Source organism: Brachybacterium sp. ACRRE (assembly GCF_022346485.1).
GTDB lineage: Bacteria > Actinomycetota > Actinomycetes > Actinomycetales > Dermabacteraceae > Brachybacterium > Brachybacterium halotolerans.
The window spans coordinates 1-56,703 of record NZ_JAKRMO010000013.1 but is presented as its reverse complement, the minus strand read 5'-3'; the positions used below and the strand labels follow the sequence as shown (position 1 = coordinate 56,703).

49 protein-coding genes (1 of these 49 only partly in view) are annotated in these 56,703 nt (G+C 72.6%); 18 read left to right on the top strand and 31 right to left on the bottom strand.

Translation table 11 applies throughout. The features are described 5' to 3' along the window. From MHY49_RS05830 to MHY49_RS05805, 6 genes are all read right to left on the bottom strand, one after another. Positions 1-92: the beginning of an NAD(P)-dependent oxidoreductase gene (locus MHY49_RS05830; RefSeq protein ID WP_239203128.1), read on the bottom strand. Its footprint begins 883 nt before the window's first position; 92 of the gene's 975 nt are visible here — the first part of the coding sequence; its start codon is at positions 90-92; its stop codon lies off the left edge, out of view. Beyond that, positions 89-964 (bottom strand): phosphotransferase, encoded by an 876-nt coding sequence (locus tag MHY49_RS05825; protein WP_239203127.1) that lies wholly within the window; start codon positions 962-964, stop codon positions 89-91. Before MHY49_RS05825 ends, MHY49_RS05830 begins: the two co-directional genes overlap by 4 nt. Before the next feature lie 399 nt (positions 965-1,363). Next, the gene (locus tag MHY49_RS05820; RefSeq protein WP_239203126.1) at positions 1,364-4,165 is read right to left on the bottom strand and encodes an aconitate hydratase; all 2,802 of its coding nucleotides are present in this window, start codon (positions 4,163-4,165) and stop codon (positions 1,364-1,366) included. Positions 4,166-4,329: 164 nt separating this feature from the next. Next, positions 4,330-5,676 (bottom strand): class I SAM-dependent RNA methyltransferase, encoded by a 1,347-nt coding sequence (locus MHY49_RS05815; RefSeq protein WP_239203125.1) that lies wholly within the window; start codon positions 5,674-5,676, stop codon positions 4,330-4,332. Between the two features lie 5 nt (positions 5,677-5,681). Then, on the bottom strand, positions 5,682-7,892 hold the full coding sequence (locus MHY49_RS05810) for an APC family permease (RefSeq protein WP_239203124.1): 2,211 nt from the start codon (positions 7,890-7,892) through the stop codon (positions 5,682-5,684). 66 nt (positions 7,893-7,958) lie between these two features. Next, the gene (locus MHY49_RS05805; RefSeq protein ID WP_239203123.1) at positions 7,959-8,717 is read right to left on the bottom strand and encodes an SDR family NAD(P)-dependent oxidoreductase; all 759 of its coding nucleotides are present in this window, start codon (positions 8,715-8,717) and stop codon (positions 7,959-7,961) included. 145 nt (positions 8,718-8,862) lie between these two features. Between MHY49_RS05805 and MHY49_RS05800 the strand changes: the two genes are divergently transcribed. The 3 genes from MHY49_RS05800 to MHY49_RS05790 all read left to right on the top strand — a co-directional run bounded on the left by MHY49_RS05800 (position 8,863) and on the right by MHY49_RS05790 (position 11,113). Continuing rightward, positions 8,863-9,486, top strand: a complete 624-nt coding sequence (locus tag MHY49_RS05800; RefSeq protein WP_239203121.1) for a TetR/AcrR family transcriptional regulator — start codon at positions 8,863-8,865, stop codon at positions 9,484-9,486. A gap of 173 nt (positions 9,487-9,659) precedes the next feature. Further along, positions 9,660-10,382 carry a TrkA family potassium uptake protein gene (locus tag MHY49_RS05795; protein WP_239203120.1) on the top strand — a complete coding sequence of 241 codons (723 nt, stop codon included), beginning with the start codon at positions 9,660-9,662 and terminating at the stop codon, positions 10,380-10,382. Beyond that, positions 10,379-11,113, top strand: coding sequence for a TrkA family potassium uptake protein (locus MHY49_RS05790; RefSeq protein WP_228358558.1), 735 nt, complete (start codon positions 10,379-10,381; stop codon positions 11,111-11,113). The genes MHY49_RS05795 and MHY49_RS05790 overlap by 4 nt, the downstream gene beginning before the upstream one ends. Before the next feature lie 8 nt (positions 11,114-11,121). Here MHY49_RS05790 and MHY49_RS05785 read toward each other — a convergent pair whose 3' ends face one another. From MHY49_RS05785 to dut, 4 genes are read right to left on the bottom strand one after another with little or no spacing between them, the layout of a single operon-like run. Continuing rightward, positions 11,122-11,862, bottom strand: coding sequence for a DUF3159 domain-containing protein (locus MHY49_RS05785; protein ID WP_239203119.1), 741 nt, complete (start codon positions 11,860-11,862; stop codon positions 11,122-11,124). Further along, a complete protein-coding gene (locus MHY49_RS05780) occupies positions 11,859-12,317 on the bottom strand; it encodes a hypothetical protein (RefSeq protein WP_214650966.1) in 459 nt (152 codons plus the stop codon). The genes MHY49_RS05785 and MHY49_RS05780 overlap by 4 nt, the downstream gene beginning before the upstream one ends. A 10-nt stretch (positions 12,318-12,327) precedes the next feature. Continuing rightward, positions 12,328-13,200, bottom strand: coding sequence for a DUF3710 domain-containing protein (locus MHY49_RS05775; RefSeq protein WP_239203118.1), 873 nt, complete (start codon positions 13,198-13,200; stop codon positions 12,328-12,330). A 2-nt stretch (positions 13,201-13,202) separates the two neighbouring features. After that, a complete protein-coding gene (gene dut / locus MHY49_RS05770; protein ID WP_200500575.1) occupies positions 13,203-13,757 on the bottom strand; it encodes a dUTP diphosphatase in 555 nt (184 codons plus the stop codon). A gap of 65 nt (positions 13,758-13,822) precedes the next feature. Between dut and MHY49_RS05765 the strand changes: the two genes are divergently transcribed. Continuing rightward, positions 13,823-14,323 (top strand): DUF3093 domain-containing protein, encoded by a 501-nt coding sequence (locus tag MHY49_RS05765; RefSeq protein WP_239203117.1) that lies wholly within the window; start codon positions 13,823-13,825, stop codon positions 14,321-14,323. A gap of 155 nt (positions 14,324-14,478) precedes the next feature. On the opposite strand, the gene MHY49_RS05760 is transcribed toward MHY49_RS05765, so the two are convergent. Continuing rightward, on the bottom strand, positions 14,479-14,775 hold the full coding sequence (locus tag MHY49_RS05760; RefSeq protein WP_152353089.1) for a DUF4193 domain-containing protein: 297 nt from the start codon (positions 14,773-14,775) through the stop codon (positions 14,479-14,481). A 261-nt stretch (positions 14,776-15,036) separates the two neighbouring features. Here MHY49_RS05760 and sepH point away from each other — a divergent pair, with 261 nt between their 5' ends. Continuing rightward, a complete protein-coding gene (sepH, locus tag MHY49_RS05755; RefSeq protein ID WP_239203116.1) occupies positions 15,037-16,470 on the top strand; it encodes a septation protein SepH in 1,434 nt (477 codons plus the stop codon). 75 nt (positions 16,471-16,545) lie between these two features. Here the strand turns inward: sepH and MHY49_RS05750 are convergent, their stop codons facing one another. The 3 genes from MHY49_RS05750 to MHY49_RS05740 form a co-directional block, all read right to left on the bottom strand. Continuing rightward, entirely contained in the window at positions 16,546-17,721 is a 1,176-nt protein-coding gene (locus MHY49_RS05750; RefSeq protein WP_239203115.1) for an alkaline phosphatase family protein, read from the bottom strand. Further along, positions 17,718-18,290 carry a DUF5998 family protein gene (locus MHY49_RS05745; protein ID WP_228358564.1) on the bottom strand — a complete coding sequence of 191 codons (573 nt, stop codon included), beginning with the start codon at positions 18,288-18,290 and terminating at the stop codon, positions 17,718-17,720. Before MHY49_RS05745 ends, MHY49_RS05750 begins: the two co-directional genes overlap by 4 nt. Positions 18,291-18,392: 102 nt before the next feature. Next, positions 18,393-21,176 carry a GNAT family N-acetyltransferase gene (locus MHY49_RS05740; RefSeq protein ID WP_239203114.1) on the bottom strand — a complete coding sequence of 928 codons (2,784 nt, stop codon included), beginning with the start codon at positions 21,174-21,176 and terminating at the stop codon, positions 18,393-18,395. Positions 21,177-21,345: 169 nt separating this feature from the next. Here MHY49_RS05740 and MHY49_RS05735 point away from each other — a divergent pair, with 169 nt between their 5' ends. From MHY49_RS05735 to MHY49_RS05720, 4 genes are all read left to right on the top strand, one after another. Next, entirely contained in the window at positions 21,346-23,811 is a 2,466-nt protein-coding gene (locus MHY49_RS05735) for a DNA topoisomerase (ATP-hydrolyzing) subunit A (RefSeq protein WP_239203113.1), read from the top strand. Between the two features lie 175 nt (positions 23,812-23,986). Continuing rightward, positions 23,987-24,919, top strand: a complete 933-nt coding sequence (locus MHY49_RS05730; RefSeq protein WP_239203112.1) for a hypothetical protein — start codon at positions 23,987-23,989, stop codon at positions 24,917-24,919. Between the two features lie 39 nt (positions 24,920-24,958). Beyond that, positions 24,959-25,891 (top strand): hypothetical protein, encoded by a 933-nt coding sequence (locus MHY49_RS05725; RefSeq protein WP_239203111.1) that lies wholly within the window; start codon positions 24,959-24,961, stop codon positions 25,889-25,891. Between the two features lie 81 nt (positions 25,892-25,972). Further along, entirely contained in the window at positions 25,973-26,884 is a 912-nt protein-coding gene (locus MHY49_RS05720; RefSeq protein WP_239203110.1) for a D-hexose-6-phosphate mutarotase, read from the top strand. A 36-nt stretch (positions 26,885-26,920) separates the two neighbouring features. On the opposite strand, the gene hisF is transcribed toward MHY49_RS05720, so the two are convergent. Both hisF and MHY49_RS05710 read right to left on the bottom strand, forming a co-directional pair. Next, a complete protein-coding gene (hisF, locus tag MHY49_RS05715) occupies positions 26,921-27,706 on the bottom strand; it encodes an imidazole glycerol phosphate synthase subunit HisF (protein ID WP_239203109.1) in 786 nt (261 codons plus the stop codon). Next, complete coding sequence (locus MHY49_RS05710) at positions 27,703-29,775, bottom strand: type IIA DNA topoisomerase subunit B (RefSeq protein ID WP_370646006.1); 2,073 nt, start codon at positions 29,773-29,775, stop codon at positions 27,703-27,705. Before MHY49_RS05710 ends, hisF begins: the two co-directional genes overlap by 4 nt. 295 nt (positions 29,776-30,070) lie before the next feature. On the opposite strand from MHY49_RS05710, the gene MHY49_RS05705 reads away from it, so the two are divergent. Further along, on the top strand, positions 30,071-30,289 hold the full coding sequence (locus MHY49_RS05705) for a hypothetical protein (protein WP_152353098.1): 219 nt from the start codon (positions 30,071-30,073) through the stop codon (positions 30,287-30,289). A 76-nt stretch (positions 30,290-30,365) separates the two neighbouring features. On the opposite strand, the gene MHY49_RS05700 is transcribed toward MHY49_RS05705, so the two are convergent. The 10 genes from MHY49_RS05700 to MHY49_RS05655 all read right to left on the bottom strand — a co-directional run bounded on the left by MHY49_RS05700 (position 30,366) and on the right by MHY49_RS05655 (position 41,745). Further along, a complete protein-coding gene (locus MHY49_RS05700; protein ID WP_239203108.1) occupies positions 30,366-31,742 on the bottom strand; it encodes an MBL fold metallo-hydrolase in 1,377 nt (458 codons plus the stop codon). Positions 31,743-31,816: 74 nt separating this feature from the next. Continuing rightward, the gene (locus tag MHY49_RS05695) at positions 31,817-32,725 is read right to left on the bottom strand and encodes a carbohydrate ABC transporter permease (protein WP_239203107.1); all 909 of its coding nucleotides are present in this window, start codon (positions 32,723-32,725) and stop codon (positions 31,817-31,819) included. 73 nt (positions 32,726-32,798) lie between these two features. Continuing rightward, entirely contained in the window at positions 32,799-34,169 is a 1,371-nt protein-coding gene (locus tag MHY49_RS05690; RefSeq protein ID WP_239203106.1) for an ABC transporter substrate-binding protein, read from the bottom strand. 112 nt (positions 34,170-34,281) lie between these two features. Further along, complete coding sequence (locus tag MHY49_RS05685; protein ID WP_239203105.1) at positions 34,282-35,268, bottom strand: carbohydrate ABC transporter permease; 987 nt, start codon at positions 35,266-35,268, stop codon at positions 34,282-34,284. Continuing rightward, the gene (locus MHY49_RS05680) at positions 35,255-36,115 is read right to left on the bottom strand and encodes a MurR/RpiR family transcriptional regulator (RefSeq protein WP_239203104.1); all 861 of its coding nucleotides are present in this window, start codon (positions 36,113-36,115) and stop codon (positions 35,255-35,257) included. The genes MHY49_RS05685 and MHY49_RS05680 overlap by 14 nt, the downstream gene beginning before the upstream one ends. After that, positions 36,112-36,867, bottom strand: a complete 756-nt coding sequence (locus MHY49_RS05675) for an HAD family hydrolase (protein WP_239203103.1) — start codon at positions 36,865-36,867, stop codon at positions 36,112-36,114. Before MHY49_RS05675 ends, MHY49_RS05680 begins: the two co-directional genes overlap by 4 nt. 199 nt (positions 36,868-37,066) lie before the next feature. Next, on the bottom strand, positions 37,067-38,452 hold the full coding sequence (locus MHY49_RS05670) for an RNA polymerase sigma factor (protein WP_370646005.1): 1,386 nt from the start codon (positions 38,450-38,452) through the stop codon (positions 37,067-37,069). Between the two features lie 172 nt (positions 38,453-38,624). Then, complete coding sequence (locus MHY49_RS05665; protein WP_228358577.1) at positions 38,625-39,032, bottom strand: universal stress protein; 408 nt, start codon at positions 39,030-39,032, stop codon at positions 38,625-38,627. 103 nt (positions 39,033-39,135) lie between these two features. Next, positions 39,136-40,320 (bottom strand): homoserine O-acetyltransferase, encoded by a 1,185-nt coding sequence (locus MHY49_RS05660; protein WP_200500553.1) that lies wholly within the window; start codon positions 40,318-40,320, stop codon positions 39,136-39,138. A gap of 84 nt (positions 40,321-40,404) precedes the next feature. Next, positions 40,405-41,745, bottom strand: coding sequence for a hypothetical protein (locus MHY49_RS05655; RefSeq protein WP_239203102.1), 1,341 nt, complete (start codon positions 41,743-41,745; stop codon positions 40,405-40,407). 210 nt (positions 41,746-41,955) lie between these two features. Here MHY49_RS05655 and MHY49_RS05650 point away from each other — a divergent pair, with 210 nt between their 5' ends. After that, complete coding sequence (locus MHY49_RS05650; protein WP_239203101.1) at positions 41,956-43,104, top strand: polyprenyl synthetase family protein; 1,149 nt, start codon at positions 41,956-41,958, stop codon at positions 43,102-43,104. A gap of 77 nt (positions 43,105-43,181) precedes the next feature. Here MHY49_RS05650 and MHY49_RS05645 read toward each other — a convergent pair whose 3' ends face one another. After that, a complete protein-coding gene (locus tag MHY49_RS05645) occupies positions 43,182-43,559 on the bottom strand; it encodes an Rv2175c family DNA-binding protein (RefSeq protein WP_239203100.1) in 378 nt (125 codons plus the stop codon). 107 nt (positions 43,560-43,666) lie between these two features. Here MHY49_RS05645 and MHY49_RS05640 point away from each other — a divergent pair, with 107 nt between their 5' ends. After that, positions 43,667-45,784: a Stk1 family PASTA domain-containing Ser/Thr kinase gene (locus tag MHY49_RS05640; RefSeq protein WP_239203099.1), complete on the top strand. Its 2,118-nt coding sequence runs from the start codon at positions 43,667-43,669 to the stop codon at positions 45,782-45,784. Between the two features lie 85 nt (positions 45,785-45,869). Here MHY49_RS05640 and MHY49_RS05635 read toward each other — a convergent pair whose 3' ends face one another. Both MHY49_RS05635 and MHY49_RS05630 read right to left on the bottom strand, forming a co-directional pair. Beyond that, a complete protein-coding gene (locus MHY49_RS05635; protein WP_255719505.1) occupies positions 45,870-47,222 on the bottom strand; it encodes a class II 3-deoxy-7-phosphoheptulonate synthase in 1,353 nt (450 codons plus the stop codon). Positions 47,223-47,404: 182 nt separating this feature from the next. After that, a complete protein-coding gene (locus MHY49_RS05630) occupies positions 47,405-48,133 on the bottom strand; it encodes a 1-acyl-sn-glycerol-3-phosphate acyltransferase (protein WP_200500549.1) in 729 nt (242 codons plus the stop codon). Between the two features lie 73 nt (positions 48,134-48,206). Between MHY49_RS05630 and MHY49_RS05625 the strand changes: the two genes are divergently transcribed. Next, entirely contained in the window at positions 48,207-48,983 is a 777-nt protein-coding gene (locus tag MHY49_RS05625; RefSeq protein ID WP_239203097.1) for a carboxylesterase, read from the top strand. Continuing rightward, positions 48,980-49,426, top strand: a complete 447-nt coding sequence (locus MHY49_RS05620) for a hypothetical protein (RefSeq protein WP_239203096.1) — start codon at positions 48,980-48,982, stop codon at positions 49,424-49,426. The genes MHY49_RS05625 and MHY49_RS05620 overlap by 4 nt, the downstream gene beginning before the upstream one ends. Positions 49,427-49,432: 6 nt before the next feature. On the opposite strand, the gene MHY49_RS05615 is transcribed toward MHY49_RS05620, so the two are convergent. Then, entirely contained in the window at positions 49,433-50,377 is a 945-nt protein-coding gene (locus MHY49_RS05615) for an ROK family glucokinase (RefSeq protein WP_239203095.1), read from the bottom strand. Between the two features lie 252 nt (positions 50,378-50,629). On the opposite strand from MHY49_RS05615, the gene MHY49_RS05610 reads away from it, so the two are divergent. Genes MHY49_RS05610 through MHY49_RS05600 form a run of 3 tightly spaced genes read left to right on the top strand, consistent with a single transcriptional unit; the run spans position 50,630 to position 54,509 of the window. Next, positions 50,630-52,435, top strand: coding sequence for an AMP-dependent synthetase/ligase (locus MHY49_RS05610; RefSeq protein ID WP_239203094.1), 1,806 nt, complete (start codon positions 50,630-50,632; stop codon positions 52,433-52,435). 55 nt (positions 52,436-52,490) lie between these two features. Further along, on the top strand, positions 52,491-54,179 hold the full coding sequence (locus tag MHY49_RS05605) for a DEDD exonuclease domain-containing protein (RefSeq protein WP_239203093.1): 1,689 nt from the start codon (positions 52,491-52,493) through the stop codon (positions 54,177-54,179). 48 nt (positions 54,180-54,227) lie between these two features. Continuing rightward, positions 54,228-54,509: an Lrp/AsnC family transcriptional regulator gene (locus MHY49_RS05600; protein WP_152353118.1), complete on the top strand. Its 282-nt coding sequence runs from the start codon at positions 54,228-54,230 to the stop codon at positions 54,507-54,509. An 85-nt stretch (positions 54,510-54,594) separates the two neighbouring features. Here MHY49_RS05600 and trpD read toward each other — a convergent pair whose 3' ends face one another. Then, complete coding sequence (gene trpD, locus MHY49_RS05595; RefSeq protein ID WP_239203092.1) at positions 54,595-55,695, bottom strand: anthranilate phosphoribosyltransferase; 1,101 nt, start codon at positions 55,693-55,695, stop codon at positions 54,595-54,597. 215 nt (positions 55,696-55,910) lie between these two features. Between trpD and MHY49_RS05590 the strand changes: the two genes are divergently transcribed. After that, positions 55,911-56,627 carry a heme-copper oxidase subunit III gene (locus MHY49_RS05590; protein ID WP_239203091.1) on the top strand — a complete coding sequence of 239 codons (717 nt, stop codon included), beginning with the start codon at positions 55,911-55,913 and terminating at the stop codon, positions 56,625-56,627. The last annotated feature ends 76 nt before the right edge of the window (positions 56,628-56,703 follow it).

Below are 56,703 nucleotides of genomic sequence, written 5' to 3'. Positions count from 1 at the left end.
GTCATGCTGACGACCTCGCGGCCGGCGCGCACGAGGCGCGGGACCAGGAACGTGCCGATGTGCCCGGATCCGCCGATGACGACGATCTTCATGTGCTCTCTCCTTGTTCGGTGGCCGGCAGCCGGTAGCGTTCCGCGTCCCACAGCGCGAGGGAGCGCAGGTACCCGCCCTGCACCGAGTCCGCCCAGGCGGCGTCGTCGTTGTCCGCGAGCACCCAGATGCCCTCCTCCCACCACAGGTGATCGATCGCAGCAGGCCAGAGCTCCCGCTCGGCGGGGGTGAGAGAGACGTGCTGAGAATACGCCGCGACGAAGGTCTGCCACTCGTGCGGCGCCATCATGCGCGCGGGACCGCCCGGGGACTCGTAGTGGAACAGGACGAGCGCCTCCGCGAGGTCGAAGAGGCGCGGCTCGACCCCGCCGTTGTCGGGATCGATGAGGACGGGTCCGCGCGATGCGAAGACGAGGTTGGAGGCTTTGAAGTCCGAGCTCACACCGCATCGCGGCAGCTCCTCGTCGCGTTCCTTCAGAAGCGGCCACGACCGTGACCACCATCGTTCGGCGAGGGTGGTGACGATGGCACGGGCCTGGCGCGCGGAGTCGGGGGCGAGCTTCGCGTCGAACACCTCGCGCAGCCCCATGAGGTCATTGTCGACCTCTGCCCGACGGGTCCCGGGGTGCCCGTACTCCCCCAGCCCAGCGGTGGGTGCGTCGCTCGCATGCAGCCTGCCCAGCAGATCGCCCGCACTGCGGATCTGTCCGGAACGACCCGCGTAGACCTCGCCCTCGATGAACGGGTAGACGACCCAGTGCTCCCGCGCGTGCTCGAGGGGCCCGCGGACCGGGCTGACGACGGGTATGCCCCGCGCCGCGAGGGCACGTGTCCACTGAGCCATCGCCTCGGCTCGGCGATCGGTGACCTTGACGACGACGGACTCGCCGCCGGTCGTTCGCCCCCTGTGCACGCGGGCGAATCTCGTCAGGCTCACCGGTTCCAGTTCTGCGAGGTCGAAGAGCTCTCGGAGCTCCTCGGGTGAGCCTGCGGCGTGCGACCGGTCACCTGCGATGTCCGTCTCGTCGGCCATCGGACCAGCATGACCGGACCTCCCCGGCCTCGCAACGGAAATCCCGGGCGAGGACGGAGCCCCGTCGGCCTCGCAATGCACGATGGCCAGGATCTATGCCGTTCTGGGCATCAGAGCGGCATAGATCCTGGCCATCGTGGCACGGACGGACCGGCGGGCCGACGGGCGGACGGGCCAGCGAACGGGCCCACCGGCGATCCGGCGGGCCGACGCACGCGACGGGCGCGGCGCGCAGGCTCGGGGCCCGGCGCCGCGCCCGTCGGGTGCGACTGCGGCGGCTCAGGCCTCGACGAGCGAGCGGAGCACGTACTGCAGGATGCCGCCGTTGCGGAAGTAGTCCGCCTCGCCGGGGGTGTCGATGCGCACGACCGCGTCGAACTCGATCGGATCGGCGCCCTCGCGGGTCGCGGTGACCTTCACGGTCTTCGGGGTCGCGCCGTCGTTGATGGCTGTGATCCCTGCGATGTCGAAGGTCTCCTCGCCGGTGAGGCCGAGGGACTCGGCGGTCTCGCCCGCGGGGAACTGCAGGGGCAGCACGCCCATGCCGATGAGGTTCGAGCGGTGGATGCGCTCGTAGCTCTCGGCGATGACGGCCTGGACGCCCAGGAGCTTCGTGCCCTTGGCGGCCCAGTCGCGCGAGGAGCCGGTGCCGTACTCCTTGCCAGCAAGGACGACCAGCGGGATGTCCTTCTCGGCGTACGCCTGCGCCGCGTCGTAGATGAACTCCTGCTCGCCGGTCAGGAAGTTCTTCGTGTACCCGCCCTCGACGCCGTCGAGCAGCTGGTTCTTGATGCGGATGTTCGCGAAGGTGCCGCGGATCATCACCTCGTGGTTGCCGCGGCGGGAGCCGTAGGAGTTGAAGTCCTTGCGCTCCACGCCGTGCTCGCGCAGGTAGCGGCCGGCCGGGGAATCGGCCTTGATCGCACCCGCGGGAGAGATGTGGTCCGTGGTCGTCGAGTCGCCGAGCTTGGCGAGCACGCGGGCGCCCGAGATGTCCTCGACCGGTTCCGGGTCCTTGCCCATGCCCTCGAAGTACGGGGGCTTGCGCACGTAGGTGGAGTCGCCCTCCCAGTCGAAGGTCGCGCCCTCGGGGGTGTCCAGGGAGCGCCAGCGGTCGTCGCCCGTGAAGACGTCGGCGTAGTCGTCCTTGAACATCTCCTGGGTGATGTTCTCGGCGATGGTCTGCTCGACCTCGGTGGGCGAGGGCCAGATGTCGCGCAGGAACACGTCGTTCCCGTCCTTGTCCCGGCCCAGCGCGTCGTTCTCGAAGTCGAAGTCCATCGTGCCTGCGAGCGCGTAGGCGATGACCAGCGGCGGGGACGCCAGGTAGTTCATCTTCACGTCGGGGTTGATGCGGCCCTCGAAGTTGCGGTTGCCCGAGAGCACCGAGGTGACCGCGAGGTCGGCCTCGTTGATCGCGTCGGAGATCTCCGGCGCGAGCGGGCCCGAGTTGCCGATGCAGGTGGTGCAGCCGTAGCCGACGAGCTGGAAGCCCAGCGCGTCGAGGTACTCGGTGAGACCGGACTTCTCGTAGTAGCCGGTGACGACCTGCGACCCGGGGGCCAGCGACGTCTTCACCCACGGCTTCGAGACCAGGCCCTTCTCGACCGCGTTCTTGGCGAGGATGCCGGCGGCCATCATCACCGAGGGGTTCGAGGTGTTGGTGCAGGAGGTGATCGAGGCGATCGAGACGATGCCGTGATCGATCGAGAAGTCCTTGCCCTCGACGGCGGTGGGCTTCGAGGCGCGGCCGTGGACCTTGAGGTCGAGCACGGGCGCGGCGCCGCCGGAGTCGTTGTCCGAGCCGAGCGAGGCCGGGTCGGAGGCGGGGAAAGTCCCCTCGTCCTCGGGGACCGGGGTGCTCTCGGCCTCGGCCGGCTCCTCGTCGGCCGCATAGCTCGGGAGCACCTCGCGGAAGCTCTCCTTGGCCTGCGTGAGGATGATGCGGTCCTGCGGGCGCTTCGGGCCGGCGATCGAGGGGACGACGGTCGAGAGGTCCAGCTCGAGGTACTCGGAGTACTGGGCCTCGGTCGACGGGTCGTGCCAGAGGCCCTGCCGCTTGGCGTAGGCCTCGACGAGTGCGAGCTGCTCCTCGGAGCGGCCGGTGAGGCGCAGGTAGTCGACCGTGACGTCGTCGATCGGGAAGATCGCGCAGGTGGAGCCGAACTCGGGGCTCATGTTGCCGATGGTCGCGCGGTTGGCGAGCGGCACCTGGCCGACGCCCTCGCCGTAGAACTCGACGAACTTCCCGACCACGCCGTGCTGGCGCAGCATCTCGGTGATCGTGAGGACGACGTCCGTCGCGGTGGCCGCGGCGGGGATCTCGCCGGTGAGCTTGAAGCCGACCACGCGCGGGATGAGCATCGAGACGGGCTGGCCGAGCATCGCGGCCTCGGCCTCGATGCCGCCGACGCCCCAGCCCAGCACACCCAGGCCGTTGACCATGGTGGTGTGCGAGTCGGTGCCGACGCACGAGTCGGGGTAGGCGCGCAGCACGCCGTCCACCTCGCGGGTCATGACGGTGCGGGCCAGGTACTCGATGTTGACCTGGTGGACGATGCCGGTGCCCGGGGGGACGACCTTGAAGTCGTCGAAGGCGGTCTGGCCCCAGCGCAGGAACTGGTAGCGCTCGCGGTTGCGCTCGTACTCGAGCTCCATGTTCTTCTCGAGCGCGTCGAGACGGCCCGCGACGTCGATCATCACGGAGTGGTCGATGACCATCTCGGCGGGGGCGAGCGGGTTGATGCGCTCGGGGTCGCCGCCGAGGTCGGAGACGGCCTCGCGCATCGTGGCGAGGTCGACGATGCAGGGGACGCCGGTGAAGTCCTGCATGATCACGCGGGCGGGCGTGAACTGGATCTCGGTGTCCGGCTCGGCGCTGGGGTCCCAGGACCCGAGGGCGCGCACGTGGTCCGCGGTGATGTTCGCACCGTCCTCGGTGCGCAGCAGGTTCTCCAGCAGGATCTTCAGGCTGTAGGGGAGCTTCTCGTGGCCGTCGACGGTGTCGATGCCATAGATCTCGTACTCGGTGTCGCCGACGGCGAGGTTCTCTCTCGCGCCGAACGAGTTCACGGTGCTCACGGAGCGCAACTCCTTCGATTGTGGGGCGTGGTGCCATCGTAATCCGCAGGGGCGTGCGTGATCCGACGGCTCGCAGTGCTGGTCCGGCCCCCGATCAGGGAGCGCGCGGCGGCCGACGCCGGCCGTCCGCCCGGACGTTATCTCTTGACGTCAAGATAAATATATCATGCGGCGCGGGTCAGGACCGCCACCGACTCGATGTGATGCGTGTGGGGGAACAGGTCGAAGGCGCGCAGGTCCTCGACCCTCCAGCCGGCCTCCTCGGCGGCCTTGAGGTCGCGCGCGAGGGTCGACGGCTCGCAGGAGACGTAGACGATCCGCTCCCGGGTGCGGGCGCACAGCAGCGCCATCAGCTCGGGGCCGAGACCCGCGCGCGGCGGGTCGACGACCACGCGATCGGGGTCCTTCTCCTGGGCGCGCACCCATGCGGCGACGTCGGCCGTCTCGGCGCTCGCCTGCGGGAGGGCCGCGAGGTTCTCCTCCGCCAGCGCCCCGGCGCGACGATCGCCCTCCACGCTGACCACGCGGCCCGCGGACCCGACCTCGTCGGCCAGTGCCGCCGCGAACAGCCCGACCCCTCCGAACAGGTCCCAGATCGTGTCGCCCTCGCGGGCCTCCGTGTCGCGCAGCACCACGGAGGTGAGCACCTCGGGGGCCTGGCGGTGGACCTGCCAGAAGCCGGTCGCGCCCACGCGGAAGCGTCGTCCCAGCACCTCCTCGGCGACCATGCCGTCGCCAGAGAGCGCGGTGAGGCCCGTCGGCCCCTGGACGGCGAGATCGACGTCCTCGAGCCCCTGCGGCACCTCGAGACCGCCGGAGGCGCCGGCCCCTCCGGCCGGGAGGCCGCGGCCGATGAGGACGACGGCGGGGCGGCCGAGGGACGGGGCGACCGCGTCGACGGCCTCCACCGCCTCGGGCAGCGCGAGATCGGGCAGGTTCAGGGCGCGGATCTCCTCCGCGGCCAGGGGGTTCTCCCCCACAGGGTGGACCTCGTGGGAGCGCCAGCCGCGCATGCCGAGCAGGCCGTCGGCCCCGCGGGTGAGGCGGACCCGGGTGCGCCAGCCCAGACCGTCGGTGTCGTGGGGCGCGGGCTCGACCTGCGCCTCCTCGGTCGCGAGGGTCGAGACGCCCGCGCGGCGCAGGAGGTCCTGGAGGACCTCGGTGGCCAGGCGGCGCTGCGCGTGCAGGCCGATGTGCGCCCATTCGGCCCCGCCGACGCCGTCGGTCCCCGCCTCGGGCCAGACGCTGGGCACGCGGTCGGGGCTGGGGTCGAGGATCTCGAGGGTCTCGGCGCGCCAGAAGCGCGCCTTCGCGGAGTTCTTCGCGTCCTCGAGCAGACGCGCGACGACGGTCTCACCGGGAACGGCCCCGCGCACGAACACGACGCGGCCCTCGTGGCGGGCCACGAACGTGCCGCCGGCGGCCGGGGCGCCGATCGTGAGCGTGAGCAGCCGTCCCAGCGCGGTCCGCTCGGGCTCGGCGCTCGCAGCGCGCCGCATGTCCCGTGCCATCGTCCTCACCTTCCCAGGAGCCGTGCGCTCCTCGCCTCCTCGCGCGCCCGGCGGGCGCGGCGATGGTCCTGTGCGGTGGCCGTGCCCGCGCTCGCCATGATGTCGGCCTGCTGCGGGCGGTCGGGTCCGCCGTCCCGCCCGAGCTGCCACGGCACGCTCGCGACGACCACGCGCGGCAGGTGCGCGAGACGGTCGCCGAGACGGCGCACGGAGTGGTTGTGCAGGGGCGAGAGCCACCAGTGTCCCACCAGGAACAGGGGGAGGTAGACGATCACGACGTCGCGCGGGTTGCGCTTGAGCAGACTGCGCACGTAGGCGAGGACCGGACCGTTCACGTCCCGATAGGGAGAGTAGAGCACGCGCAGGGGCACCTGGATCCCGAGCGAGCGCCAGCGCTCGACGGCGCGGCGCGCATCGGCGTCCTCGTCGTGCACGGCGACGGCCTCGAGGGTCGAGTGCCGCGCGGCGGAGGCGACGGACAGCGCGCGCATCGTGGGCCGGTCCAGCCCCGAGACCAGCACGATCGCATGCGAGCGGGAGGGCAGGGCGGTCGGATCGTCCACGCCCTGGCCGGGCAGCCGGGGACCGATGAGCGCCCCCTCCCCCGCGGCCGACGCATCGGCATCTGGAGCGTCCTCGGCGGCCGCGTCCGCGGCGGAGTCCTGGGCGGGGGCCTCCGCGCCGGTCCCGGACCCGTCGTCGGCCAGCGCGGGGATCGCGAGCTGCGCGCGCACGGAGGCGTAGTGACGCTCGATGAGGCTCATGAGCACCCACAGCGCGCCCATGATCACGACCGCCGCCCAGGCGCCGTGGGTGAACTTCGTGGTGACCACGATGAGCAGCACGGCGGTCACCACGACGAACCCGATGACGTTGACGACGCGGCGCAGGCGCAGGGTGCGGCGCATGCCGCCGCGGATCTCGAGACGGATGGCGCGCGTGAAGTGGCGGACCATGCCCAGCTGACCCAGGCTGAAGGAGACGAACACGCCCACGATGTACATCTGGATGAGCACGCTCACCCGCGCACCGGTCCACCACACCAGGAGCCCGGAGGCGACCGCGAGCAGGATGATGCCGTTGGAGTAGGCCAGGCGGTCCCCGCGCACGCGCATCTGCTTGGGGAAGCTGCCGGCGGCGGCGAGCACGCTCGCGAGGTTCGGGAAGCCGTTGAACGCGGTGTTCGCGGCGATGAACAGGACGATGCCCGTCACGGCGGTCACCGCGTAGAAGAGCAGCGATCCCGGACCGGAGAGCGCCTCGGCGATCTGTCCGATGACCGGCAGCTGCTGGTAGTCGGGGATCGGGGCGCCGTCGCGCACGAGCTCGCTCGAGGGGTCCTCGACGTAGCGCACGCCCGTGCGGGCGGCGAGCGCGATGATCCCCAGGATCATCGCCGAGGAGATCGCGCCGAGCGCGAGCAGCACGATGCCGGCGTTGCGCGCCTTGGGCGGCCTGAAGGAGGGCACGCCGTTGCCGATCGCCTCGACGCCGGTGAGCGCGGCGCTGCCGCTCGAGAAGGCGCGCAGCACCAGGAGCGCGCCTCCGAGCGCCGTGAGCCCCTGCCCGTACCCGGGCTCGGCGATCAGGTCGAGATCCGCGCTCGGCGCGCGCCCGATCCCCCCGGTGAACGTCTCGATCGCGCCGATCACGACCATCAGGCCGATCGCGGCGACGAACAGGTAGACCGGGATCGCGAGCAGCGAGCTGGACTGGCGCACGCCGCGCAGGTTCACGAGCGCGATGAGGGCGATCAGCACGAGCGCGACCCACATCTCGTGGCTGTGCAGGAACGGCAGGATGCCCGAGGTGTAGTTCGCGGCCTGGGCGACCGAGACCGCGACGGTGAGCGCGTAGTCGACCAGCAGCGCCGATCCCACCAGCCGTCCCGCTCCCCTGTTGAGGTTCGTGCGCACGACCTCGTAGTCGCCGCCGCCTCCCGGGTACTCGCGCACCGTGTTCAGCCCGGTGAGGACCACGACCGCCATCAGCAGCACGACGGCGACGGCGACCCACCAGCTGATGACGTAGCCCGTCACGCCGGCGAGGGCGAGGGTCAGCAGGATCTGGTCGGGGGCATAGGCGACCGAGCTCAGCGCATCCGAGGAGAAGGTCGGAAGCGCGAGCCGCTTGGGCAGGCGCTCCCGGGACAGTCGATCCGTCGCGAAGGCGCGCCCGAGGACGAGACGCTTGAACGCGCCGGAGGGGCCAGGCACGACGGCCATTCTACGTGCCCCTTCCACGTGCCCCTTCACGGCGCCCCCAGGCCGCCGACTCCCCTGTCAGGGGTACACCTGGACCTCGCCGCCGTCGACGAAGAGCTCACTGCCCGTGATGAAGGTGGACTGATCCGATGCGAGGAACAGCACGGCGTCGGCGATCTCCGCCGGGTCGGCGGCACGTCGCAGGGCCGTGCCGTTCGCCAGCTCTCCGACGAACGCGTCCGCTCGGTCCGAGTCCTCGGCGAGGCCGCGGAGTCCCGGGGTGTCGGTGGTACCGGGCACCACCGTGTTCACGCGCACTCCGCGGGGCGCGAGCTCGGCGGCCCATACACGGCCGAACTGGCGGATCGCCGCCTTCGTGGCGGAGTAGACGCCGAAACCTGCACTGCCGCGGCGCGCCGAGCTGGAGCCGGTGAGCACGATGCTCGCCCCGTCGTTCAGCAGCGGGAGAGCTCGCTGCACCGTGAAGACGGTGCCCCGCACGTTGACCCCGAAGGTGCGATCGAAGGCGTCCGGCTGCAGCGAGTGCAGAGGCTGGTTCGCCTCCCCACCGCCGGCATTCGCGAAGAGGACGTCGAGCCGATTCCCGTCGGATGCGATGCGCGCGAACAGCGCGTCGAGGTCGTCCAGATCGGAGACGTCGTTCCGGACCGTGATCGCCCGGTCGCCCAGTTCGCCGGCGGCGGCCGCGAGGGCCTCCTTCCGACGTCCGGTGAGGTAGACGCGTGCTCCCTCGGCGATGAAGCGCTGCGCAGTTGCGAGCCCGATGCCCGTGCTCCCTCCGGTGATCAGGGCTGTCCTGCCTGCGAGCTGGCCCATAGCGGTCGTCCTCTCCAATGGTGCGGGTGAGATGCCGGAGCGGCCGAGCACTTCAGTGCCACGAGGGTGGACCGATCATTCTGGACCGCCCGGTCCACCATAAGCGTGCTGGACCGATCGGTCAAGAACGGGTAGCCTGCGGGACATGGCGAGGCCACGACAGTTCGACGAGGACGCGGTGCTGGACGCCGTCCGCGATCAGTTCTGGAACACGGGTTACGCGGCGACCTCGGTCCAGGACCTCATGCGGGTCAGCGGCCTGGGGAAGGGCAGCCTCTACGCCGCCTTCGGGGACAAGCACGAGCTCTTCCTGCGGGTCCTGCGCCGATACGCGGACTCGCTCGTCCTCGGTGTGCGAGAGTCGATCGATGCGGCGCCCCGAGCGTTCGACGCACTGCGCTCGTTCGTGATGACACCAGTGGCCGGCGACCCCGCGGGCCACAGCGCCCGCCGTGGATGCCTGCTCGCCAACAGCACCACCGAGCTGGCGTCCGCCGATCGCGCAGTCTCCGCGGAGGCGCGGCGCACCTACGGAGGGATCACCGACGTGCTCGCCGAGGGCGTGGCACGAGCCCAGGCCGAAGGCGACCTCAGCAGCTCCGGCGCCCCTGTCGATCTCGCCCGGGCGCTCCTGGCCGCGCAGCAGGGCCTGACCTTCATGGGGCGCACAGGGATGCGGTTCGAGGAGCTGACGACGACGGCCCGATCGCTGGCGGACCAGCTCCTGCCCACGACGACTCCCACTGATTCCCACGACGACTCCCACTGACGGGATCGTGGACGCACTCCGCGATCCGGGCTCCGGCAGCGGATGGGCGTGACGCACGGGAACCGCGGCGGCGCCGGGAGCCCTCTCGTCGGCCCGTCGAAGCACTTCGCCCCGCCGCCTGCGACGCGTCCTTCGTCTGCGTGCCGAGGGTGTCCGCGGTCTATCGTGGCCCTGTGCACTTCGTGATCATGGGCTGCGGCCGCGTCGGGGCGATGCTCGCCCACAAGACCCTCCGCATCGGGCACGAGGTCACGGTGATCGATCGCGATCCCGTGGCCTTCCAGCGCCTGGGACGGGACTTCCCCGGCCGCTGCGTGACGGGCATCGGCTTCGACCGCGAGACCCTCGAGGAGGCCGAGATCCGCTCCGCCGCGGGCTTCGCGGCAGTCTCCAGCGGCGACAACTCCAACATCATCGCCGCCCGGGTGGTGCGCGAGGAGTACGGGCTGCGCAACGTCGTCGCCCGCATCTACGACCCCCGCCGCGCCGAGGTCTACGAGCGCCTGGGCGTCGCGACGGTGGCGACCGTGCGCTGGACGAGCGCCCAGATGCTCGGGCGCCTGATCCCGGGCGCCGCGAGCCGCGAGTACCAGGACATCTCCGGGAAGGTCACGATGATCGCCGTGGTGCCCGACGAGTCCTGGATGGCCGCACCGCTGGCCAGGATCGAGCAGGAGACCGGGGCGCGCGTGGCGCTGCTCACCCGTCTCGGCGAGGGCGTGCTGCCGGGTCCCGCGACCCGCCTGCAGGAGGGGGACGTGCTGCACCTGATGGTGCCGACCCCGCGGCTGCCCGAGATCGAGAGCACCCTCGCCCATGCGCGCGGCGGCGACGAGGGCGGCCCGGGCCCCGCAGGACGGTCCGGGACGAGCGGCGTCGAGGAGGAGACACGATGAGGGTCGTCATCATCGGCGCCGGCAGCGTGGGCCGCTCGATCGCCCGCGAGCTGCTGACCAAGGGCCGCTCGGTCACGCTCGTGGACCGCTCCGTCTCCCCGGAGAAGCGCACCTCGGTCAGCGGGGTGCAGTGGGTCGAGGGCGACGCCGCCGAGCTCGCCGTGCTCTCAGAGGCCGACGTGGCCTCGGCCGACGTGGTCGTCGCCGCGACCGGCGACGACAAGGTCAACCTCGTCGCCTCCATGCTCTCGAAGACAGAGTTCCTGGTGCCGCGCACCGTCGCGCGCGTCTCCCACCCCTCGAACGAGTGGATGTTCGGGGACATGTGGGGCGTGGACGTGGCGGTCTCCACGCCGCGCACGATGACGGCTCTCGTCGAGGAGGCCGTGAGCGTGGGCCGGATCGTGAAGATCTTCAGCTTCTCCGGGTCGCGCACCGACATGGTCGAGATCACCATCCCTCGCCGCAGCCCGATCGTCGGGCGCCTGGTGGGCTCGATGCGATGGCCCGCCTCGTGCGTGCTCGTGGGCATCATCCGCGACGGGCAGCCGATCGCGCCGTCGGCCCATGACGCGCTCGAGGCGCACGATGAGCTCATGTTCCTCGCCGAGTCGGAGCACCTGCGCGCCCTCGAGGAGCTGCTCGCCCCGCCGAGCGCCCCGCAGGATCCCGAGGAGCTGCCGAGCATCCGCACCGAGGAGATGCCCAGCGTGCGCCCCGAGGAGCGCTGAGCGCGGGCTCAGACCGTCGTGTCCGGCGTGCTCTCCGCCTCCGCCTCGAGGCGGGCGCGCACCGAGCGGTGCAGCATCCACACCAGCCACACCACGAGCGCGAACAGCGGCAGCCCCATGACGAGCTTCGCGACGCCGAGAGCGGCGACCTGCCCGCTCAGGTACAGCGGGAGCTGCACGGCGAGCTTGAGCACGTAGAGGCCGACGAACAGCCACGTCGCCTGCGTGTAGGCGCGGCGGGCGAGGGGCTTCCCGCGCCAGGCGGAGACGCGCGGGTCCAGGAGGCCGACGACGACGCCGACCAGCGGGTACCGCGCGAGGATCGAGACCACGAGCACGGCGGCGGCCACCGCGTTCGTGATCAGCCCGGGCACGTAGAAGTCGGTGCCCTGTCCCGAGCGCAGCGCCCAGATCGCGCCGACGGCCACCCCGATCAGTCCGCCGAGCACCTGCGAGGGGTTCTGACGCTGCACGAGCCGCACCACGAGCGCCACGAGGACGACGGCCACGGCCGCCCCGCCCGCGATCGGGATCGACCGGGTGACCACGAACAGCACCACGAACAGCGCCGTGGGCAGGACGGATTCGAGGATCCCGCGAGGACCTCCCAGGGCATCGCCCACGGAGAACTCCTCGCCCGTGAGCACGGCGCCCATGCCCGAGCGCGGCGCGGCGTGGCCCGGGCGCGCGGCAGCAGGCTCTTCGGCCCGCGGAGCGGCGCTCTCCTCCGGTCGCTGGGCAGAGTTCACGCGTCCTCCTCCTCGCCCGGCAGGCCGGTGATCTCGTAGCGCGGGTTGTACATGACCTTGTGGTGGCCGCGACGGGCGGCCACGCCCTCGAGGACGAGCCGGGTGCCGGGGCCGACGCCGGGGATCCGCGACTGGCCCAGCCAGATCGCGGTCACGGTGCCGGTGCCGTCGAACACGTCGATCTCGAAGGACTGCGGGGCGCTCGTCGGCGGGATCACCATCGAGCTGACGAAACCGGTCACGCGGACCTCCCGTCGGCGCTCGATGTCCTGCGCGCAGTCGAAGCCGTCCTCACGGGCGCGCCTGCCGGCCTCGCGGGCGTCGAGCACCTCGCTGTCCACGAAGTGGCCGCGCAGGCGCTCGGCGAGCTGCTCGGCGCGGCCGTGGCGCTCCGCCGCGCGGGACCGTGCCTCCGCGGCCCGGTGATCCGGGTTCCGTGCTTCCCTGGTCCTCATCGGGTCCCCCTCAGCCGATCTCCGTGATCTCGGGTCCTCGCTCGAGCGGGTTCAGCGTGGTGTCCTCGGCGGGGACCAGGCCGGGACGCTGCCCGGGGAGGTTCAGCGGGATGAGCTCCTGGGGAGCCATGGCATCGCTCCCCCGCACCACCACGATGCGCGAGATCAGCGTCTCGAAGGCGCGCGAGGCCTCGGCGTCGCCGAGGGCCGGACCGGAGAGGATCGCGCGCAGCATCCAGCGCGGCCCGTCGACCCCGATGAAGCGCGCCGGCCGGTAGCCGACGCGGCCGTCGGACCGCTTGACGGGCAGGCGCGCGATGAGCTCGGTGCCGAAGGGGCCCGGCCGGGTCTCCGCGGTGCCGCCCTGCTCGACCACGGACCCTCGCAGCGAGGTGCGCACCTCGTCCCACAGCGCGCGGGACTTCGGGGCCGCGAACGCCTGGACCTGCAGCGAGGATCCCTCGATGACGAGGTTCGCCCCGGTGACGGCCCGGGTGCGCTGGTCCATCTCCATGCGCAGCTCCATGCCCTCGACCATCGGCACGAGGAGTCCGCCCAGGTCGATGCGGTCCTCCTCGGGGGCATCGGCCGCGTCGAGGGGACCGTCCTCCAGGTGGTCTCCCCCGAGCGCCTCGTCCGCGACAGCGGACTCCCGGGCCGACGAGGTCGACTCGTCGGGATCGCTCGTCGCGTCGCTCGCGGCACTGCCGGACGCCGCCGTCGACGCGTCGCTGTCCTTCGCGTCCGTCGGCCGCGCCTGCTCGGCGACGTCCTCGTCCTTCGCCGCACCCCTGCCGGTTTCCGCGGCAGTGTCCTCGGTCGTGTCCTCGGCGGTGGCCTTGGCGGTGGCCTTGCTCTTGTCCTTGCGGGAGAACAGTCCCATGCTCACTCCTTCCCGTCGGCGCCGGCCGCGCTCGCGGCGGCGTCCTCGGTCGAGATCACGGTCGCACCCTGGCCCTCGACGCCCTGCAGGCCGCCGCTCGAGCCGAAGCCGCGGTCGGCGCGCTCGCTCTCCTCGAGGTCGGTGACCACCTCGAGCCGCGGAGCGACGAAGGGCACCACCACGAGCTGCGCGATGCGGTCCCCGCGGTGGACCGTGAAGTCCTGCTCACCATCGAGGTTCACCAGCGGCACCCTCACCTCGCCGCGGTAGCCGGCGTCCACGACGCCGGGCCCGTTGAGGACCGTCACCCCGTGGCGCACGGCGAGGCCGGAGCGCGGGCACACCAGGCCCACGGTGCCCTCCGGCAGGGCGAGGCTCACGCCCGTTCCGACCAGGGCCCTGCCCAGGGCGGGGATCACGAGGTCCTCGGAGCTGATGAGGTCGAAGCCGGCGTCGTGCGCGTGCGCGCGGTAGGGCAGTACGGCCTCCTCCGCGAGCACGACCGGCATGCGGGGCGCTCCCCCGGGCTCGGCCGCGGGCTGTTCGTCGATGGTCATGGCTCCAGACTAGGCGCACCCGGGGACCGCAGAATCCTCTCCGGTGCGCGTGAGACGATTGGCGCATGCCCGACGCCTCCGCCGACTCCGCCCGTCCCCGCGCCCTCTCCGATGCCACCGCCCTGCATCGCGAGAGGCTCCTGCCCAGCATCGGCGTCTGGATCGTGGGGATCGCGTTCGGCAGCGTCCTGGGGGTCATCCTGGTGCCGCTGTCCCATGTACTCTCGCTCGCGGTGGGGATCATCGGCATCGTCGGCGTGTGCGTGATGCTCGCGATGGCGAGCCCCGTCCTCGAGGTCTCGGGCGGCACCCTGCGGGCGGGCCGCGCGCAGATCCCCGTGGACCTGCTGGGCGAGCCCGAGGTCCTCGACAAGGACGGCTGGTCCGTCGCCATGTCCGTGGGCTTCGAGCCGCTCGCCTTCCACCTCACGCGCGGATGGGTGCACACGGGCGTGCGCGTGCCCGTGCTCGACGAGGCGGATCCCACCCCGGCGTGGGTGCTCTCCACGCGTCGGCCCGAGGATCTCGCCCTGGCCCTGCGCAGCGCGCGCTCCCAGCACTCCTGACCCGAGGGGCTCCCGACCCGCGAGGCCCCTGGCCCCGAGGCGGCTCCCCCATCGGTCGCGCGATCTCGAGCGGACGAGAAACGGGGCGGCACACCAGTCGGTGTGCCGCCCCGTTCTCATGAGCGCCCGTGCCGCAGGGCGCGGGATGCGTCCCCTCAGGCGCATTCCTTGCAGATGATGACCGTGCCCTCGACATGGTCGATCTGGCTGCGGTGCTTCACCAGGAAGCAGCTGCCGCAGGTGAACTCGTCCGCCTGCCGCGGGAGCACGCGCACGGACAGCTCCTCGCCGGAGAGGTCGGCCCCCGGGAGCTCGTAGCCGTCGGCGACCTCGGCCTCGTCCTCGTCGACCGCGGGAGTCGCGGCCTCGTTCCGGCGGCCCTTCAGCTCCTCGATCGAGTCCTCGGAGGACTCGTCGTCGTTCTTGCGCGGTGCGTCGTAATCAGTGGCCATCGGAAGTGAATACCTCGATCAGGAGAAGTGTCGGGAGTCCGGGCACAAAAGGAGTGTCTGGCCTGCGTGGCTGTCAGCTCCCCCGGCGTGCCCCTCGGTGTTGTCCACGCCGGATGCGGCGCGATTATTGCAGAGCGGGTGCCATATCACAACACGGAGCATCCGACCGGCTCCGGCGGGCGCGTCCGCCGAGGTCGCGAGGCGGGCGCGATCTATGATCTGATCACGTCGCGGACCATGCTGCGACGGGAGAGGACCACGATGCGAGAGCTCGAGCTCGACGGGATCCATGACGACGGCGAGCACATCGTCCTGCGCGACCCCGACGGCGAGCAGTACACGCTGAGGATCGACGAGGCGCTGCGCGCGGCCGTGCGCCGCGACCGACCGGCCCTGGGGCTGATCCAGTCCTCGGAGGCGACGGCGCTGCGCCCGCGGGAGATCCAGGCGCTGCTGCGCGGGGGCCGGACGGCGGACGAGATCTCCGAGATGGCCTCGATCGACGTGGAGCACGTGCGCCGCTACGAGGGCCCCGTCCTCGCCGAGCGCGGCTTCACCGCCGAGCGCGCCCGCGGCTTCAAGGTCGATCGCTCCGGCGGCCCGGTCCTCGACGAGATCGTCACCGAACGGCTCGCCGCCCGGCAGGCCCTCGAGGGACTGCGATGGGACGCCTGGCGCCTGCCCGACGGCACCTGGAACCTCGAGCTGGTCTTCCGCTCCGGCGGCCGCGATCGCGAGGCGCACTGGATCGCCGACATGACCCGCCAGGTCGTGGTCGCGGAGGACGACGAGGCCCGCTGGCTGAGCCTCGACGACGACGCGCTCGACCAGCCCGTCGCGGGTCGCGCGCGTCTCACCTCGCTCAAGAGCTCCGTCTACGACCAGGAGTCCGACGCCGACGGCGCCTCGGCGCGTCCCCGTCGCACCGCGCCGCGCAGTCTCGGCCGGCAGGCCCCCGACCGCGGGGACCATCCCTCGCGCGGCGGACGGGGCGATGCCATCGATGAGGACGCCCTGGACGCGCTCAACGCCCGCCGCGGCCTGCGGTCGGTCCCTGCCTCCCTGGACGACGAGCCGACCTGGTCCACCCTCGAGGAGGACGAGGAGCGCAGCACCCGCTCGGCCGACGAGGAGGCGCTGCGCGAACACTCCGACGCCCCTCGCGAGGACCTCCCGGAGGATGTCGACGAGGACGACGTCGACGGCGGCGCCCAGGCCGACGACGACGATCTCGAGGTCACCGGCGGCCCCGAAGGAGACGTCGACGCGGAGCGCGCGGACCCGGACACGGAGGGCGCGGGCGCCGAGCCGGAGCCTCTCGTGGTCCCGGGGCGCACGCTCGAGGAGTCCGTCGCCAGCGGCGATCGCGCGGCGGACGAGGAGCCCTCCGCAGCCGCGGGATCCGAGGCCGACGACGCGGGCCGGGGCACCGGCTTCGCCCCCGCGGCGAACGACACGGTGGACCTCACGCCCCTGCCCGGTTTCGACGACGTCGCGTACTCCCCCGCGGAGGGCGCCGAGGCGAAGTCCGCGAAGGACGGCGACGGCGGACAGGCGGGATCCACTGCTCAGCGCTCCGGGGGCAAGGACGCGAAGAAGTCCGGCAAGGGCGAGAAGAAGTCCTCGTCCTCGCGGGCGAAGCGCTCGAGCATCCCGAGCTGGGACGAGATCGTCTTCGGCTCGAAGCACGACTGAGGTCGAAGCGCGACTGATACAGGCGCCCGACTGACGTCGCGTCCGGCTCACAGGCGCCGTCGCTGCGGGTTCCGCTCACACCTCCACGGTGAGCAGCGGCACCAGGGACTCGGCACGGGTGAGCGAGCCGTGCACTCCGGTCTCGGGCCGGCGTGAGGGCGCGTGACGACGGGAGTCGTCGACGATCCATCGTCCGCGCGCCAGCACGATCGCATCGCCCAGCCGGCCCTCGAGGTGCGGAGCGATCGGAGCGGACGTCACGGGGCCCAGCAGCCCCGCGCCCAGCATCTCCTCGCGCGAGAGCACGACTCCGCGCTCCCCCACCGCCTCCCGCGTCGCCTCGATCAGGTCGGGGGCGTCCTCCGGGCGGCGGGCGAAGAGCACGAGCGCACGCGGCTCCCCCGCGACCATCGCGAGGACGCGGCGCACCGCGGGCACGCGCGCGAGGTCTATCGTGCGTTCCGGGGCGGTGTCCACCATGCCGTGGTCGGCGGTCACGTGGACGCGCGTTCCCCCGGGCGCGCGCCGCAGCAGCGTCCCGATCAGGGAGTCCGCGCCGGCCAGCGCATCGCGCCAGGCGTCCGAGTCGACCCCGTGCTTGTGGCCGGCATGGTCGACGTCGTCCACGTGCAGGTGCACGAGCGCGTCCGGGCCGCCCGCGCGCAGGGCGGCGAGGGCCGCTCCCGCCCGGTCCCCGCGCTCGGCCTGCGCGAAGAACTCCCAGCCGCGGAACGCGCTCCCGGTGAGCAGGCTCCCGGCGTGCTTCGCGGGGGCGACCTGGAGGGCGGGTCGCCGCGCGCTCTCGGCGGGCACGGCGCACGGCATCCACTGCGCGGGATCGATGCCCGCGGCCCCCGTGAGCTGATTGACCGCGCGCCCGGTGCGCGGATCACGGGTGAGGTAGCCCAGGACACCGTGCTCGAGCGGTGCGAGGCCCGTGATCAGGGAGGTCATCGCGGTCGCGGTCGTCGACGGGGCGATGGTGCGCACGGTGCGCACCTGCTCGCGCAGCCGGCGCAGGGTCGGGGTGAGCGCGAGGTGCTCCTCGAGCAGGTCACTGCCCAGCCCGTCCACGAGGACCACGAGGTCGCGCCCGCCGTCGGCCCGCGCGAGCAGGGGCGGGACGATGTCGAGCTGACCGGGCCGGGCGCCGTCCGCGAACGGGGCGACGAGCAGGTCGGGGGCCGACGGGAAGGTCGTCCCGGCCGGATCGCTGCGGCGGGAGGCGGAGTTCTCGCCTGCCGGGGTCATCCGACGGCGTCGATCGCGTCCAGCAGGCGGTCGTGGAAGCGCACGGCCGCGTCGACGGCGTCCTGGCCGTCGGCGAGCGCGCTCACGCGCAGGGCCAGATCGGCGGGTGCGAGCGTGCCGCTCCAGCCATGCTCGGCCTGGCACTCGGGGTCGTCGCACCAGGCCCGCTCGACGTCCAGGCGCCGGCTGCCGCCCCAGGTGACCGCGAGGGTGACCTCGGCCTCGCTGCCGCGCACCCGCGTGCCGTCGGAGTCGAAGACCTGGGACATGCCCGTGGTGTGCACGCGGTCCAGGCGCACGCGCTCGGTGGTGGAGACGACCTGGCTGGGGTTGAGCTCGTCGGCCGGATCATCGTCGAGATGGGTGACCACGAGGTGGCGGTCGGTGATCACGAGGACCGTGAGGTGGCGTCGCACCTCGGGCCCGTCGAAGGTGGTCTCCGGCCGCACCAGGTGGGCGCGCACGGGCGCCGCGCGCAGCGCCCGCTGCACGCAGGCGGCGGCGGTCTGCGGGAAGTACCCGGCGCTCTCGAGCTCACCGAGGAGATCCGTGGGAAGTGCGGTGGACATGGGGTCCATCCTTCCACGCGTACACGGACCCCGTGACCGCGCGGGCCGGGCGAGGGCCGGGTGCGGACCGGGCGCGCGGAGCGAGCGGGGACCGGCGGGCGCTCAGGCGCTCGCGGGCCCGCTCAGGGTGCGGCGCAGGCTGTCGGTGCGGTTGGGCGCCTGGGCGACCTCGGCGCGGGCGCCGATGATCGTGCACCCTCCGCGGCCGACGACCACGGGGTGCAGCACGAGGGAGTGCAGCTCGGGCAGGTCCTCGGCCATGAGGCCCACGCGGATCACGAGGTCCTCGAGCCGCGCGCGGTCGGCGGCGGGGAGTCCCAGGTGGCCGCGGAGCTTCACGGAGGTCGCCGGGCCGTCGATGAGCCGCCTCACGGACTCGTCGTCGAGCGGCGGGATCGCGTAAGCGACGTCGTCGAGCAGGTCGGTCGCGTCCCCCGCCAGGGAGAAGGCGAGCACGGGCCCCAGCGGCGGGTCCTCCACACTGCGCACCACGACCGGGATGCCGGGGGCCGCCATCGCCTGGACGGCGAGGTCGGCGCTCGAGAAGGCGAGGTCGCGGCGCATGGCGGCGAAGGCGTGGCGCAGCTGCACGGCGTCGGGGATGTCCAGGCGCACCCCGCCGAGGTCGCTCCGGTGGCTGAGCACGGGGTCGGTGCTCTTCAGGGCCACGGGGTAGCCGATCTCCGAGGCGGCGCGCACGGCGTCGTCGGCGTCGGAGACGGTGCGGGAGGGCAGCAGGTGCAGGCCGTAGGTCTCGAGCAGGGCCCCGGTGCGCTGCTGGTCGAGCGCTCGCGGCGCGGCGCCCAGGGCTCCGGGCGCGGAGATCTCGGTCTGGACGATGCGGCGGGCCGCCTCCCGATCGATGCCCTCGCGCGAGGCGGGCTCGTCCCCGCCGACGGCACCGCGCCGGGCGGCGAGCATGCCCGCGGCCGCGCGCACGGCGAGCACGGGCGTGGGGTGCAGCGGCGGCATCTCGTCGCTGCTGCGGGTCGCGCGCTCGAGGGACTCGAAGCGGTCGAGGTCGGTGACCACGCACACCACGAGGCGCACGTCGGCCCCGCGGGCGGTGCGCGCCATCCGCGCGAGGGATGCAGAGAGGTCCTCGCCCAGGGCGTCGAGCACCGCGAGGACCACCACGTCCACCTCTCCGAGTGCGGCGAGCGAGGTGAAGGCGCGCTCGACGAAACGGGGGTCCGTGCTCAGCAGCGCACGGCGCTCGTCGCGCACCACGCGCAGTCCGGCCGCGTCGGCCGCGCCCCGCAGGGACTCCCCGAGCGCCGCCGTGTTCGCGAGCAGCCCGACGCGGTCGCCGGGCGGCACGCCCTGGCGGTCGAGGGCGTCCACGACGTCGGTGAGCTGGTCGACGCTGAGGGTCGGCACGACCCCGGCGGAGAGCAGCACCTGGTCCAGCGCTCGTCGGGGCAGCTGGGAGGAGCGCACGTCGTGCCCGGGAGGCGCCGCCGTCGTGGTCCCGGGCGGGCGCAGGACGACGAGCGGCCTCTCGCGCGTGATGCGCCGGGCGATCCGCGTGAACTTGCGGGGGTTGCCCATGGACTCGAGCGAGAGCGCGATGACGCGCACGTCCTCGTCGTCCTGCCAGTGCTGGAGGGTGTCGTTGAGGGAGACGTCGGCGCGGTTGCCGACGGACACGAACTCGTGCACGCCGATGCCGCGGGACTCGACGCCGCCCAGCAGCATCGCCGAGAGCGCCCCGGACTGCCCGGCGAGCGCGACGCCTCCCGCGCGCGGGAGGTGCGGGACGAGGGAGGCGTTCAGGGCGTGCTCCCCGGTGCGCAGGAACCCGAGGGAGCCGGGCCCCAGGACGCGCACGCCCTCCCGGCGCGCCGCGCTGACCAGGCGGCGCTGCAGGGAGGGCCGCTCCGCGGCGCCCGGCGCGGGTGCCCCGCGGCCGCCGGCCGCCCCGTGGCCGTCGGCCGCCCCGGCGCCCGCGGTCTCGGCGAAGGCCTCGGTGGGCAGCAGCACGGCGCGCACCCCGGCGCGTCCGCACTCCTCGACGGCGGCGATGCAGTCCTCGGCGCGCGCGAGGGCGATGACCGCGAGATCCACGGGGCCGGGGACGTCGGCGATCCGGGAATGGGTGCTGTGGCCCTGCAGCTCGAGGGCGTCCCGGGCGACGACGTGCAGCTCGCCGTCGTAGCCGGCCTGCTCGATGTGCCGCAGGATCCGCCCGCCCATCGAGTCGCGATGCGAGGACACCCCGAGCACCGCGATCGAGGCGGGATGCAGCATGCGCTCCATGGCGCGGGCCTCCGCGCGGTGCTCGCGCTCGGCGATCACGGCGCGGGAGCGCTCGGTGGGGTCGATGCTGAACTCGACGACGACCACGCCGTCGTCGTAGGTGCGGCGCACGTCGAAGCCCGCGTCGGTGAAGACGTTGATCATCCGGCTGTTCTGCGGGAGCACGTCCGCCACGAACGTGGCGACGCCGCGCTCCCGGGCGGCGGCGGCCAGGTGCTCCAGGAGCACGGATCCCAGTCCCTTGCCCTGCTGGGAATCGGCCACGTTGAAGGCGACCTCGGCCTCGGCCGTCCCCTCGAGGCGGTCGAAGCGGCCGACGGCCACGATGTCCTCGCCGATCAGCACGATCAGGGCGACGCGGTCGCGGTGGTCCACGACCGTGAAGCGCGTGAGGTCCCGCGGGGAGAGCTCCGGCATCGGGGCGAAGAACCGCAGGTACCGGGAGTGCTCGGACTGCGCGGTGTGGAAGCGCTGGAGCGCGTCGGCGTCGCTCGGGAGGATGGGCCGCAGGTGGGCGGCGCTGCCGTCGCTGAGCGCGATGTCCGCCTCCCAGTGGGCGGGGTAGGCGGCGGAGGCAGCGGTCCCTCCGGCACCCGCGCCGGAGCCCGCGTCGCGTCGTGCTCCCATGCCCCGATCATACTGAGCGCCCGCCGTCCCGGGTGCGGGCAGATGGTCCCGCCGATCCCCGTCGGACGCCCTCGGCCCGCCGCCCGAGCGGCCCCGTGCCCGCGGCGTCGGCGACATCACCGCCCCCGCCTGCACGGTTCCTGGGCACGGATGCGGCAGGATGAACGTCATGGCACGACGCAGCAGCACCGCAGGCAGCGATGAGGACGAGAACATCGACGGCGTCGTCGTCGATGTCGACGTCACCAGTGAGATGGAGACCTCGTACCTCGAGTACGCGTACTCCGTCATCTACGCGCGTGCCCTGCCCGATGCCCGCGACGGCCTGAAGCCGGTGCAGCGCCGGATCCTGTACATGATGGACGACATGGGGCTGCGCCCCGACCGCGGGCACGTCAAGAGCCAGCGCGTGGTCGGCGAGGTGATGGGCAAGCTCCATCCCCACGGCGACAGCGCGATCTACGACGCCCTGGTGCGCATGGCGCAGAGCTTCTCGATGCGCATGCCGCTCGTGGACGGCCACGGCAACTTCGGCTCGCTCGACAACGGCCCGGCCGCCGCCCGCTACACCGAGGCGCGCATGGCCAGGGCCGCGCAGCTCATGACGGCCTCGCTCGACGAGGACGTCGTCGAGATGATCCCGAACTACGACAACCAGCTGCTGCAGCCCTCCGTGCTCCCCGCGCAGTATCCGAACCTCCTGGTCAACGGCGCCTCGGGGATCGCCGTCGGCATGGCCACGAACATGGCGCCGCACAACCTGGTGGAGGTCATCGCAGCGGCCCGCCACCTGATCTCCCACCCCGACGCGGACCTCGAGGACCTCATGCGCCTGGTCCCCGGCCCGGACCTGCCCACGGGCGGACGGATCGTGGGCCTGGACGGCGTGCGCGACGCGTACCGCACCGGTCGCGGCTCGTTCAAGATGCGCGCGACCACCAAGGTCGAGAACATCACCAGCCGCAAGAAGGGCATCATCGTCACCGAGCTGCCCTACCAGGTGGGGCCCGAGCGCTTCGCCGAGAAGCTGCGCGACGCGGTGCAGTCCAAGAAGGTCCAGGGCATCAGCAACTACCAGGACCTGACCGACCGCCGCCACGGACTGCGCCTCGAGCTCACGGTGAAGTCCGGTTTCAACCCCGAGGCCGTGCTGCAGCAGCTCTACCGCTTCACGCCGATGGAGGAGTCCTTCGGCATCAACAACGTGACGCTCGTCGAGGGGCAGCCGCGCACGCTCGGCCTCAAGCAGCTGCTCGAGGTGTTCATCGCGCACCGTCTGGACGTCGTGCGGCGCCGCACCGCCCACCGACTGGGCAAGCGCAAGGAGCGCCTGCACCTCGTCGAGGGCCTGCTGATCGCGATCCTCGACATCGACGAGGTCATCCAGATCATCCGCGCGGCCGACGACGGCGAGCGCGCCCGCACCGCCCTGATGGCCGCCTTCGACCTCTCCGAGGCGCAGGCCGAGTACATCCTCGAGCTGCGCCTGCGCCGCCTCACGAAGTTCTCCCGCATCGAGCTCGAGACCGAGCGCGACGAGCTGCGCGCCGAGATCGAGCGGCTCGAGGAGATCCTCGCCTCCGAGGAGCTGCTGCGGCAGGTCGTCTCCGACGAGCTCGCGCACGTCGCCGCCGAGCACGGGACCCCGCGCCGCACGGTGCTCCTGGAGGCGGGCTCGCAGCAGGCGACCTCGCAGGCCGCCCCGCTCGAGGTCGCCGACGAGCCCTGCCGCGTGCTGCTCTCCGGCAGCGGGCTCATCGCCCGTACGAGCGACGCCGAGGACGTGGTCCGCGAGGGCGGCCGCTCCTCGCACGACGTGGTGGTCGCCGACGTCCTCACCACCGCCCGCTCGCAGGTGGGAGCGGTGACCAACCTCGGACGCCTGCTGCACGTGGGCGTCGTGGAGCTGCCCGCGCTCGCCCCGACGGCGGGCCCGCCGAGCCTCGCAGGAGGCACGAAGCTCTCCGACCTGCTGACCCTGGAGAAGGGCGAGAGGGTGATCGGGCTCGTCCGTGCGGCGGGCGCGGATCTCGAGCGCGGTGGCAGCCTCGCGCTCGGCACGCGCCAGGGCGTCGTCAAGCGGGTGACGCTCGACTTCCCGCGCGGCGACGGCTTCGAGATCATCTCGCTCAAGGATCGCGACGAGGTCGTGGGCGTCGTCGACCTGCCCGAGGACTCCGCAGCGGGCGACACCGACCTGGTCCTCATCACCTCCGATGCGCATCTGCTGCACTTCCCCGCCTCGGGGGTGCGGCCGCAGGGCCGCGGCGCGGGCGGCGTCGCCGGGATCAAGCTCGCCGAGGGCGCGCACGTGGTCTCCTTCGGGGCGGTCGACGTCACCCGCGAGGCGGAGGTCGTGACGATCTCCGGCACCTCGGGCGCACTGCCGATGACCCAGACGGGATCGCTGAAGGTCAGCGCCTTCACCGAGTACCCGGCCAAGGGCCGTGCGACCGGCGGCGTGCGCTGCCACCGCTTCCTGCGGGGCGAGGACGCGCTGATCGGCGCCTGGGCCGTCAACTCCCCCGCCCGTGCCTGCTCGGAGGCCGGCCAGCCTGTGGACCTGCCCGGCCCCGTGGGGCGGCGCGACGGCTCGGGCTCGCCGGTCGCGGTCCCGATCGCCGCCGTCGGCTGACGGGCCGGCCGTCGGGCGGGCGGCCGCCTGGTGGCAGGGAGCGCGGGCGCGAGGACGTGTGGTCGTCGGCCATGCCCTCACCTGCCGCACTCGCAGCGACCCGTCTGGGCGGCAGGTCCTTCCCGAGCACCTCGAGGCACGGATCTCGGGGCCTTCCGTGCGTATCATCGCCGTCATGCCCGTCGCCTTCCCCCAGAGCACCCTGCGCAACCTGCCCAGTGCCCGATGCCTGTACGACGTGTGCGACGACAGGATGCGGAAGTCGATGAGGCCGACGCTCACGCCCTGGGAGATCTGGTTCGTCCCCGAGCGCTCGTTCGCCCCCGGCGAGCTGACGATCACCGTCGCCGCACCGACGAAGCCGATCATGCCGCTGTTCGCCACCGACAGGCGGATCATGCTCCACCGCGAGCACGGCGGCTACCTCCACAACGCCCCGCTCGTGCATCAGGAGTGGTCGTGGGACCAGCTCGCCGTCGTGGAGTCCACGGGGTGGACCGGCATCCGACTCGGGTGGAAGGACGGCAGCCGCACGATCGTGCGGGACACGAAGCGCTCCGTCGCGAAGAACGTCGTCGAACGACTGCGTCGAGCCCTCGACGTCCACCGCGCCGGCGGGTCGTTGCGAGAGCACTGGCAGAGCATCACCGGGATGACGCCGCAGTCCCGCGATCCCCGCATGGAGGCTCTCGAGTATCTGCGCGGCAGGGACACGAGCTCCGTCTCCGGGAACAGCTGGCACATCATGAAGGTGCTGGAGCGGGACGAGGTGCCCCTCTCGGCGCAGCAGTGGAGCCGGGGCCTCACGGTCAACAGCAGCGGCACGGACGAGCTCCTCGCCCAGGGCACCCGGATCTGGGTGATGACCGACCGCCGCCTGCTCGAGCTCCAGGGGGACACGTCCTTCCGGGTGAGCCGCCAGTGGGACGCCCACGACATCCTCGGAGCGCGCCTGCGGGACACGGAGCGCCGCACGACCGACACCCTGATCACGACCGCCGGCGAGATCCCGTTCCCCAGCGCACCCAGCGTCGAGAGGCCCACGATGAGCGACATCCGGGCGGTCTCGGCCATCAACGAGGCCGTCGAGGCGATCCGCCGCGGGTGACCCGCGGCGGGTGATCCCGTCGTACGTATCATCGCCGTCATGCCCGTCGCCTATCCCCAGCACGCCCTGCGCAATCTCACCAGCGCCCGCTGCCTGCGGGACATCTGCTCCGACCGGTTGACGCGGACCTCCGCCCACACCATCACGCCCTGGGAGATCTGGTTCCTGCCGGACCTGCTCATGGAGCCCGGCGAGCTCACGATCGCGGTCGCCGCTCCGCTGCGCCAGATGCGACCGCTCCTCCTCACCGACCGTCGGGTCATGATCCACCGCCAGCACGGCGAGCTCACGACGCAGCTGCCCACCGAGCACCGCGAGTGGACATGGGACCAGGTCACCGACATCTCGCGGAAGGGCCTGCGCGGCATCCGCGTGCGCTTCCGGGACGGCACGCACCTGGACGTGGCCGATCGCAGCCGTGCCGGCGCCAAGGACGTCGTCCGCCGTGCGCAGGCCGCTCTCGACGTCCTCTCCCGGGGCGGGTCCCTCGCCGAGCACTGGCAGCAGATCACCGGGATCACGCCTCGACGCATGGACCCCCGGCTCGAGGCCCTCGAGTTCCTGCGGGGTCGGGACGGCAGCAGCGTCGCCGGAGAGGCGACGGACATCATCGCCCGCCTCGACCCGGACGAAGTGCCGCTCGCCGCCCAGCGCTGGGACAAGGGGCTCGCCCTCGACACCCGCGGCACCGATCAGACCTTCATGGATGCGAAGCGCATCTGGCTGATGACCGACCGCCGATTCCTCGAGATGCAGGGCGAGATGGTCTTCCGCGTGCGCCGGCAGTGGCCCGCCGCCGAAGTGCGCGGCGCGAGACTGGGAGATCCGGCCCGTCGCACCCCGGACGTCGTCCTCATCGGCGAGGAGGAGATCCCCGCTCCCGACTCCCCCCGGACGGAACCCCCGCGCCCGGCCGACAATCACTTCGCCGCCGCCGTCGACGAGGCCGTCCGGCTCGTCCGCAGTCCCTGACAGGACCCGGACGCCGCATGCTCCGGGCGGATTCGTCCCCACCCCTGCACCGGCGGGCCGAAACGGTGCGACCATAGGGGCATGAGCACCACGACCAGCCCCGAAGACCTGCCCCAGGGAGTCACCCTCGAGGACCTGCACGGCACGCCCGCGCTCGTGGTGGACATCCCCGCATGCTCCGCCGTCATCCACCTCGACGGTGCGCACCTCACCTCCTGGGTGCCCGACGGCGAGGACGACGTCCTGTGGACGAGCCCCGACGCGGTCTACGCGGAGGGCGAGCCGATCCGCGGCGGCATCCCGCTGATCGGCCCCTGGTTCGGGCCCGGCCGCGACGGGCGCACCACGCCCTCCCACGGCTGGCTGCGCAATCACCGCTGGGAGGTCGTCGCGGGCGAGCACTTCCACGGCTGGGCCGACGAGGACGCGGACGTGGTGCATTCGGACTCCGTCGCGATCACCCTGGGCCTCGAGGGGGCGGACCCCTCCGGGCAGGGCATCGCCGCGCAGGTGCAGTTCGTGATCGGTGCGGATCACCTCCAGGTGCGTCTGGACGTGACCGCCGGCGACGAGCCCCTCGAGCTCGAGGCCGCCCTGCACACGTATCTCTCCGTGGGCGACGTCGAGGCGGCGCGCTTCACCGGCCTCACCGGCGCCTCCTACCTCGACAACCTGCGCGATCTCGCCCCGGCCGTGCAGGAGGGCGAGCCCGAGATCGACGGCCCTGTGGACCGGGTGTACGAGGTCTCCGGTCCCGTCACCGTGCACGACCCGGTGCTCGAGCGCGACATCGTGGTGAGCCCGCACGGCTCGAGCCGCACCGTGCTGTGGAACCCGTTCAGCGACGGCGCCGCGCACCTCGACGACATGCCGCTCGATGCGTGGAAGCAGTTCGTGTGCGTGGAGACCGCCGTCGCCAAGGACGGCTTCGTCGCCCTCGCCCCCGGCGCGACCCACTGCCTCAAGGCGCGCTACGAGGTCGCCCGGAGCTGAGCCCGGAGGCTCGCGGTGCCTGCCCGGCGGGCGGCGTCAGCGGACGGGCAGACCGTCGGCCGCGAGGGCTTCCTTCGCCTGGCCGATGGTGAGGGTGCCGAAATGGAAGACGCTCGCGGCGAGCACGGCGTCGGCGCCCGCCCGCACCGCCGGCGGGAAGTCCTCCGCGCGGCCCGCGCCGCCCGAGGCGATGAGCGGCACGTCCGCCGCCGCGCGGGCTGCGCGGATCAGCTCGAGGTCGAAGCCACTGGTGGTGCCGTCGGCGTCCATCGAGTTCAGCAGGATCTCGCCGGCGCCGCGCTCCGCGGCCTCGGCGATCCAGGCGATCGCGTCGATGCCGGTGCCGCGGCGGCCGCCGTGTGTGGTGACCTCGAAGCCCGAACCGGAGCGCGCGGGACCGTCGGGCGTCTCCTCGGTGACGCGGCGGACGTCGGCCGAGAGCACGAGCACCTGGTTGCCGAAGCGCTCGGCGATCTCGGTGATGACCTCGGGCCTGGCGATGGCGGCGGTGTTCACGCCGACCTTGTCGGCTCCGGCGCGCAGCAGCTGGTCGACGTCCTCCACCGAGCGCACTCCCCCGCCCACGGTGAGCGGGATCAGCACCTGCTCGGCGGTGCGCCGCACGACGTCGAGCATGGTGCCGCGGCCGCTCGCCGAGGCGCTCACGTCGAGGAAGGTGAGCTCGTCGGCCCCCTCCTCGCCGTAGCGGCGGGCGAGCTCGACCGGATCGCCCGCATCGCGCAGGCCCTGGAAGTTCACGCCCTTGACGACGCGGCCGTCGTCGACGTCCAGGCAGGGGATGACGCGGACGGCGAGGCTCATGCGTCGATCCTCTCGCGGTCCAGCTCCTCGGCCCCCTCGATGATGAACTGCTTGCGCGGGGCGACGTCGCTGCCCATGAGCAGGTCGAACATCGAGGCGGCGGCCTCCGCGTCCTCGATGCGCACGCGGCGCAGGGTGCGGTGGCGCGGGTCCATCGTGGTGTCGGCGAGCTGGTCGTCGTCCATCTCCCCCAGGCCCTTGTAGCGCTGGATCGGCTCCTTGTACCGCTTGCCGCGCTTGTCCAGGCTCTTCAGAAGACGGTTCAGCTCGTTCTCCGAGTACGTGTAGACGTACTCGTTCTTCTTCTTGCCGCCGTGGATGATCTCCACGCGGTGCAGAGGCGGCACGGCGGCGAAGATCCGTCCGGCCTCGAGCATCGGACGCATGTAGCGGTGGAAGAGGGTCAGCAGCAGGGTGCGGATGTGGGCGCCGTCGACGTCGGCGTCGCTCATCATGATGATCTTCCCGTAGCGCGCCTGCTCGAGGTCGAAGGTGCGGCCGGACCCCGCGCCGAGCACCTGGATGATCGCGGCGCACTCGGTGTTCTTGAGCATGTCCGTGATGGAGGCCTTCTGGACGTTCAGGATCTTGCCGCGGATCGGCAGCAGCGCCTGGAACTCGGAGTTGCGCGCGTTCTTCGCGGTGCCCAGCGCGCTGTCGCCCTCGACGATGAACAGCTCGGAGCGCTCGACGTCGGTCGAGCGGCAGTCGGCGAGCTTGGTGGGCATCGTCGAGGACTCCAGGGCGTTCTTGCGGCGGGAGACCTCCTTGTGCATGCGCGCGGCGATGCGGGCGCGCATCTCGGAGACCACCTTGTCGACGACGAGCGCCCCCTGCTCCTTCTCCTCCTTCTTCGTGGAGGTGAGGAAGCCGGTGAGCTGCTGCTCGACGACCTTGGAGACGATCTGCCGCACCGCCGGGGTGCCCAGCACCTCCTTCGTCTGGCCCTCGAACTGCGGCTCCTCGAGGCGCACGGTGACCACGGCGGTGAGACCGGCGAGCGCATCGTCCTTCTCGATCTTCTCGTTCTTCGCGTTGAACTTCACGCGGCGCGCCTGGTTCTCGACCTGCTTGCGCAGCGTCCTCAGCAGCGCCTGCTCGAAGCCCGAGGTGTGGGTGCCGCCCTTGGGGGTCGCCACGATGTTCACGAAGGACCGCAGGGTGGTGTCGTAGTCGGCGCCCCAGCGCAGTGCCACGTCGACCTCGCACGTGCGGTCGACGTCCTTGGAGACCATGTGGCCCTTGGAGTCGAGCACGGGGATGGTCTCCGTGTAGTCGCCGCTGCCCTGCAGGCGGATCACGTCGGTGATCTTCTGGTCCTGCGCGAGGTACTCGACGAACTCGGAGATGCCGCCGTCGTAGCGGAAGGACCGCTCCTCGTCCTGATCGGGGCTGCGCTCGGGCCGACGGTCCGAGATCGTGATTCCCAGGCCCGGCACCAGGAACGCGGTCTGGCGCGCGCGGCGCACGAGCTCCTCGCTCGAGAAGTGGGAGCCCTTGATGAAGATCTGGGGATCGGCCCAGTAGCGCACGCGGGTGCCGGAGACGCCGCGCTTGACCTTCCCGACCCTGCGCAGCTCGGCGGGGCCGTCGGCGGCGGTGAACGGGGCGTCGGGCCCCGGGGCGTCGGCGCCGTCGGCGAAGACGCCCGGGACGCCGCGCTGGAAGCTCATGGCGTAGGTGACCCCGGCGCGGTCGACCTCGACGTCCAGGCGGGCCGACAGCGCGTTGACGACGCTCGCGCCCACGCCGTGCAGGCCGCCCGAGGCGGCATAGGAGCCGCCGCCGAACTTCCCTCCGGCGTGCAGCTTCGTGTAGACGACCTCGACGCCGGTCAGGCCCGTGCGCGGCTCGGTGTCCACGGGCACGCCGCGCCCGGAGTCCCGGACCTCGACAGAGGCGTCCTCGTGGAGGATGACCTCGATGCTCTCGCCGTTGCCGCCCAGGGCCTCGTCCACGGAGTTGTCGAGGATCTCCCACAGGCAGTGCATGAGCCCGCGCGAATCGGTCGACCCGATGTACATGCCGGGGCGCTTGCGGACGGCCTCGAGGCCCTCGAGCACCTGCAGATGGCGGGCGTCGTAGGCGGCCTGCTTGGAGGCGGACTTCGCCGGGGCCTTCGTCGAGCGCTTCGCGGCGGGCTTCGCGGATGACGACGCGGAGCCCTCCGGGGACGGGGACTCGGCGGTCGGGGACTCGGAGGACGCGGTGGTGTCTGACACGCGCGTCATTCTACGGCGGCGAGCCCGACGACCAGGGCCGACGGGCGTCCCCGGCGTGGCGGGGCGCACGGGCGTTGCGCGGTGAGCGAACCGGAGGCGCGGATCACGCCGCCGACGCCCGCGCGGTGCTTGAATGTGGGGCATGAACACGACCGTCGAAGCCCCGCGACTGACCGCGCACGACCGCTGCGACCGCTGCGGCGCCCAGGCCTACGTCAAGGTCTCCCTCTCCGCCGGTGGCGAGCTGCTGTTCTGCGGGCACCACGCCCGCGCGCACGAGGACGCCTTCCGTCCGCTCGCCTCGGAGGTCATCGACGAGACCGAGCGCCTGCACGCCCGCCCGGTGCCGGTCGAGGACTGATCCCGCACACTCCCTGACTCACGAGGGCCCCGCATCCGCCGAGGATGCGGGGCCCTCGTGCGTCCGGTGGGTCCGATCAGCGCGTGCCGACCTCGCGCAGCGGGATCGGCACGCCGATCTCGGGGAGGACCGTCCGCACGCCGTCGACCTCGAGGCGCTCGGGGTGGAAGCCGTGCAGGGCGATCACGCGGGCGGGGCCGATCCGCTCGACGATCTCGCGCAGCGCGAGCGGGCCGGCATGTCCCGAGGAGCCGGCCGGCACCGTCGCGAGTCCGAAGCGCTCGAGCCAGTCCTGCCACACGTCCCAGTCGCGCATGAACGGGCCCAGCGGCTCGCCCTGCGAATGGATCCAGGCGCTCGTGGGCCCCAGCGGGAGGTCGAGGAGGGAGGTGAAGTCCTCGGGGTCGATCTGGACGAGGAAGCGATCGGGGGCTGCCTGGACCGCGTCGATGCCGACGGTGCGCGCCGCGCTCCGCTCGCGACCGGCGGCGAGCTCCCCCGCCCGGCGCTGGCTCCCGGACTGGGGCCGCGTCCCGTCCCAGGTGACGACGCCCCCGATCCCCATCGCGGTGAGCACGGCGGCGTGGCGTCCCGGCCACACGAGCGTGCGCCCTGCGTCGGCGGCGGTGCGGACGAGCAGTGCGGCGCGGTCGACGTCCCGCTCGTACGCGCTCAGAAGCATGAGGTCCTCGCTGCCGGCCAGCGCCTCGGTGACGACGCGCGCGATCTCCTCCTCGCTGCGGGGCTCGAGGGGCGGCGGGTCGAAGCTCAGCATCGTCGTCTCGCACACGAGCACGTCGGCCCCACGCGCGGCCTCGAGGAAGGCGCGCGAGTGCACCCCGTCCTCGCGGTGCAGGTTCACGTCCCCGGTGTAGGCGAGGGCTCCGTCGGGGGCGCGCACGATGGTGCCGATCGCACCGCGCACGTCGTGGTCCACCCGGTGCACGGTGACCGCAAGGTCCGCGACGGCGACCTCCTGCCCCTCCTCGATCGGAGTGAGACGAGCGGCGGTCCCCGGCGTCGTGGCACCCGCCTCCTCGAGCGCGCGATGCAGGGCGATCGTCTCGGGATGGGCGAGGACCCGGACCTCGGGCCGCAGGTGCGCCAGCAGCCCGTCGTGGTCGATGTGGGCGTGGGAGAGGACGACGACGAGCGGTCGGGGATCCGCGGCCACGAGCGCCTGCACGTCCTGTGCGCCGGGCCCGACGGCGCGCAGCTCCTCCGGCGCGAACAGCCCGGCGATCCGCGGCGCGACACCCAGGCGCAGGCGATCGGCGAGACCGTGGCCCTCGCGCACGCGGGTGCTCTCGCGCAGCAGGTCCGCCTCGCCCGGGATGTCCTCGCCGATGTCCAGCAGCACGCGGGCGCGCGCGGTGCTGATCAGCACCTTGGTGCCGCCGATGACGCGCACCCCGCCATGGATCTCGATGCTCGTGCCCGTCGTCTCGTCCATCTGCTCGCTCCCCGTCGTTCCCGGCTGTCTCGTCGTCCCCGTCGGCCCGGTCCCCTGCCCGCTGATCCGTCCGCTCATCCGCGCACCGCCCCGTCGGTCGAGAAGGCGCCGCGCACGAAGTACTTCTGGAGGAACAGGAAGAGCAGGATCACCGGGATCGTCGTGAAGACGACCGCGGCGCTCATCCCGGTCCAGTCGTTGCCGTTCTCGGACTGGAAGGTCTGCAGCCCCACCTCGATGGGGCGCAGCTGATCGGACTTGGTCATGAAGTACGGCCAGACGAACGAGTTCCAGGAGCCCATGAAGGCGTTCAGGCCCACGAGGATCATCGTGGGCACGGCGAGCGGCCCGGCGACCTGCGCGAGCATGCGCACCGGGCCCGCGCCGTCGAGCTCGGCGGCCTCGAAGATCTCGGCGGGCAGGGTCTGGAAGAACTGCCGCAGCAGGAAGATCCCGAACACGGACGCGCCCCACGGGAGGATCTGGATCGCATAGGTGTCGTAGAGGCCCATCTTCTGGGCGAGCAGGAAGTTCGGCACCAGCAGCACCGTCTGCGGGACCATCATCACGCTCATCACCAGCAGGAACAGCACCCCGCGGCCGCGGAACCGCATGCGTGCGAAGGCGAAGGCCGCGAGCAGTCCCGTGAGCAGCGTCAGCCCCACGACGCACACCGCGATGAACACCGTGTTGCCGAAGTAGCGCGGCCAGGGCGCGGCCGCCCACGCCCGCGCATAGTTCTGCGCGGCGGCCTCGACGTAGTGGCCCCATTCGCCCGGGGGCCGGATCCGCGGCGGGAGCGTGTACACGTCGTCGGGCGAGGAGATCGAGGTGTACAGCGTCCACAGCAGGGGGAAGAGGAAGGCGAGCGCCGCGAGGACGGCGAGGACCGACAGCACCCGCTGGACGGGCCGGGGCCGACGGCGCCTGCGCGGGATCTCCTCCCCCGTGCTGCTGCGCAGCGTCGTGCTCGTGCTGGTCATCGGCTCACTCGCCTCCTCGTCCCTCGTGTCGCCCGTGGACCGTGTGGTCCTCGTGGTCCCTGCCCGCGCCGCCTCAGCCCAGCGCCTCGGCCTTCTTCTGCGCGTCGGCGAGGGCGTCGGCCGGCTTCGCCTTGCCCTGCAAGGCGTCCTGCAGCGCGACCGAGAGCAGGCCGGAGGCCTCGGTGACGCTCGTGACCGGGGGCAGGGAACGCGCGGTGTCGAGCTGCTTCACGGCATCGGTGATCCACGGGCGCTCCTCGACGACCTTCTTCATGGCGTCCTGCTCGAGGGAGGCGGAGCTGACGGGGAGGTACCCGGTGGCAGCCGCCCAGGAGGCCTGCTGCTCCGGCGTGGTGATGAACTGCATGAACTCCCAGGCGGCGGCGCGCTCCTGATCGCTCGCATCGGCGAACAGGACGATGTTGGTGCCGGCCAGCTGGTTCGCCGCACCGGAGGGCCCCTCCGGGAGGGCGCTCACGCCCATCTCGAACTTCCCGCCGACAGCCTGCTCGTTGAACGGGAACGAGGCCACGGAGGAGACGTCGAAGGCCCCCCTCTCGGCGCCCAGGGCCTCCTGGCCGGGATAGCCCGAGGCGATCGCGAGCGCGCCCGCGTCCTTGAGGTCCACGAGGTACTCGAGGGCCTTCACGCAGCCGTCCTCGGAGAACTGCGGCGTGCCGTCGTCGGCGAAGACCGTGCTGCCCATGGACTCGGCGAGGATCTCGTAGAGGGCCGTGCCGCCGGCGGGCCCCTTGGCGCTGCCGGGGTCGATGGACAGGGCGACCACACCGTCCTTCGAGACGTCCTTGCTGACCTTCGCGAAGTCGTCCCAGGTCTTCGGCTCCTCCTTCACCATCTCCGCATTGCGGTAGACGACCACGACGGACTTGTTGAAGGGCCACATCCAGATCTTGCCGTCGGTGAGCTGCATGTCCTTCTTCACGGCCTCGGCGAAGTCCGCGTAGTCCTCGTTGGCCTTCGCGTACGCGTCCAGGGGCACGATGACCTTCGAGTCGGCGTACTCGCTGGCCCAGTTGCCGTAGGCCTGGGCGATCGTGGGCGCGCTTCCCGCGCCGACCTGCGCCTTGGTCTTGGTCTGCAGGGTGCCGTAATCGGGCTGGTCCTGCAGCTCGATGGTGACGTTCGGATGGTCCTTCCCGAAGTCGGAGACGATCTTCTCGAGCGCGGTCTTCTGATCGCCCGAGGCCATGGCGTGCATGAACGTGATGGTGGTCTTCGCGTCGGGGTCGAAGGACGGCACGGCGTCGCTGCCGGAGTCGTCGCCGTCGCTGGAGCCGGAGGATCCGGACGAGCAGGCGGCGAGGGCCAGAGCGCTCGCCGAGGCAGCGGCGCCGGCGAGGACGGTGCGGCGCGTGGGCGCCGAAGCGATGCGGGACGAGATGCTGTGTGCGGTGCGGGCGGAGGTGCGGCGCATGGCGGTCATCGGGTTCTCCTGGGTGAGAGTGCGGGTGGGCACGGCGGGGCGATGAGTGGCAGAGGTCGTCGGGAGCGGGGCGGTCGAGGGCACGGCGGGCCGGTCGGCGGAGGACGGCCGATCATCGCGAGAGCCTCGCGGAGATCCGCAGCTGGATGATCGAGAGCACGAGGGTGATGAGGAACAGCACCACCGCGAGCGCCGCCCCGTAGCCGGTGTTCCCGAGCACGAACGCCTGCTGGTAGAGCTGGAAGCCGATCGTGGAGGTCGAGTAGCCGGGGCCGCCGCCGGTGAGCACGAAGAACTGGGTGAAGGCCTGCAGGGACGAGATCGAGGAGATGATCACGACGAAGGCCACGTACGGGATGAGCTGCGGAAGGGTGACCCGGCTGAACTCCTGCCAGGGGTTCGCGCCGTCGACCTTCGCCGCTTCGGACAGCTCCCCGCTGGTGGTCATCAGTCCACCCACGAACACGAGGACCAGGAACCCGACCTCGTGCCAGACGGAGTAGACGATGATCGAGAGCATCGCGGAGCGGGAGTCGCCCAGCCAGTCGATCACCGGCAGGTGCAGGAGCGAGAGGACCCCGTTGGCGAGTCCGAAGCGCGGGTTGAAGATCCACAGCCAGATGAGGGCCGTGGCGACCCCCGGGGCGATGTAGGCGAGGAAGAAGCTGGTGCGGGCGGCCGCCATGAGCTTCGAGCCGCGCCGCACCAGCAGGGCGAGCAGCAGGGCGAGGATCGTGCCGACCACGACGTTGGCGATCACGAAGTAGCAGGAGACCCCGAAGGTCTGCCAGAACGAGGGGTTGGTGCTCCCCGAGAGCATGTCCCGGTAGTTGCCCAGCCCGATGAACTCGCTCATCGCGGGGTTCAGCTGGTTCCAGTCGAAGGCCGAGACCCGGAAGGTGTACAGCGTCGGGAAGATCGTCCAGATCCCGAAGATCGCGATGGCGGGGGCGACGAACAGGTAGGCGATCGGAGAGGTCAGGGCGCGACGGGCACGGCTGCGGCGGCGGGCGGGGCCGGTGCGGGGCGCGGGCTTCCCCGGCCGGCCGGCGCCGGCCGGCCGGAGCGTCTGCGGAAGGGAGCTCTCACTCGTCGACATGACCGCTCACCACCTCGAGGATCCGGTCCTGGACGGCTCCCGCGCCCTCGCCGAGCCGGAGCTCGAGGGCCCCTCCGAGCGCCTCGACGAGCGCATGCTGCGCCAGCCGCGAGGGGCTGTGGAACTCGTCCTGGTAGTGACGGTGCGGGAGCGGCGTGATGTGGGTGCGGCCGACGGCCTGCTCCAGTGGGGTGCCGAGGAAGGCGGTCAGCGCGATGGTGCGCGCACCCGCTCCCGCGGCCGCGCGCACGCAGCGCAGGGTCTGGGCGTTCACGCCGGAGGCGGAGATCGCCATGCAGAGGTCCTCGGGGCCCAGCGCGGCCGCGGCGATCTCCGCGTCCAAGGGGTCGGCCGGCGAGATCACGGTGAGCCCCAGGCGCAGCAGACGCGCGCTGAGCGCCGCTCCCACGGATGCGCTCAGTCCGCCGGCGACCACGAGCACCCGGCGGGCGGCGGCGAGCTCGGCGACGGTGCTCTGCAGCGGCTCCTCCTGGAGCATGTCGGTGGCCTGAACGGTCTGCTCGGCGAGCGCGCGGGCCGCGCCGATCACCGTGTCCGGGGATTCCTGGGCGCCGCCTCGCTCGCCTGCCGCGTCGCGCACCGCGAGCACCCGCAGCTGCTGGAAGCCGGTGTAGCCGAGGCGCTGGCAGGTCCGCACGACGCTCGCCCGGGACGTGCCCGAGAGCTCTGCGACCTGCGCGGTGGACAGCTCCGGGAGCTCCTCGGCGTGGGAGACGAGCACGCGCGCCACCTGCTCCTCGGCGGGGCCCAGGGTGGGCGCGGCGGCCGCGAGGCGGGAGGCGAGCGTGGGGGCGCTCGCGCGGTTCGACGGCCGTGCGGTGCTCATCGGGCGAGGTCCCGGCTGGGGGCGAACGCCTCGGCGTCGGCGGCGAAGCGGCGCAGGGCGGGCAGCAGCTCGGACAGATGGTGGCCCCGCTGGACGGCCAGAGCCTGCGGAGGCAGCGCGCTGTCCCCCCACGCGCCGGTGATGAGCATGCCCACGGCGCCGAGCTCGACGGCGGGGGCGACGTCGTTGCGCCAGTTGTCGCCGATCGAGACGAGGTGGTGGGCGGGCTCGTCGCCGAGGAGGACGCGCAGGTGCTCGGGCATCCGGGAGGGCTTCTTCGCGCCGACGACGATCTGGTCGAAGCGTCCGCGCACGCCCAGGTGGACGAGGGTCTCGTCCATGCCGACGGCGGGCGAGTTCGTCAGCAGGGCGCGCCGCACCCCTGCCTCGGCGAGCTCGTCCAGGAGGGCGATCAGGCCTTCCGGGGGTCGCACGCCCAGATCGTCGTGGACGAGACGGCGGCGGGAGTCGAGGTAGGCCTCGGAGAGCTCGTCCCCGAGGATCGGCCGGGCGAGCGCGGCGAGGGCGACGTAGGCGTCGGCGTGGTGGTCGGGCGAGAGGCCCGCCATCCAGTCCTCGAAGCGGAAGCGGACGCTGCGTGCGTCGGCTGCGGGCATGCGTGCGCAGGCCGCCTCGGCGTAGGCGAGGACGGGACCGTCGCCCAGGCACACCGTGCCGTCGAAGTCGAAGACGACGACGGGTCCTGCGGCGGGATGCAGGGAGGTCGACAGCGGCGGGGTGTCCGGGATCACGGTGCGAGCCTAGGCCGCGCTGGAACGGATGACCAGACTTTCCGGAACATCCGGAACGGATGTTCGTCGGGTGTTCACGCCCCGTCCGCGGTGCCGTGCGTCCGCGGCGTCGTGCATCCCCGGCGCCGCGCCCGCGCCATGCACGACGGCCCGGCACCTGCGGGAGGTGCCGGGCCGTCGTGCGCTGAGCGGAGGAGTCTCAGTCGAGGTAGTCGCGCAGGACCTGCGAGCGCGAGGGGTGGCGCAGCTTGCTCATGGTCTTCGACTCGATCTGGCGGATCCGCTCGCGGGTCACGCCGTAGACCTTGCCGATCTCGTCGAGGGTCTTGGGCTGGCCGTCCTCGAGGCCGAAGCGCATGGAGACCACACCGGCCTCGCGCTCGGAGAGGGTGTCCAGCACCGAGTGGAGCTGCTCCTGGAGGAGGGTGAAGCTCACCGCGTCCGCGGGCACGATCGCCTCGGAGTCCTCGATCAGGTCACCGAACTCGCTGTCGCCGTCCTCGCCGAGCGGGGTGTGCAGCGAGATGGGCTCGCGCCCGTACTTCTGGACCTCGACGACCTTCTCGGGGGTCATGTCGAGCTCCTTGGCGAGCTCCTCCGGGGTGGGCTCGCGGCCCAGGTCCTGGAGCATCTGGCGCTGCACGCGGGCGAGCTTGTTGATGACCTCGACCATGTGCACGGGGATGCGGATGGTGCGGGCCTGGTCGGCCATGGCGCGGGTGATCGCCTGACGGATCCACCAGGTCGCGTAGGTCGAGAACTTGTAGCCCTTGGTGTAGTCGAACTTCTCGACCGCACGGATGAGGCCCAGGTTGCCCTCCTGGATGAGGTCCAGGAAGAGCATGCCGCGGCCCGTGTAGCGCTTGGCGAGGGAGACCACGAGTCGCAGGTTCGCCTCGAGCAGGTGGTCCTTGGCGGCGCGGCCGTCCTCGACGATCATGCCGAGCTCGCGGCCCTTCTTGGTGCGCACGATGCTCTCGTCGCGCTTGAGGAGCTGCTCGGCGAAGAGGCCGGCCTCGATGCGCTCGGCGAGCTCGACCTCCTGGGCGGCGTTCAGCAGTGCGACCTTGCCGATCTGCTTCAGGTAGTCCTTGACCGGGTCGGCGGTGGCGCCGGCGGTCACGACCTGCTGGGCCGGGGAGTCATCCTCGGAGGAGTCGATGACCAGGCCGCCGGACTCCTCGTCCGACTTCTGGTTCGCCTTGTGGACGCCCTTGGGGTCCTTCTCCTCGGTCTCCTCGCCCTCCTCGGGCGCCTGCTCGTCCTCCGCGGTCGCCTCGAGGTCCTCCTCGGGCGCGGCCTCCGTCGCCTTCGAGGCCGTCTTCTTCTTGCCGGCGATGCCGCCCGCGGCACTCTTGGCGGCCGTCTTCTTCGCGGCCGTCTTCTTCGCGGGGGCCTTCTTGGTGGACTTCGCGGACGAGGTCGCCGCCTTCCCCTTCACGGGCGCGGCGTCCTTCGCGTCATCGGTCACGGCGGTCTTGTCGTCGACGGTGGTGTGCGAAGCAGTCACTGAGTTCCTTCTTCCGCCGGTCCTTCGCAGGGCCGGACCGGTGTCTCGCGGGCGAACGATGGTGCACGGGCCGATGCACCACCCGACCCGAAGGATACCTGCGTGAGGGCGCACGAAGGGGCGGTGCCGTCAAGCCTCGGGGAGTGCAACGACGCCCCCTCGGGATCTATTCCCGTGTGACGGAGGTCTCCGCCAGGGGTGCGAACTTCGGCGCTCCGGGGCTTCGGTGCTCCGGGGGCTCCCGGGCTCAGGCGGCGATCGCGTCGGCGTGCTTCACGGCGAGCACGGGGCACGTGCTCTCGAGGACCACGCGCCGAGCGGACGCCCCGAGGTTGAGCTTGCCGATGCGGGACTTGCGACGCAGCCCGATCACGATCAGGCGGGCGTCGGTCTCGTGCACGACCTGCAGCAGGAAGTCGCCCACGTCGAGGTCCTCCCCCGTGCGGACCTCGACCTGCGGCGGTTCGGCGATGCCCAGGGCGTCGATCGCGGCGCCGACGGCCTCCGCATCGGCGACGGCCCGTCCGGCCTCGGGGTCGTGGTACGCATGGGACGCGACGACGAGGGTGTCCCCGCCCCGCTTCGCCTCCCGGGCCGCGGCGGCGAGCGCCGCGTCCCCCTGGGCTGACGGGGAGTATCCGACGACGACGCTCATGGAGCACCCGGACCCTTCTGTCGGGACGTCCTGGCCGGTGGGCCCGCATCTGCGGTCCTGCCTGCCGGCCGCGGGACGCCGATGGCGTGGCTGGATCTGGAGCCTAACCCTCCAGGAGGTCGGCGATCCACTCGCGCAGCGAGGGGTGGGGCAGCAGGAAGCCGTCATGGCCCTGCGGGCTGTCGATCACGTGGTGGTGCACGTCGGGGATCTCCCGGGCGGCCTCGGCCACGAGCTCGGGCGGGAAGAGACGATCGCTCGAGATCGCGACCAGGAGCGTGCGTGCCTGCACGCGATGCAGGGCGGCGGCGGTGCCGCCCCGGCCACGGCCCACGTCGTGGGTGCTCATGGACTCGGCGAGGCGCACGTAGGAGTTCGCGTCGAAGCGGCGGGAGAGCTTGTCCGCGTGGTGGTCGAGGTAGCTGGTGACCTGGTGGCGACCCCCGTCGAGCACGTCCTCCTCCCCCTGGGAGCGGTTGGAGAAGCGCTCCTCGAGCTCGGTTCCGGTGCGATAGGTGATGTGGGCGATGCGGCGCGCCGCGCCGAGCCCCTGGTGCGGGCCCTCGCCGTCGGAGCGGTCGTAGTAGTCCCCGCCGTAGAAGCCGATGTCGGCCCGGATCGCGGCGATCTGGGCGCTGTTCCAGGCGATCTGGTCGGCGCTCGCCCGGGCGGACGAGGCGATCACGGCCAGTCGCTCCACCTGCTCGGGCGCGCTCACCGCCCACTCGAAGGCGCGCATGCCGCCCATGGAGCCGCCGATCACGAGCGCCCAGTTCTCGACGCCGAGCTGCGCGGCCAGGAGCTGCTCCGCGGTGACCAGGTCGCGCATGGTGACCTGCGGGAAACGCGCTCCCCAGGGGCGTCCGTCGGGGGCGGCGGTGCTCGGTCCCGTGGAGCCCTGGCAGCCTCCCAGGGCGTTGGGGGCGACGACGAAGAAGCGGTCGGTGTCCACCGCGCGTCCCGGGCCCACGAGATCGCTCCACCAACCGGCCGTCGCGTGGGAGGGCCCCGCCTCGCCGATCACGTGGGAGTCCCCGGTGAGGGCGTGGAGAACGAGCACCGCGTTGGAGCCGTCGGGAGCGAGCTCGCCCCAGGTCTCGAAGGCCAGCTCGACGTCGTCGAGGCGCTCGCCGGATTCGAGCTCGAGCGCGCCGACCCGGGCGAAGCGCCGGTGGCCCGGTCCGTGCTCCGGTCGCCAGGCGCCCGACGCGGGGACCTCGGGACCTGAGCCGTGGGCCGGCGATCCCGCCGGAGCGGCCGACGTGCTCGGGGCGGTCGAGGCGGTCATGCGATGCGCCCTCCAAGTGTCGTGGTGGTCGGGTTCCGTGCTCTCGCCCGCCGTCGTCCGCCGGGCGAGCGGCCCCGGGCCGCCTCAGGCGGTCGCGGGCCTCCAGGCGGGGCGGACCCTGGCGCGGGCGATCTGCAGTAGGAAGAGTGCCAGAACCTCGTCCTCCCCGCGCATCTCGATCTCCTGCGCGAGATCGTCGGCGGTCGCGAACCGGTGGTTCCACCAGGACAGGACGGCGAGTGCCGTCCCCAGTGCGGTCCAGGCGCCGGCGCTCGCCCCGATCATCGGGGCGCTCCCCGTCCCCTCGCATGCCATCCGCATCGCAAGGAGGGCCTCGAACCATTCCCCACCTGCACAGATGCGGGATGCGGGCCGGAGCGAAGGGTCGGCGGCGAGCCGCGCGACGAAACGCACCAGCCCCTCGATCCCGCCGTCCTCGCCCTCCTCCTCGAGGCCCGAGAGGACGTGCAGGAGCGAGAGCGCGGCGTCGGGCGCGGCGAGCAGATCCCGCATCCCGGCGAGCCGTTCACAGTGCGACATCGAGAGGTCGTCTCCCCCGGATCCCGGGGCCTCTCCGGTGCCGGGGACCCCCCCGGCGACGGCTCCCGGGATGCGCGCACGTCGCAATGCGCCCAGCAGGGCATGCCAGCGGGCAGACGTCTCGAAGGCGCCGGGTCGGGACCCAGGCACGCCCTCCCCGGAGGCGACATCCCGGAGGGCGTCCCCGATCATCCGCATCTCGCGCTCGGCGGCGGGATCGTCCTCGGGGACCCGGCGTCCGGCATGGATCTCCTGGACGCCGACGAGGGTGTCACGAGGGTGCGTCAGCGGCCCCGGCCACGCGAGGACGCGAAGGGCGAAGGCGCCGTCGTCCTCCGGGGTGAGGGCGAAGGATTCCGCGCGCCCGCCCGAGACCACCCAGGCCTCGGGGACGTCGAACCCGTCGGGCCCGCGCAGCGCCGCCGCGCGCACCACCTCCAGGGCGATCCTGCGGGCGTCGTCGGTCCGGGACTCCTCGACGGGCTCCCATCCGTCCCCCGCGAGCACGAGCACGAAGGCGCCGTCGCAGCCCGCGCGGTCCAGGAGCGCGAGATGCCGCGGCACGTCCACGCCTCCCGGGCCGTCGCCCACGTCCCGCAGGGCGATGCGCGTGGCCAGGGGCGAGAAGCGGCGGCCGCTGTGGCCGATCATCACCAGGCAGTCGCGCGGCACGCAGCCGAGCGTCACGCGCGCCTCGGCGAGGAGCTCGGAGGGGTCGTCCGCCCGCAGAGTGCGCGGGGGCGGATCCGCCGGGTCCGGCACCGAGGGTGGAGGCGGCGGAGAAGATGCACTCCTCGCGCACGACGCAGCGAGCCCCTTCGAGGCGCCTGGGGAGGAGCCTGACGACGGATCGGAGGGGACGCGGTGGGCAGGGGTTGTGCTCATGCACCGAGCGTCCCCGCCTGCGCTCGCCGAGACCACGCCGCCGGTCGGATTGGGGACAAGTCCGCGCTGGGGAGGACCGACGAGCGACGGGGAGGGGACGATGGGAGGGGACGATGGACCCCTCGAGGCGACCCGGGACGGGAGGGAGCGCGATCCTCCCGCCTGCGGACATGGGAGGATCTGGGGGTCCCGCCGAAGGAGCAGCCCCTGATGACCCGTTCCGATCTCCCGTCCGCCACGAGCCCGCTCGACGCGCGCTTCCATGAGGTGCTGCAGCAGGTGCTGACCGGCGAGCTCGACGCGCGACGCGCTCAGCTCACGGCGATCGCCCCCGAGGCCGCCGGGCTCGTGGACTCGCTGCGCGCCTTCCTCGTGGGAGGCAAGCTGCTGCGCCCGCGCCTGTGCTTCGGCGCGGCGCGCGCGTGCTCCACGTCGGCCGAGGACCCGGAGGAGCTGCTCGCCCTGGCCCGCCTCGGCGGCGCGATCGAGCTTCTCCAGGCGGCCGCACTGCTGCACGACGACCTCATCGACCGCTCCCCCACCCGTCGCGGCCGGCCCGCCGTGCATGTGGAGATGGCGGATCGGCATCGCGCGGAGGGACTGCGCGGCGAGGCGGAGCGCTTCGGCGGCGCCGTCACGATCATCCTCGGCGATCTCGCGCTGAGCTGGGCGCGCGACCTGGCCGATCTCGACGCCGGCCCAGGGTCGCAGGCGCGCATGCGGGACGCGCGCGCCCAGTTCTCCTCGCTCGCGACGGAGGTCATGACCGGCCAGTTCCTCGACGTCCTGCATCAGGAGGGAGGATTCCGCTCGCCCGCCGACGACGAGGCGGCGGCGCTCGCCGTGATCCGCTGGAAGACGGTCTCCTACTCCGTGCGGCGCCCGGTGCTCATGGGGGCCGCCCAGCAGGGCGCGGACGCCGCGGTGCGCGAACGGCTCGATGCCTGGTCGGAGTCGATCGGCACGGCCTTCCAGCTGCGCGACGACCTGCTCAGCGTGGTCGGCGACGAGCACGCGACGGGCAAGCCCACCGGAGGCGACGTCCGCGAGGGCAAGCGCACCGTCCTCCTCGCGCGCACGCGGTCGGCCGCGTCGGCCCGCGAGGACGCACGGGGGCTGGACCTGCTGGACCGGGTGGTGGGGCGCGAGGACGCCGACGACGACGAGATCGAGGCCGTCCGCGACCTCATGCGCTCGACCGGAGCGGTCTCCTCCGTCGCCGCGGACATCCGCGCGCTGTCAGCACGGGCCGAGGCGGTGCTCGCCGGCACTCCCGGCCTCGAGGAGGAGGGGCGCGAGGGCCTCGCACGGCTCGGCCGTGCGGCGACCGAGCTCACCGGCCTCGACGTCGGCCGCTAGGAGCGACCGCGAGCCGGCGCGCCGCGCAGTCGCGAGCTCCCCGCACCGTGGGACCCGGGCGGCAGCCCCCGGTCGGATCAGAAGCCGAGCGCCTGGGCGCGGCGGCGGACCTCTCCGCGTCGGCCGGCCCGCAGCTCGTCGATGGGACGGCCGGGCAGGGAGTCGTCCGGGGTGAAGAGCCAGCGCAGCAGCTCCTCGTCCGAGAAGCCCGCGTCGCGCAGCACGGTGATGGTGCCCGCGACGTAGGGCGTGAGCTCGCCGTCCTTGATGAGCTCGGCGGGCACGCAGCGGACCTTCGGCGTACCACGGCGGATCTCGACGAGGGAGCCGTCGTCGACCATGCGCCGCACGGCCGACACCGCGACGCCGAGCTCCTCGGCCGCGTCGGGCAGCGGCAGCCAGCTGCCGATCAGATCGTCCAGGGAGGTCTCGGGGGTCTCGTGCTGTGCGCTCACCCCTCAAGGGTGCCACGGCCCGCGGGCTCCGGCCGACAGCCTGAGCGCATCCTGAGTGCTCGTGTCGCTGCGTGGCGCGGTGCACGCACGGCCGTACAGTGAGCCTCGTGAGCGCGCCTGCCACTTCCCCTGACACCGGCGTGCTCCTCGACGACCGCTATGCCGTCGAGGAGCTGATCGCCCGCGGCGGTATGGCCACGGTCTATCGCGGACATGACGAACGTCTTGACCGCACCGTGGCCCTCAAGATCATGCATCCGCACCTCGCTGTCGACGAGCAGTTCCGCCGCCGCTTCGCCCGCGAGGCCCGCAGCGCGGCCCGGCTCGCCCATCCGCACGTGGTCGGAGTGTTCGACCAGGGCGAGGACGGGGACCGCATCTACCTCTCGATGGAGCTCATCGAGGGCGGGACGCTGCGCAACCGCATCACCGAGGCCGGACGGCTGACCGTGCGCGAGGCTCTCGAGGACACCGAGCAGATTCTCGAGGCGCTCGACGCCGCGCACACCGCGGGCATCGTGCACCGCGACATCAAGCCCGAGAACATCCTGCTCGCCCCCGGCGGATCGGTGAAGGTCGCCGACTTCGGGCTGGCGCGCGCCATCGGCACCGCGAACACCTCGGCCAGCAGCACCCTGCTGGGGACCGTCGCCTACATCAGCCCCGAGGTCGTCACCCGCGGGCACTGCGATGCGCGCAGCGACCTGTACTCGCTGGGCGTGGTCCTCTACGAGATGCTCACCGGCGTCCAGCCGTACACCGGCGAGCAGGCGGTGCACATCGCCTTCCAGCACGTGCACGAGGACATGCCCGCGCCGTCGGCCCGGGTCTCGACCGTCCCCCGCGAGGTGGACTCCCTGGTGACCTGGGCGTGCGCGCGCGATCCGCAGCACCGGCCCCGTGGGGCCGGCGATCTGCTCGCGGGCGTCCGCGACCTCCTGCGCACCCTGCCCGCCGCGGTGCTCGACGCCGCGCCGTCCGAGCTCCACGACGTCGACACCCAGGACGTGCCGCGCCTGACCGCGCACCTGGACGACGTGGACCTCGCCGGCGAGGCCGCCGCCCGCGCCTTCCCGCTCGCCGCCCGCCTCGAGGCGGACCACGTGCCGGACGCGGGCGGGGGCGCCGCCGACGGGGGCGCCGCCGACGGGGACGCCGCACATGGGGGCGCTGCGGACACGGCCGCGGACGACGAGGACGGACCGGCCCGGGTCGACCAGCCCGGAGAGGACGACGCATCCTCCACGGAGGACGCCGGAGCGTCCTCCCGCGAGGTGGCCCTCCCCGCGGTGCGCCCGCGCCGCGGCCGGCACCTCGACCGGCCGCTGCGCGGCACCTCACGCGGTCTGCGGGCGGCGGCCGTGCTCGCCGTCGTCGGCTCGCTCGCCGCGGGCGGAGCGAGCGCCGGCCACTGGTACCTGCACGAGGGGCCCGGTGGGGATCGCACCGTCCCCGCCCTCGCGGGCACCGACCTCGATGCGGCCGACGCCTCCCTCACCTCGCAGGACCTCGAGACGGCCACGAGCGAGGCGTTCAGCGACTCCGTGCCCGCCGGGCACGTGATCTCCTCGACCCCCGCGGCCGGGACCCTCCTGAAGAGGGACGAGAGCGTGAAGCTCGTCGTCTCCAAGGGCGTGCAGACGTTCCCCGTCCCCACCGTCACCGGGAAGAGCCTCGCGGACGCGAAGAAGGCCGTCGAGGACCAGGGGCTCACCCTCGTCCAGGACGAGGGCGAATACTCCGAGAAGGTGCCCTCCGGCCAGGTGATCTCCCAGTCCGCGGCGCAGGACGCCCTCCCCGAGGGCGGCGAGGTGCACGTGGTCGTCTCCAAGGGCCGCGTGCCGATCTCGATCCCGGATCAGACCGGGCGCAGTGAGGACCAGGCGCGCAGCGCCCTCGAGGACGCGGGCTTCACCGTGACCACGTCCACGAAGCACTCGGACGTCGCCAAGGGCAAGGTCGCCTCCCAGTCGCCGGCGGGCGGCAGCGGGCACCGCGGGGACACGGTGCAGCTCGTGATCTCCTCGGGACCGGAGATGGTGAAGGTGCCGAACGTCTTCAACAAGAGCGAGAAGGACGCGAAGGCGGCCCTGACCAAGGCCGGCTTCACCCCCAAGGTCCAGTACGACCGCGGAGCGCCCGTGCTGGGCACCGTCTACGCGCAGTCGACCAACGGCGGCGAGAAGGCCGCGAAGGGCTCGACCATCACGATCTCGGTGTTCTGAGACGGCAGGAGGGCCGACGGCTCCCCGTCGGCCCTCCTGCCGTCCTGCCGTGTCGTTCAGCGACGCCCGGCGCGATCCGCGGTCCTCAGCGGGGGTCCTGGCCGAGCATCTCGGCGACGAGGAAGGCGAGCTCGAGGGACTGCTGGTGGTTCAGGCGGGGGTCGACGAGCGTCTCGTAGCGGCGCTCGAGGCCCGCCTCGTCGATGTGTCCGGTGCCGCCGAGCACCTCGGTGACGTCGTCGCCGGTGAGCTCCATGTGCAGACCCGCCGGGACCGTGCCCAGCGCCCGGTGGACCTCGAAGAACCCGCGGACCTCCTCGAGGATGTCCTCGAAGCGCCGCGTCTTGTAGCCGTTGGACGAGGTGATCGTGTTCCCGTGCATGGGGTCGGTGACCCACGCGGGGGTGGCCCCCGCGTCGCGCACGCCCTCGACGAGGCCGGGCAGCACGTCCCGGATCTTCCCCGCGCCCATCCGGGAGATGAACGTGATGCGCCCGGGCTCGCGCTCGGGGTCGAGGGCGTCGATGAGGCGCAGGGCGTCGTCCACGGTCGAGCTCGGACCGAGCTTCACGCCGATGGGGTTGCGCAGACGCGACATGAACTCGACGTGCGCGCCGTCGAGCTGACGGGTGCGCTCGCCGATCCACAGGAAGTGGCCCGAGCAGCCGTAGATCTCGCCGGTGCGGGAGTCGATGCGGCTCATCGCCTCCTCGTAGTCGAGCAGCAGCGCCTCGTGCGAGGCGTAGTACTCGACGCTCTGGAGGGCCTCGAAGTCGGCCCCGATGGCCTCCATGAAGCGCACGGCCTTGTCGATCTCGCGGGCGATCTGCTCGTAGCGGTCGTAGCCGGGGCCGCGCACGAACCCCTGGTTCCAGCTGTGCACCTCGCGCAGGTCGGCGAAGCCTCCGCTGGTGAAGGCCCGCATGAGGTTCAGGCTCTGGGCGCTCGTGGTGTACATCTCCCACAGGCGCTGCGGATCGGGGCGGCGCGCCTCGGGGGTGAACTCGAAGCCGTTGACGGCGTCGCCGCGGTAGGTGGGCAGGGTGAGGCCGTCGCGGGTCTCGGTGTCCGACGAGCGCGGCTTGGCGAACTGGCCGGCCATCCGCCCCATCTTGATCACGGGCACGGACGCGCCGTAGGTGAGGACGGCCGCCATCTGCAGGATCGTGCGGATCTTCGCGCGGATGCGGTCCGCCGTGGAGTCCGCGAAGGTCTCGGCGCAGTCGCCGCCCTGCAGCAGGAACGCCTCCCCGCGCGCGGCATCGGCGAGGCGCGAGCGCAGCACGTCGACCTCGCCGGCGAAGACCAGCGGCGGAGCGGCGCGGAGACGATCGAAGACACCGGCGCGCTCGCCCTCGTCGGGCCACGACGGCTGCTGCACCCGGGGATACTCGCGCCAGGTCCCGAGCGCGGCGAGCTCCTCGCTCGTCGAGGACAGGGAGAAGGCGTGGGCGCGGGCCGGTGTGTGGTGCGTCGTGGAGGTCACCGGGTCACCCTACCGAGAACCCGGCTCCCTGCGCGCGGGCGCCCGTGCGCGGCATCCCGCCGCACGGATCGTGCACGGAGGCACGACGGAGAGGGGAAAGGCGGCAGGGCCGACGGTGCCCGTGCCCGACGGGGTCAGCGGGAGGCGCGCGTCGTGGGCGGGGCGGCCTCGCCCCGCGCGAGCGCGGCCTTGACGTCGGCCGCATAGGTGTCGACGTAGTCCTGTCCGGTGAGCTGCTGGACGTGCAGCATGAGCCGGTCGGTGAGCGTGCGCGCGGCCTGCGGGTCCGCGCGTGCCGCCTCGAGGTCGCCGAGCACCTCGGCGGGGTCGATCGGGGCGCCGACGAGCACCTCGATGCGCGGGCGCCGGCGCGGGACGATGCGCCGCCCGCGCTGGGCCTCGAAGCTGCCGAGCATGCCGATCGGGACCAGCGGGGCCCCGGTCGCGATCGCGAGCCGCGCCGCACCGGTCTTGCCGCGGTGCAGGCGCCCGTCGGGGCTGCGGGTCCCCTCGGGATAGATGCCCAGCAGCTCCCCGCTGCGCAGGATCCGCAGGCCCGCCTCGATCGCTCCCTCCGAGGCGCTGCCCCCGGTGCGGTCCACGGGCATCACACCCAGGGAGCGCATGAGGCGTCCGAAGCCGCGGGAGGCCAGGGAGGTGCCGGAGAAGAAGTCGGCCTTGGCCAGGAAGTGGACGGTGCGCCGGACCTGGGCGGGCATGAAGACGGTGTCCGCGCCGGAGAGATGGCTGCTGGCGAGGATCGCGGGGCCCTCATCGGGGATGTGTTGGACGCCGGAGATCCGCGGCGCGTAGACCACGCGCAGCACGGCGGCGACCACGGGCTTCGCGACCTCGTAGAGCATCGGCGGTGTCCTCGTCGATCGTTCTGTCCTCGGGCTGGCCCCATCGGTGCGGGCCAGGTGCGACCATGGGGACATGGCCTTCAGCGAGCTGTCCCAGCCGTGGCGGAGCGCGCCCCACTCTAACCCGGCGGGCGGCCTCCTCCTGTGCCACGGCTTCACCGGGACGCCGCACGCCGTGCGCCCCTGGGCCGAGGACCACGCCGCCCACGGCTGGGACGTGCGCGCCCCGCTGCTGCCCGGGCACGGCAGCACCTGGCAGGAGATGTCGGCCTCCACCTGGCAGGACTGGTATCGGAGCGTGCGCGAGAGCGCCCTGGAGCTGCAGCGCGAGCACGGCACGATCGCCGTGGGCGGGATCTCCATGGGAGGGACGCTCGCCGCCGCGCTCGCCGAGGACCCCGCCGTCGCGCCGCGCATCGGCGCTCTGGTCCTGGTCAACGCCGCGATGGTCGACTCCCCCGTCTGGGCCGTCGCACCCGCGCTCTCCCGCCTCGTGCCCTCGATCGGGGCGATCGCCGGGGACATCCGCCGCGAGGGCGTCATCGAGGAGGCCTACGACCGCACCCCGCTGCACGCCGTCGGCGAGCTGCGCGCCCTCGTGCGCCGCACCCGCGCGGGCCTCGGCCGGATCACCGCGCCCGCCCTCGTGGCGGTCTCCCCGCAGGACCGCACGGTCCCGCCGCGCTCGAGCGATGTGATCGCCTCCCGCACCGCGGGCCCCGTGGAGAGGATGACGCTGGGCGCGAGCGGGCATCTGGCGACCCTCGACCACGACGCCGAGGATCTCTTCGCCCGGTCCCGCGCCCACCTCGGGCGCTGGGTGCCGACGAGCACGGAGGAAGGCCGATGAGCACGCCGAGCACACCGGCCCCGGAACCGGAGGAGGCGGGCGACGAGGGCGGTCGCCGCGACTTCGACGAGGAGTTCGCACGGATCGTGGACGCCGAGGGGATCGCCCCGCGCCCGGAGATCCGTTCCGCGCCGACGCCTGAGAGCGCCGACGCCCCCGAGGACCCCGCAGCTCCCGAGGACCCGGAGGACCCCGAGGACGAGGTGCTGCTCGGGGACTTCGAGCCCCCGGACCCCGATCTGCCCCAGGCCTCGGACTACGCGGTGTGGTCCTGGACCGCCCTCATCGGAGGCGTCCTGCTCGCGCTGCTGGCCGCCGTGCTCGACTCGATCCCGACGTGGGCGGGCGCGCTCGGCGGCATCGCCGCCGTCGGCGGACTCGTGGCGCTGATCGCCCGTGTCCCGCCGGACCGTTCCGACCCGACGGACGGCGCGCAGGTCTGAGCGGGCTCAGGCGTCCTGGCGGGCGAGGTCGGCGGCGCCGATCATGCCCGCGCCGTTGCCCGTGCGGGCCACTGCGAAGCGGGCGAGCGGGCGGTGCCCGCGTGCGACGAGCTCGGAGGCGTACGCGGTGCGGGCGGGGTCCAGCAGCAGGTCCCCGGCGCTGCTCACGCCCCCGCCGACCACGAAGATCTCGGGATCCAGCACGGCGCTGAGGCTCGCTGCGCCGTAGCCGAGCCAGTGGCCGAGCTCGGCGAGCAGCGCGAGCGCCCCCTCGTCACCCTCCTGCGCGGCATGGGTGACCATGGGCCCGTCGATCGCGGAGGCGTCCCCTCCCGCGCGCTTCAGCAGCGGCGCGTACAGCGGTTCGGAGGACACGGCGCGGGCGCGGGCGGCGCGCACGAGCGCCGTGCCCGAGGTGTACTGCTCGAGGCAGCCGCGGCGGCCGCATCCGCACCACTGGCCCTCGGGCACGAGGTTCATGTGGGCGACCTCGCCCGCGAAGCCCCCGCTGCCGCGCACCAGGCGGCCGTCGAGGACGAGCGCGCCGCCCAGCCCCGTGCCCACGGTGAGCATGAGCATGTCGGAGGCGTCCTGGGCGGCGCCGAAGCGGAACTCCGCCCAGCCCGCCGCGTTGGCGTCGTTCTCGACGACGACCGGGAGGTCGATCCGCCCCTCGATGTCGTCGGCGATCGCGGCGTCGCGCCAGGCCAGGTTCGCCGCGAAGACGATCGTGCGGCGGTCGGCGCCCACGAACCCGGCCGCGCCGATGCCGACCGCGGTCACCTCGTGGTCCTCGCGCAGCTCGTGCACGGCGTCCACGACCGCGGATTGGATGAGGTCCTGGTCCGTGGCCGGGGTCACGCGCCGGGTGCTCGCGACGATCCGTCCCTCCTCGTCCACGACGCCTGCGGCGATCTTCGTGCCGCCGATGTCGACGCCGATCGAGTGCATGGGACCCCTTCCGGTCTGTGCGGTGCGCGCGAGCAGCGCGGTGTGCATGGTGGACGCGGCTGGTGTCGCCGGGGGCGCCGCGGGAAGCGGCCCCGCGCTCCGCCGCGCCCGCCCATCGTACGGTCTCGCCTGCCGTAGGATGCAGGCCAGACCAGGTCCCGAGAGCGCCGGCGACGCGGCCGGCGCGCAGATGGGTCCGCCGACGAGAACGTCCGGGACCGCCCCACGGGGGTCCCGATCGAAGGAGCCTCCGTGAAGCAGTACGGCACCCCGGCCAATCACCGCAGCCGCGAGGACGAGAACACCACGGATCTGCTGCTGGAGCGCCACGCGCGACACTCCGGCACCCCGATCTTCGAGCTGCGCGAGGGCGACGGCCCCTTCCGCCCGCTGTCCTCCACCGACTTCCTGCTGCAGGTGCAGTCGCTGGCCAAGGGCTTCATCGCCGCGGGCGTGAAGCCGGGCGATGTCGTCGCGATCATGGCCCGCACGAGCTTCGACTGGGTGCTCGTGGACTGGGCGCTGTGGTTCTCCGGCGCCGTCTCCGTCGCGATCTACGAGACCTCCTCCCCGTCGCAGGTGCAGTGGATCGCGAGCGACTCGGGGGCGCGCTTCGCGGTCGTCGAGTCCGCCCGCCACCGCGAGGACCTCGAGTCGGTGCGGGGCGAGCTGCCGGACCTGGAGAAGATCTGGGTGATCGACGACGGCGCCCTCGCGGAGATCGCCGACGGCGGCTCGGGGATCAGCGACGAGGAGCTCGAGGAGCGCAGGACCTCGCGGGGCCTGGCCGACGTGGCGACCCTCATCTACACCTCCGGCACGACGGGGCGGCCCAAGGGGGTCGAGCTCACGCACGGCAACTTCGTGGACACCTCGCGCAGCGCGGTCGCCTTCCTGGGCGACGAGGTGCTGCCTCCGGCGTCCCGCGCCCTGATGTTCCTGCCGCTCGCGCACGTCTTCGCGCGTCTCCTGCACGTCGCCCAGACGCTCGCGGGGGCGACCACCGCCTTCACCCCGGACACCAAGAATCTCCTGCCCGACCTCGCCGCCTTCCAGCCCACCTTCCTGCTGGCCGTGCCGCGCGTCTTCGAGAAGGTCTACAACGGCGCCGAGCAGAAGGCGATCACGGGCGGCAAGGGGAAGATCTTCGCCGCCGGTGCAGACACCGCGGTGGCCTACTCGAAGGCTCTCAGCGCGGGCAGGGTGCCGCTGGCCCTGCGCGCGAAGCACAAGCTCTTCGACCTCGTGCTGTACCGGACGCTGCGCGGGGCCATGGGCGGGCACGTGCGCTGGTCCGTCTCCGGCGGCGCGCCGCTGGGCGACCGTCTCGCGCACTTCTTCCGCGGCATCGGGGTGACGATCCTCGAGGGGTACGGGCTCACCGAGACCACGGCGCCCGTGGCCGTGAACCTGCCCTGGGACGTCAAGCCGGGCACCGTCGGCCCGCCCCTGCCCGGAGGGACGGTCGCGATCGCCGACAACGGCGAGCTGCTCGTCAAGGGGATCATGGTGTTCCGCGGCTACCACGGCAACCCCGAGGCGACCCGGGCCGCCTTCGAGGACGGCTGGTTCCGCACCGGCGACCTCGCGAGCCTGGACGACGACGGCTCCATCACGATCATCGGCCGCACCAAGGAGCTGCTGGTCACCGCCGGCGGGAAGAACGTCTCCCCCGCCCCGCTCGAGGACGCTCTGCGCGCGCACCCGCTCATCAGCCAGTGCATCGTCGTGGGCGACCAGAAGCCGTTCGTCGCCGCGATCCTCACGCTCGACGAGGAGATGCTGCCCACCTGGCTGAAGAACCACGGCCTGCCCGAGATGACGATCGCCGAGGCGGCGGAGGACGAGACCGTCCGCGCGGCTCTGCAGGAGGCGGTCGACGCCGCGAACACCTCGGTCTCCCGCGCCGAGTCGATCCGCGTGTTCGAGGTGATCGACACCGACTTCACCGAGGAGAACGGCTACCTCACGCCGTCCCTCAAGCTCAAGCGCAACGTCGTCACCAAGGATTACGCGGACCTCATCGAGACCATCTACTCCCGCCCGAAGAAGGGCTGAGGCCCGGGAGGCGACGGCCGGCCCGGATGTCCGCCCCTCGTCCTAGTCTTCGACCATGACCGCTCCCCCGCGCTCCGGCCGTCGCCGGCAGCTGAGCTTCGCCGATCTCGGCACTCCGCTCGAGGAGGCCGAGATGGTGGTCGTGGACCTCGAGACCACGGGCACCGACCCGTCGCAGGACGCGATCACCGAGATCGGCGCGGTCAAGGTGCGCGGCGGCGACGTGCTGGGCGAGTTCCGCACCTTCGTGGACCCCCAGCGACCGATCCCCGCCTACATCGCCTCGCTCACCGGGATCTCCGACGCGACCGTGCGCGGGGCGCCGCACATCGAGGCCGTGCTCCCGATGTTCCTGGACTTCGCGCACGACGCCGTGCTGGTCGCCCACAACGCCCGCTTCGACGTGGGCTTCCTGCGCTCCCAGGCGGCCCGGCTCGAGATCACCTGGCCCTCCCCTCCCGTGCTCGACACCCTGGCCCTCGCCCGCAGCGTCTTCAAGCGCGACGAGGTGCGCGACCACAAGCTCGGCACCCTCGCCGCGCACGTGGGCGCCCAGGTCACGCCGGACCACCGGGCGCTGTCCGATGCGCGCGCCACGGTCGACGTGCTGCACGCGATCATCGCCCGGCTGGGCGATCGCGGCGCGCGCACGGTCGAGGACCTCGCCTCGGCCCATCGGAAGGTCACGCCCGCGCAGGCCCGCAAGCGCCATCTCGCCGACACCGTGCCCCCGGTGCCGGGCGTCTACCAGTTCGTCGACCGCGAAGGAGGAGTGCTCTACGTCGGCACCTCGCACGACCTCCGCTCGCGCGTGCGCACCTACTTCAGCGCGTCCGAGACCCGCCGCCGAGTGCTCGACGTGCTCCCGCGCCTCCACGAGATCCGCACCATCGAGTGCGCCTCCCGCCTCGAGGCGGCGGTGCGCGAGCTGCGGATCATCGCCCGCGAGCAGCCGCCCGCCAACCGTCAGGGACTGAAGCCGGAGAAGGCGCTCTGGCTGCGCCTGGGCCCGGGGGCCGACGGGCTGCGCGCGGCCCGCATCGCACGGAGCGAGGACGACGGATCGGCGCAGATCGGGCCGCTGCGCTCGCGCCATGACGTGGAGCCGCTGCGCGCCCTGCTCACCGACGCCGTGATGGGCCGCGGCGCGTCGCTCGAGGGGGCGGGCGGCTCCGGCGCGAGCGGGACGGGGCGCCGCCTGGCTCCCGAGCCCCATGCGCGGATCCGGCGGGCGATGCTCGAGGACCCCTCACCGGTGATCGCGCACGCCGCGGCGCGGATGCGCGCGCACGTCGGCGCGCACCGCTTCGAGGACGCCGCGCGGATCAAGGGACAGGCGGAGGCCTTCCTGGCCGCGGCCCAGCGCGCCCAGCAGCTGCGCGCCCTCGCGGCCTGTCCGATGCTCGTGGCCGCGCGCCCCGCCGAGTCGCGGCGCCATCCGGCCGGCGCATGGGAGCTCCTGGCGGTGCGCGCGGGGCGCCACGCGGGCACCGCGATCGTGCCCCGGGGGACGGATCCCGTGCCGGTCGCGCGCGAGCTCGCGCGGCGCGGCGCCGAGATCCCCCTCGACGAGCTGCCCTCGGGACCGCTGTGCCACGGACATCATCAGGAGTCCGAGCTGCTGCTCCACTGGCTCGAGGGCGAGGGGATGCGCGTCGTCGCCGTCGAGGGGACCTGGGCGGTGCCCCTGCGCGCCCGGTTCGATCCGCAGACGCTGCAGGCGGCCTTCACGACCGCCGACTAGGCTGGACGCGCACCCGTGCACAGCTCGGCCGACACCCTGGAGGACAGCATGATCACCGCGATCGTCTCGATCATCGCCCGCAGCGACCGCATCCCCGAGGCCGCCCAGGAGATCACCGCCGTCCCCGGCGTCGACCACGTCTACTCGGTCACGGGCGACGTGGACCTCATCGCGATCGTGCGCGTGCGCGAGCACGAGGATCTCGCCGGCGTCATCGCGGACCGCATCAGCAAGATCGACGGCGTCGTGGACACGTCCACGAACATCGCCTTCCGCACCTACTCCAGTCAGGACCTCGAGGTCGCCTTCGACCTCGGCTCCGACGGCTGAGACCGGGCGCCTCCCCGCGACCCGCCCCGCGTCATCCCGCCGATCCGCGTCGGCGCGCCGATCTGCGTTATCCAGCCGACCTGCGTCAGCGCGCCTCGCCGACGAGGCGCTGGGTGGTCTGCGCCCAGGCGTCGAGCAGACGGGCGGGGGCCCCGGAGTCGAGCACGGCGCTCGCCTCCTCGAAGGCCTCCCGGAAGCGGTCCTCGAAGGACGCCCCTTCGGCGGCGCTCTCGACTCCCGCGCCGATGCCGTCGTGCGCGAGCAGGCCGGCGGCGGCGTTGAGGAGCACCGCGTCCCGCACGGCCGACGTCCCCTCTCCCGCGTAGAGATCACGAGCCACCTGCGCGTTCTCCTCGGCAGAGCCGCCCCGCAGGGCATCGGCCCCGTGACGGGGGATGCCGAGCAGCTCCTCCGGGTCCAGCACGTGCTCGTGCACCCTCCCGCCGCGCACCTCCCAGACGTCCGAGGGCGCGCCCACGGTGAGCTCGTCGAGTCCGTCCTGACCGCGGAACACCAGCGCGCTCGTCCCGCGCCCGGCGAAGACGCCGGCCACGACCGGGGCCATCACCGAGCTCGCGACGCCCACCGCGCTCGCCAGGGGCTTGCCGGGATTCGTGATCGGGCCGAGCACGTTGAAAACCGTCGGGATGCCGAGCCCCTTGCGCGCCTCCGCGCCGAACCGCATCGAGGGATGGAAGACCTGGGCGAAGAGGAACGCGATACCGAGCTCGTCGAGCAGCTGCGCGGAGCGCTCGGCCGGCAGGTCGAGCCGCACCCCGAGGGCGTCGAGCACGTCGGCCGATCCCGATCGCGAGGTCGAGGCGCGGTTGCCGTGCTTGACCACGCGGCGTCCGCTCGCAGCGATGATCACGGAGGCCATCGTGGAGATGTTCACCGTGTGCGCGAGGTCCCCTCCGGTGCCGACGATGTCCACGGCCCGGCGGTCCACGTCGAGCCCCCGCGCATGCGCGACCATCGCGTCCGCCAGGGCCCCGAGCTCGATGCTCGTGACGCCCTTCGACTCGAGCGCGACCAGGAAGCCGGCGAGCTGGATCGCCGAGGCGTTGCCGGACATGACCTCGTCCATCGCCCAGGCCGCCTGCGCAGCGTCGAGATCCTCGTGGCGGACCAGTCGGGAGGTCAGCGACGGCCAGGTCGGGGAGGGCGCGGATGCGGTGGCGGACATGTGCCGATCATCCCATCCCGGGCGCCCTCGTGCGCGTGCGCCCGGATGTCAGGATCCCCAGCTGAGAGGCCCTCGCCACAGAGCGTGTCCAGGTTCGTGACAGCGTGTCGTGAGGGTTATGCTGGCGGGGTCCGTCAGGGCCTCGCGCCCCAGCGGTTCCCCAGGTCGGCCGTGTACCCGGGGCATCGAATCTGACGACACGGCATAATGGTGACGTGACTACTGCGACTCTGCCCCAGCGCACAGGCCCTGCCCCCGCAGTCGGCCGCCCGAACTCCACGCAGATCGGCACGCTCGTCTGGCTCTCCAGCGAGCTGATGTTCTTCGCCGGTCTCTTCGCGATGTACTTCACGCTGCACGCGATGGTCCCCGACACGTTCGTCGCGGGCGAGGAGCACTTCACCCACGACTTCGCGATCGCCAACACGATCATCCTGGTCCTGAGCTCCGTGACCTGCCAGATCGGCGTCATGGCCGCCGAGGGCGTGCTGCCCTGGGCCAAGGGCGAGTCCCGCAAGGGACGCACCGGCTCGATCTTCAACATCGCCGGGTGGGGCGTCATCGAGTGGTACACCCTGACCTTCCTCATGGGCGCGATCTTCGTGTCCGGGCAGGCCTTCGAGTACACCGAGCTGGCCGAGGCCGGCGTCTCCCTCAGCAGCTCGCCCTTCGGCTCGGTCTTCTACCTCGCCACCGGCTTCCACGGCCTCCACGTGATCGGCGGCCTCATCGCGTTCCTGTTCGTCCTCGCCCGGGCGTTCTCCGCGAACGAGTTCACCCAGCACGAGAAGATCAGCGCGATCTGCATCTCCTACTACTGGCACTTCGTGGACGTGGTCTGGATCGGACTGTTCTTCGTCGTGTACCTGATGGACCCGCTGCTCAACGGCACGGTCCCGTGGAACTTCGAGTTCTTCTCCTCCCTCTTCTGATCCTCCGGATCCCCCGGCCCCGGGGGTGGCCATCCCCCCCCCCCCCCCCCCCAAAAACAGGGCCCAACAGGGAGGC

Excerpts from the sequence above, each read along its gene's own strand:
- MHY49_RS05815 (WP_239203125.1), bottom strand. The coding sequence starts at position 5,676 with ATGGCACGGGACATGCGGCGCGCTGCGAGCGCCGAGCCCGAGCGGACC.
- MHY49_RS05805 (WP_239203123.1), bottom strand. The coding sequence starts at position 8,717 with ATGGGCCAGCTCGCAGGCAGGACAGCCCTGATCACCGGAGGGAGCACG.
- MHY49_RS05800 (WP_239203121.1), top strand. The coding sequence starts at position 8,863 with ATGGCGAGGCCACGACAGTTCGACGAGGACGCGGTGCTGGACGCCGTC.
- MHY49_RS05790 (WP_228358558.1), top strand. The coding sequence starts at position 10,379 with ATGAGGGTCGTCATCATCGGCGCCGGCAGCGTGGGCCGCTCGATCGCC.
- MHY49_RS05780 (WP_214650966.1), bottom strand. The coding sequence starts at position 12,317 with ATGAGGACCAGGGAAGCACGGAACCCGGATCACCGGGCCGCGGAGGCA.
- MHY49_RS05775 (WP_239203118.1), bottom strand. The coding sequence starts at position 13,200 with ATGGGACTGTTCTCCCGCAAGGACAAGAGCAAGGCCACCGCCAAGGCC.
- dut (WP_200500575.1), bottom strand. The coding sequence starts at position 13,757 with ATGACCATCGACGAACAGCCCGCGGCCGAGCCCGGGGGAGCGCCCCGC.
- MHY49_RS05765 (WP_239203117.1), top strand. The coding sequence starts at position 13,823 with ATGCCCGACGCCTCCGCCGACTCCGCCCGTCCCCGCGCCCTCTCCGAT.
- MHY49_RS05760 (WP_152353089.1), bottom strand. The coding sequence starts at position 14,775 with ATGGCCACTGATTACGACGCACCGCGCAAGAACGACGACGAGTCCTCC.
- sepH (WP_239203116.1), top strand. The coding sequence starts at position 15,037 with ATGCGAGAGCTCGAGCTCGACGGGATCCATGACGACGGCGAGCACATC.
- MHY49_RS05750 (WP_239203115.1), bottom strand. The coding sequence starts at position 17,721 with ATGACCCCGGCAGGCGAGAACTCCGCCTCCCGCCGCAGCGATCCGGCC.
- MHY49_RS05745 (WP_228358564.1), bottom strand. The coding sequence starts at position 18,290 with ATGTCCACCGCACTTCCCACGGATCTCCTCGGTGAGCTCGAGAGCGCC.
- MHY49_RS05740 (WP_239203114.1), bottom strand. The coding sequence starts at position 21,176 with ATGGGAGCACGACGCGACGCGGGCTCCGGCGCGGGTGCCGGAGGGACC.
- MHY49_RS05735 (WP_239203113.1), top strand. The coding sequence starts at position 21,346 with ATGGCACGACGCAGCAGCACCGCAGGCAGCGATGAGGACGAGAACATC.
- MHY49_RS05730 (WP_239203112.1), top strand. The coding sequence starts at position 23,987 with ATGCCCGTCGCCTTCCCCCAGAGCACCCTGCGCAACCTGCCCAGTGCC.
- MHY49_RS05725 (WP_239203111.1), top strand. The coding sequence starts at position 24,959 with ATGCCCGTCGCCTATCCCCAGCACGCCCTGCGCAATCTCACCAGCGCC.
- MHY49_RS05720 (WP_239203110.1), top strand. The coding sequence starts at position 25,973 with ATGAGCACCACGACCAGCCCCGAAGACCTGCCCCAGGGAGTCACCCTC.
- hisF (WP_239203109.1), bottom strand. The coding sequence starts at position 27,706 with ATGAGCCTCGCCGTCCGCGTCATCCCCTGCCTGGACGTCGACGACGGC.
- MHY49_RS05705 (WP_152353098.1), top strand. The coding sequence starts at position 30,071 with ATGAACACGACCGTCGAAGCCCCGCGACTGACCGCGCACGACCGCTGC.
- MHY49_RS05700 (WP_239203108.1), bottom strand. The coding sequence starts at position 31,742 with ATGGACGAGACGACGGGCACGAGCATCGAGATCCATGGCGGGGTGCGC.
- MHY49_RS05695 (WP_239203107.1), bottom strand. The coding sequence starts at position 32,725 with ATGACCAGCACGAGCACGACGCTGCGCAGCAGCACGGGGGAGGAGATC.
- MHY49_RS05690 (WP_239203106.1), bottom strand. The coding sequence starts at position 34,169 with ATGACCGCCATGCGCCGCACCTCCGCCCGCACCGCACACAGCATCTCG.
- MHY49_RS05685 (WP_239203105.1), bottom strand. The coding sequence starts at position 35,268 with ATGTCGACGAGTGAGAGCTCCCTTCCGCAGACGCTCCGGCCGGCCGGC.
- MHY49_RS05680 (WP_239203104.1), bottom strand. The coding sequence starts at position 36,115 with ATGAGCACCGCACGGCCGTCGAACCGCGCGAGCGCCCCCACGCTCGCC.
- MHY49_RS05665 (WP_228358577.1), bottom strand. The coding sequence starts at position 39,032 with ATGAGCGTCGTCGTCGGATACTCCCCGTCAGCCCAGGGGGACGCGGCG.
- MHY49_RS05660 (WP_200500553.1), bottom strand. The coding sequence starts at position 40,320 with ATGACCGCCTCGACCGCCCCGAGCACGTCGGCCGCTCCGGCGGGATCG.
- MHY49_RS05655 (WP_239203102.1), bottom strand. The coding sequence starts at position 41,745 with ATGAGCACAACCCCTGCCCACCGCGTCCCCTCCGATCCGTCGTCAGGC.
- MHY49_RS05650 (WP_239203101.1), top strand. The coding sequence starts at position 41,956 with ATGACCCGTTCCGATCTCCCGTCCGCCACGAGCCCGCTCGACGCGCGC.
- MHY49_RS05630 (WP_200500549.1), bottom strand. The coding sequence starts at position 48,133 with ATGCTCTACGAGGTCGCGAAGCCCGTGGTCGCCGCCGTGCTGCGCGTG.
- MHY49_RS05625 (WP_239203097.1), top strand. The coding sequence starts at position 48,207 with ATGGCCTTCAGCGAGCTGTCCCAGCCGTGGCGGAGCGCGCCCCACTCT.
- MHY49_RS05620 (WP_239203096.1), top strand. The coding sequence starts at position 48,980 with ATGAGCACGCCGAGCACACCGGCCCCGGAACCGGAGGAGGCGGGCGAC.
- MHY49_RS05615 (WP_239203095.1), bottom strand. The coding sequence starts at position 50,377 with ATGCACTCGATCGGCGTCGACATCGGCGGCACGAAGATCGCCGCAGGC.
- MHY49_RS05605 (WP_239203093.1), top strand. The coding sequence starts at position 52,491 with ATGACCGCTCCCCCGCGCTCCGGCCGTCGCCGGCAGCTGAGCTTCGCC.
- MHY49_RS05600 (WP_152353118.1), top strand. The coding sequence starts at position 54,228 with ATGATCACCGCGATCGTCTCGATCATCGCCCGCAGCGACCGCATCCCC.
- trpD (WP_239203092.1), bottom strand. The coding sequence starts at position 55,695 with ATGTCCGCCACCGCATCCGCGCCCTCCCCGACCTGGCCGTCGCTGACC.